Below are 53,972 nucleotides of genomic sequence, written 5' to 3' on the forward strand. Positions count from 1 at the left end.
GACAAGGACGGCAAGGTCTCCAAGAAGCAGCTCCTCGATGCCGACGGCAACCCTGTCACAGCCGAGACCGAGTTCATTCCCGAAACCGCTTTCGGTGATGTGGACGTTACCTTCACCTTCGACGCGTCTGACCTCAAGGCCAAGGACAAGGTGGTCGCTTTCGAGTCCCTGTCCCTGAACGGCAAGGAACTCGCGAGCCATGCCGATATCGAGGACAAGTCCCAGACCGTCACCATCACGAAGCCCACGCTTTCCACCACTGCCGTGGACGGCTTGGATGCGGACAAGAACCTTATCGGTGAGGGCGATGTTACTATCGTCGATACCGTGAAGTACAAGAACGTCACTCCCGGCAAGACCTACAAGGTTTCCGGCACCCTCTACGAGAAGGTCACCGACAAGGACGGCAAGGTCTCCAAGAAGCAGCTCCTCGATGCCGACGGCAACCCTGTCACAGCCGAGACCGAGTTCATTCCCGAAACCGCTTTCGGTGATGTGGACGTTACCTTCACCTTCGACGCGTCTGACCTCAAGGCCAAGGACAAGGTGGTCGCTTTCGAGTCCCTGTCCCTGAACGGCAAGGAACTCGCGAGCCATGCCGATATCGAGGACAAGTCCCAGACCGTTACCATCACGAAGCCCGAAGTCGGCACCACCGCCAAGGACGGTCTCGACGGCAATAAGACCGTCGTTTCCGATACCGAGGTTTCAGTGGTCGATACCGTGAAGTACAAGAACGTCACTCCCGGCAAGACCTACAAGGTTTCCGGCACCCTCTACGAGAAGGTCACCGACAAGGACGGCAAGGTCTCCAAGAAGCAGCTCCTCGATGCCGACGGCAACCCCGTCACCGCCGAGACCGAGTTCGTTCCCGAGGACACCTACGGCACCGTCGATGTAACCTTCACTTTCGATGGGTCGCTTCTGAAGGACAACACACCGGTGGTCGCTTTCGAGTCCCTGTCCTACAAGGACAAGGAGATTGCTTCCCATAGCGATATCGCGGATGAAGACCAGACGGTCACCATGCACACCTCCGAGATTGGTACCACAGCCACGGACAAGCTCGATGGTGACAAGACCGTCATCGCCGATGCCGAGTCCACCGTCACCGACAGGGTGGAGTACGACCATGTGCTCACCGGCAAGGCTTACACCATGGCCGGTATCCTGATGGATGCAAAGACCGGTCTTCCCGTACTGACCGGCGAAGGCGCGAAGAAGTATACCGAGGATGACCTCATCAAGTTCACCTCCGGCCTGATGAACGTGCTTGGCTTCCAGTCGAACACCTACTCCATCAAGGTTAAGGGCAAGGACTGGGGCAACGGTGCCGCCATCGTGAAGAACGCGGATGGTTCCTACACCTATGATGCTTCCGAGCGCACCGAGAACGAGGACGGCACTTGGACTGTCAAGACCGACACCCAGACTCTCACCGAGCAGGAAGATGGCACTTGGAAGCTCACCGGTCTGGAGGGTAGCGGCAGCGCCACCGCAGACGGCGGCACAAGCTACGTCCGTAATATCGAGGAGACCTACAAGGCCGATGAGGTCGAGGTCACTGATAACGGTATCGACTGGTCGAACGCAAAGAAGCTCCCGACCGCTTCCATTGACCTCGCCAAGGTCAAGGCATATGCCGAGGAGAACAAAGACCTCCTCTCCTGCCTTGTCTACAAGACGGCGGAGTTCACCCCTGAGAAGGAGTCCGGTTCCATCGACATGGATTACACCTTCAACTCCAACGACGTTATCGACCGCCTGTCCGGCGAGACCAAGAACCTCGTGGTCTTTGAGGTCATGTTCAAGGGCAGCATCGAGAACGCTTCCGATGAGACTCCCGTTTCCATCGTCGCGAGCGAATGCGATAAGGACAACGAGGGACAGACGGTAAAACTCGCCCCGAGTACCATCGGTACCACTGCGACTGACAAGTCCGACGGTGACCATGAACTGATGGCTGGCAAGGATGCCGTCATCACTGACGAGGTGAAGTACGAGGGTCTTATTCCCGGCAAGGAGTACACGCTCCATGCCACGCTCATGGATAAGAAGACCGGCGAACCTTTGAAGGTTGCCGACAAGGGCGTGACCGCCGAACTCAAGTTCACGCCGAACAGTGAGAGCGGCACGGTCTCCATCAACCTCGGCGAGTTCGATGCAACCTCCCTCGACGGTCATACACTGGTTGTCTTCGAGGAGCTGACCAAACAGAGCGATATCGACGGCAAGACCACGGACGTTACCGTGGCGGAGCATAAGGATATCAACGACGAGGGACAGTCCGTGACCGTCACCTCGACCCCGGCAGGCTCCACCTACGGAAAGACCGGCGTTGACATGACGAACATCGCCATCGCCATCGGCATCCTCCTGATTGCCGCAGGCTGCGCGACCGCTTACGGCATCAAGAGCCGCAAGACCACCAAGGGCGATGCGGACGAGAGCGCAGAGGATAACACCGAAGCCTAGTGCCCGTAACGCCTGAAACCGGCAGGGTGCCAGCTCTTCGGCACCCTGCCTTCCTTTTAATTTGAAAGGGGGATACACCCATGAAGGACGATAAAGAGAACGATATCGAGATGAACGACGGAGATTCCACCGAATCACCTGCGGATGGGAACAACATGCACGCGAACCCGGAAAGCGAGAAGAAGCCGCATAACCGGAAGGTCATTGCCGCCATCTGCGGCCTTGCTCTCGTCGCGCTCATCGGCGGCGGTGCCTACTACGGCATCAGCCACCAAACCGGCGCAGACTCCACGACCGAATCCGCACAGGCGAAGGATTCCAAGGAAAGCGGTTCCGATAGCAAGGAGCAGTCCCACACTCATGACTGGTCTATCACCTACAAGACCGTCCACCATGACGCTGTGACGCACACGGAGCACGTGGCACCCGTCTACCAGAACCTGACCACCTACCATACCGTTTGCAATGAGTGCAAGCAGGTCATCGACGGCAAGGCCGATGACCACATCAAGCAGACCGGTCACTCCGGCTACTCCACCAACGTCCCCATCACCGATGAGGTCATGGTGAGCGAGGGCTATGATAAACAGGTCACCGACACCCCGGCTTACGATGAGACGGTCATCGACAAGCTGGTCTGCACCACCTGCGGAGCGACGAAGGATGCCCCGCAGGCCACATCGGATGCCGCCAAGTAATTCAGATGGCCAGATTGGGAAATCATAACCGGAAATCCCGTGCGGCCTTTGCGGCAGCGGCGGTCTTCCTGACCGTCGCTGCCATCCTTTTCGGCGTGCTGCTTCATTTCTATCAGGACGCAAGTCCATCACCGTCACCAAACGGCACGCCGCAGGAAACCGCCACGGAAAGCGCAGGGGGTCGGGAATCCGAGTTCCCTACTGTTGATTGGGATTACTGGAAGAGCGTGAACGGGGATGTTATCGGATGGATAACCGTGCCGGGGACGGATATCAACCATCCCATCCTGCAAGCCCACTCATCTGACCCGGATTACTACCTGCATCACGATATCTACCGGAACTACAACCCCTTGGGTGCGCTCTATCTCGACGCAGAATGCGAGAAGGAGGGCTTTCAAAGTCCGAATGCCGTCATCCTCGGACACAGCCTGACCCTCGGGAACGCGGTCACCTGTTTCGGCAACGTCCAACGGTATAGCGATAAATCCTTCGCTTCTGAGCATCAGACGGTACTCATCCAAACCCCAAACACCAAGATGCGCTACACCGTGCGCTTCGCGAATATCGTGAAGGGATGGGAGCCGACCAAACGGACGGTCTTTGCCGGTGATTCGGATTTTCGGAACTGGTACGATTCTTCGCGAGAATCTGCCGCCATGGTACTCGATACCGATTCCGAACCGAATCAGGTCATCTCCCTCGTCTCCTGCTCCTATAACTTCTGGAAGCAGAATGAGCGGACGGTCGTGACCACCAGTATCGACCAAAAACAGGCGCAAACGGAAACTGTTTCGACCGAATCCCGTCAGACTGGCTCTGGTGCCGAATAAGGACAGGTTTCAATCTGTTCGCACTCACGCTACAAACCTACCGCCAAGACCCCGCAGATTCGATTCTGTGGGGTCGTTTTCTTAGAGCATGTCGGAAAAGCGGCAGCTATCGTATAATTTTAATGAGCTTTCCCGGAAAGGAGACCATGATGAAATCTAAGCAGAAGCAGACTCCTACGGAGATTATTGATAACCAGCGTCAGGCGGTCGTTGAGAAAATCATCGAGGACATGAAGCGCGACGGGCTTCGTTGGGCGGAACCGTACCTGCCCTCCCTAACACCGCACAACCCCGTCTCCGGCACCGTGTATCAGGGCGGAAACCGCGTGCATCTTGGCTTCATCGGGTTCATGCGCGGCTACACGGACAACCGGTGGGCTACCTTCAACCAGATAAAGGATGCCGGTTGGCATGTGAAAAAAGGTGCCAAGTCCGCGCTCATCGAGAAATGGAAGCAGTTCGCCTTCTACAAGGAAAACGAGGATACCGGCGAGAAGGAGCTTGCCGGACGCTACCCGAAGCTCGTGGGCTACTGGAACGTCTTCAATGCGGAGGATATCGAGGGCATCCCGCCGGAGAACGCTCCCGTCCATCTGAACGACCGAACGGCAACCATCGCACAGAACCTTGAGGAGTCTTCCAGATGCCCCGTCATCGAGAGCAGCGGCTACCTCGGAAGTGCCGCCTACTCTCCGGCTACCGACCGCATCCTCATCGCCCCGCGAGAGACCTTCCGCTCGGACGAAGCGTTCACCCGCGTCCTGCTGCATGAGATGACCCACTCCACTGGACACCCTTCCGCCCTCGCCCGTGAACTCGACACCCGCTTCGGAAGCCCTTCCTATGCTGAGGAAGAGCTGGTCGCGGAGCTTGGAAGCCTTTTCCTTTCCGCAGACCTCGGTATCCAGAGCACCGATTTGGAGGGCGAGTTCTACGAGAACCACGTCTCCTATCTGCAATCTTGGATGAACGCCTTGGAAAACGACCCATCCTACCTCTTCAAAGCCGCATCGAAGGCAGACCATGCAGACACCTTCATCATGGAGCGCTACGAGGAGGAGCTTGGAAAGAACATCGAGATTGACGCACCGGAACTGGAAGAGGAGGTATCGCTCGCCGGGGAGAGTCATGACATGGCAAGCACATCCGAACACCAGCCGGAAAGCGAGATGCCAGAAAATGTTCTCTCCACCGTTCTGTAACATGCGTTTGCCAAAAAGAACGTGTGTTCAATTCCTATATTGCCGTAACACCGGCATTATAGTATAATGGTAACATATGATAACAGCCATCTGGCAGAAAGGACGATAGGTATGGCAGAAATGGAAAAGAGACCTTGGCGCTTCACCATCGAGTTCGATGAGGAGAAGGCAAAAAGGAATGGCTACAGCGTAGATGACCTCTACGACTGCGTGGGAGAATACGCGGAGCAAATGGGCAACGTCCGCATCGGCCTTGGCACTTGGCAGGCAAAGAACCGCAAGGTGCAGTTCGGGGCGCAGTGCCCTGTTTGCGCGACTCTATCCAAACAGCCTTGGGTGATGCAGAACATTAAGTCATGGCGCACCTATGAGGATATGAATGAACCGGAGGGTGAAGACTACCTACAGGTAATCCGGGATATCAGTCCGGAACGTATTTACGACTAACCGCATTTACACTTAGGATTCCAAATGGAACTTGATAGGAAAGCATTTCACTTCGACCTAGACAACGAGTCTGTTGAACGATTCTATACTGGTAAAAAGAATCCATGGTCAGACATTCAAGACTTTCTGGAATCCCATTGCTTTGAAAAGCCACAATATTCTGGATATGAATCGGCTGAAAATATCGTCATGTCCTATCAACGTGCTTATGGCACCATAGATGAGATGATGAATGAGTTTCCTTGGTTCCAAAAATGCTTGAAAGCGGCCACCTTCACGGAAATCGGTGAAAGCTACGATGTGAAGGAGTTTCTTGAAAGCGGAATGCAGTTATCCCCTTCCTCTCGCCCCGACACCCGTAAGGAGCTTCACTTTGATTTGGGAACGGCTGCGCTCAGCGAAAATTACAGCTCCATTAGGCCGAACGCTTGGCGCGGCGCTTGGACGCTTATCCGAATCTTCATGGAACGCAACGGATTCATCCATACCCAGTATTCCGGATACGAGTCTCTAGCGATGATGCCGATTGACAAGGCGATGGCCGTCATGGAGAAATTGCAACAGCGATACCCTTGGTTCAAGGATTCCCTTCTCGCCGCGTCGCTCACCGAGGTCGGCGAGCGCCACGATGCTCTCTCCTATATCAAGGGTTCCAGTGGTATCATCGTTCCGGGGCCCACCCATTCGCTTGGGCTTGATGAGCCGGATTTCTTCGGTTCCGAAATCGGTGATATGAAGAGTGCGACCGCAGAACTATCGAAACGGAACGGGTCGGAACCACCGAAAAACTTGAATAAGATGCATTAGAAAAAGCCCCGGCCATTTTTGGTCGGGGCTTTCCTTGTCTGAAATAGACGATTGCTTTTCTCTTTCAAGTTACTTCGTCGCACCGCAGGAAGAGCACTTGTACCCGGTGGTCACGGTCTCGTCCCATGCCTTGCTCACTAGCACTTGCTCGTCCCATGCTGCTTCGTCGGTCACAGTTTCAGAATACCCTTGCTTTACAGTCACATAGATAGAGTGATAGCTTCCGCAATTACCACCATTCATAAGAGAGTTGTTAATATGTCCCCATGGGTCTGACGTAATATCCGCACCGCACTGGTTGCAGATATAGTGTTCCTCCGTTACCGGGTCATGCCATACCTGATGCGTCACCGCGTCATGGTGGACGGTCTTGTACTGAGCGTCGTGATGGACGGTCTTTGTCTGGGCTACCCAGTTGTGCTGATGCGCCGGGGCGTCATCCTTTTTCGATGAGCCGCCTGAATTGGTGTTCGAGCCGGAGTTGCTGCTGTTGCCGCCATTCGGCTTGCTATCGGATTTTCCCTCGTCTTTCTTGGAGGATGAATTGCTCTTATTTCCAGAATTATCGGAGCCGCCTGTGGCCTTTCCATCATCCTTCTTGCCGCCGGAGGTCTCCGGTGTCTTCGCATCGGACTTGTCCTCCTTGGCGGTCTCCTCGGCCTTCCCAGTCTCCTTCTCGACGGCATCGGTATCGGCGTTCGGGTTCTTCTTGATGTTGTCCTCGAACTTCTTCACGACTTCAGCGCCCTTGTCCCCGGTCAGGGTGGAATCGCCCTTCTTCACGGCTTCCGCAACGTCCTTGGCAATGGCGGTCAGGTCATCCTTCGTCACTTTGTCCGCATCCACCTTATCGAAAGTCACGCCTGTGGCAACTGTCTTGTCGGCTTTTCCGGCGGTAACCTTCTTCGATGGCACCTTATAGATGGAGCCGTCGGCGTTCACCGGTGAGATGAATGTGACGGTATAGGTACCGGACTCACCGACCTTCACGGTCACCTGCTTGTTCGCGGCGATAGCAGTGTAGAAGTCTACTTTCCCGTCCGCATCCTCGATATGGGCGATGACAGGCGTGGAAGTGTCCGCATCCCAGCCGTCGGCCTTCACCTCAAGGATGAGCGCCATGTCCTGCTCCTCATCGTCCTTTGACTGGGACACCGCAGGGACGTTCGCTTTGCCCGTCCAATCCGCATGTGTGATGGCATATCCGCCGCCGATGAGAAGCGCCGCACAGAGGATTCCTGCACCAGCCGCGCAGACCTGCTTACGGGAGAACTCGCGCCCGAAGAGCATGAGCGGCTTCTTAGCGTTCTCCTCCTCCGTTGAATCCACGACCTTCGGGATTTCGGCGGTCTTGTCCGCCGGGACACCCTCAGTCTCGATGTTGTTGTCGTTAAACATATTGCTGTCTTTCTTCATTTCTGTCAGTCCTTTCTGTCTTATAAGAAGATTTCCTGCTATCTATATTACCGGTAGTTCTCTACACCAGCATACCCCATAGGACATGCACGAGGATGATGAGAACGAGGATGACCGCCATCCACTTGCAGTAGTAGAACAGTCTGTCTGGAAGCGTCACCATCGAAAGCCGCTCAATGCGTCTCTTGGATTCCTCTACCATCGAGTCGATGACCTTTCTGCTCCTTGCAGTCACCTCTTCGACGTTCTTTATGGTCATCTCCCCAGCTTTCTGCTGGGCATTCGCAACTCCCATGAGCGCCATCTGATTCGCCTGATGCTGCGCGTCCGCCGCGCCGTTTCTCAGCTCCTCGACCTTTTCGAGCACATCCTTCATCTCCGAAACCATGCCGCGCATCTCCCTTGCGATGCGTTCGTTGCTCCGGCGCTGCTCGGTGATAAGGTCTTCCAGCTTCTTCACGGTTCCGATGAGGTCGGTCTCGTCGTTCTCGTCCTCAAGCCTTCGTCCGGCGTTTCTGGCATCCCTCGCTTCCTCGGAGAGCTTAAGCTGCTGGCCGATACCGGCCATATGCCCGTCCGGCTGCTCAAGTTCCCTCTTCACCTCGCTAAAATGCTTTGCCATGTAATCTTCGCTCCTTTCCATCCGTCAGCCCTCCAAACCCTTGCCCCTCTTCTCGCGCACGCGGATAGCGATGGGCGTGTCGAGCAGATAGGAGAGGTTGTGTACCGCATCCGCGACCGGCACGGCATCCGCCATGCTCCCGCACATGTGTATCGCCTTCCAACCCTTCTCGCCCTTCACCGTCACCTCGACAAGAAAACGTTCCTTTTCCATCTCTCTCCTCGACCTTGCCGGTCTTTTCTATCGGATAGGGACAGCCTATCGCATCAGGTGTCCCTTTGTCTGGACACCTCTAGGGTTCACGCAGGTTCACCCCGCAGTTCGGGCAAAACTTCGGGACATATTCGGAAAACTCCTCGAACAGCGGCTCTTCGCTCTCCTCAGAATCCGTCATATCCTCCTCGACGCGCCCAGCCCATCCGCAGTCGGAACACCAGATGCCGTCCACGGGATTTACATTTGCGGCTTTCGAGTGGGCGCTCCCTATGGTGATGAAAATCCTACTCATCGTTCTCAGCCCTCTCTCCATTGCTCTTCTCACGCACTTCGGCTTCCTTCCGCATCGCAGCAATTAGCTCCTCGGGTGTGATTCCGAGACCGTCCGCGATAGCGAAAAAGGACGCAAGGCTCGGCAGACGCGTCGGCTTTCCCCCGCTTCCGGCCATCCCGGCGAACCAAGCGGATTTGCTGATTCCGCTTTTCTTGATGGCGTTGTCGAGCGTCATCCCCTTCTCGTACACGATGCGGCGCACCGCAACCGCGAAACACCCGAGTTCCGGGAAACGCTCAACGGCTTTTTCCGCCTGTGGCTTACCCGCCATGGTATCTCCCTTCTTCCGTCTAGCTTGATTACTAGTAATATATCATACCACCAAACCAGATAAATCTTCAAGACGATACTCCATATATCCCGCACAAATAAGACAACAAACCAGCTTGAAAGCAACCCAGCAATATAGTAGAATAGACTCACTATCCATATATGGATATAAGGAAGGATGTGACTCATCAATGGACGATAAGCGCTATACGCTGATGAACAAGAACCGACCGGTTCTCGATTTCCTTTACAACCTCGACACGCACCATGTCGTGAAGATACTAAAGCGGCGCGAGCTTGACTTCGCTCCTCCCGCGATTCTCGATATGAAAGGAAACCCGACAAGGGCTGCACTCGACGGCTGGTGGCTCAGGCGGGCAATTCCAGCGTCCCGTGCCCAGATACAGCGGCTCATTGCCGAGCTGCATGTCGATAGCACGCTCGCTCTGGCGGAAAAGAACTTCGGGCTTTCCCTCTCCGACCGCTACTGGATTAACGACCCGGAGAATCCGCAGAACTGGGATGATATCAACTTCTTCGACAACGACTTCACGGAAGACCTCGGGCTTCTGACTCTGGGGCAGGACTCTTCGAGTGACAATCCGAACCTCATGTCACCGAACTCCACGGTCGGCGGAGACCTGAACAAGAAGTGGACTATCTTAAACGGCGTGCGTATGCTCGTGAAGAGCGGAACTGGATTCGTGAACCAAGAGGTCTACAACGAGGTCATCGCCACGCATCTGCACAAGCGTCTTCTGGCGGACACGGATTATGTGCCTTATTCCCTGCATCAAGAAGGGAAGCGCATCTACTGCGCGTGTCCGAACATGCTCCATGAGGACGAGGAGTTCATTCCCGCTATAGATATTGTCCAAAACCATAAGAAGCCTGATTCGCTGGACGAAGCTCAATTCCTTACTTGTTGCTTTGAACGTCTGGGGTTTGAGAAAGCTGAGAGCTTTAGCTTTGTGATGAAAGTATTTGCTTGTGACCACATCCTTGGAAAACCGGGACGAGACTTACAAAGTTTCGGTGTCATTCGTAACGTTGAGTCGCTTGCGTACACCCGGTTTGCACCGATATTCGGCACCGGCAACAGCCTTTGGTGCAATGTTGAATCGCTAGACTTTCCACAAGTTGATAAACGCACAATAAACAGCTTTGATTTTCAACAAACTCTTCTGGTCGGTTACAAATGGTATGAACCTGACAAGCTCGACGGGTTCACGAATGAAGTGCGTTCGATTCTCTCGCACAACCCGAACATGCCGCCCGCCCGTATCGAAAGCATCATCAGGGGAATTGATTGTCGATGGCAACCCTGCCGATTCCGATGATTAAAAATCAGATGAACTACCATATTACAAAACTAGAAAGAAGGTCATACAATGAGAACTTATCAACACCCAATATGCCAAGACAACGCCATGGCGATTCGCGCCGAATATGATGAGGAAAAACGAGTCTTCGATTTGATGAAGAAGTTCCTCTATATCGTCGGGGCGATAACGGCGATAGTTGTTTTCCTTTTGCTTCTCGTTAATTCCCCTGCCCTGATAACTCAAACGGGCGCAATTGGAATCATTGCACTCGTTCCCGTTCTGCTGGCTGCAACAGCCTTTACCGGGTTTTACGTCGGCACGGTACCGGCTGGCTACATCGCTGCATGGCGTGCAATCAAGCGCTCAAAGCTGTTCGTGTGGGGCAACGCTCTCGGACTGCTCCTCATAGCGACGCTTCTTCTTTCCATCCCGGCTGCATTCGCGCCCATTGCCTTCCTTCTCCAGTGGTTGAAGGTGTCGAATCTCAAGCGTCAGCTTGACGCGAACTCATAGTGAGGTAAACTGAACGTGTTTTCTTCCTCCGCGGAGAAACTTTCTTGCTTTAGCCCGCTGCTCCCTGATGTGCGACATTAAGGGAACGGCGGGCGCTTTTATGCCGACTCCCGCAACCCGTATAGCGGCGCAGGCAAAACATCACGCCCGTGCCGCTTCTTCTTAACGCTCGCCGTTCTCCTTGTTCGGTTCCAGGCGTTCCTGCGCAGGTACCTGTTGCGCCCGCTGGGAACCGCCGCTCCCGGCGTTTCCGCCGTTCTTCTTCCCTTTCGGCATGACCGTCGAGGATACTTCCGCCCTGAGTTCGTCGGCTCCACGCCAGCAGGCGAGAATCAGACGCTTGACCTCCGAATCGTCCGCAATATCCGAATCGGGGCGCGGGAGTTTCAGCTTGGGGATATCCGCGATTTCCATGCCTTCCATACCGCGTATCTCCTTGCGGTACTTCCGGTAGACGCTTCGGATTTGCGCAAGGTACTTCTCCTTCGTTTCCGTTACCATCGCCTTTTGCTGCTCGATATCCCTCTTCTCCGCAACGGCTGCGCTTCCTTCCGCATGGATGGATTTCGCCACATTCGCCGTGAACGCAGCTTCCAACCCCTTCGTTCCGAGGTCTGCATCGAGCTTCGCCACGGAGAAGGCATAGCGGTTGCTGTCCGTGTCGGTAACGTACATGCGCCCCCTCTTGAACTCCGTGTCAACGCCCCATGATTCCAAAAGCTCGCGGTAATCATAGATGTTCTCCGCTTCCCCGGCGGCGATACGGCACAGCTCTCGCAAGTTCGTCTTATAGGAGTCGATGCCGCGTGCCGCAAGTTCCTTCTCGATACGGGACGGTTGCTTCTTATGGACGGAGGAATTGCGCTCGCCCTCCACGACCTGTTTCAACCCCCACTCGTGGTCGAGGTCGCGAATGCGGCTGGCGCGTTTCACCTTGGCGCTTTTCCCGCGCCCCTCATCGAGCCGCTTTCCCGTTGACAGGTCGGTGCGGTTGATGACGATATGGACGGCATAGCGATGGGTCTTGTCCGCCTTGCAGTATTCGTTGTGAAGCGCCATCACTATCTGCTGGTTCGGGTAATGCTTTCCCACGTACTCCTTGGCATACCTCATGCATTCTTCCGGTGAGAGCCACCCACCATTTAAATCGCACTCGTCGGGATTGAAGCCGAGAATCTGATGAAACAGAATCGTGTTCTTCGCTTCCTTAAGCTCCCCAGTCTTCTTGTCCCGGACTCTTCTTGCCGCTTTGTTGTGCCCGTAGGCTTCTCTGGTCATCCACATGTGATGCGCCCAGCGCTTCGGATTCGTGCAACCGTCCATGTTCAGACTGTCGCGTAGAATCACCTTTCGGTCATCGTTGATGTAACCACGCAGGTTCTTCATGTGCCCGGAACTCTGCACACCGGTCTGCTTGATGATGGTCATGGTCTACCTCTCTTTCATATATCATTTGGCATAAACTTAAAATCCGTTGTCATCGGAAAGGACTTGATATGAACTCAGCAATCGAATACGTGACCGTTCCCTTCATGGGATGTGACGTTCTTGCTGTTGCACTCGATGGAATCCCGGTCAAGAATCATCTCCCCGCCCCTCTTGCCGCTGCGCTGAAAACTGCGAACCAATGGCGCGACCTTGGCTTCTCCCCGAAACCCGGTGCAAAGAAATTCAATCTGCATCCGAACTGTATGGCGAAGCGAACGTACACATACTTTTACAAGGACGATGTAATGGATGACTGCGGGCACACACCGGATGAGTCCGGTTCGTATCTTCTGCATGAAGACCAGCTTATCGCCAACTTAGAAGAGTCCACCGGACATGGCGGTCTTCGCAGCTATGGTTACACGGCATTCTGATTACTCATGCCTTGGCGAAAGAGAGTTTTCGCTTGCGTCGTTCCTCTCTTTCGCCTTTTTCAGACTCTCGAACCGTTCTCACATCTCCAAACAGATAATAAGTCTGCTCATCTTTCCTTCTTTACTGTGATAGAAACGCTTCCCAAAACGGTGATTTCGTCCAGACGGATTTCAAGCGTTGCAGATACGTCTTCGCCCCGTCTTGCGTGAACTCGGCATCGGCCTCGTCCGAATGAAGATACCACCCGTTCGGAAACTCAACCCAAGATGCAACGGTCTCACCGAGTTCCATGCTCACGTATCTCGTGAGCGTTACGCTCCAACCGTCCTCCTCATAGTGAATCGTCTTTTCACTTCCGCAATCGTCCATCGCCATTGCTCCCACCGCTTTCATGAATCTATTTTCGCGGGCATTGCGCCCATGCCGGAAAGAATATCGCATTCCGACAGCTTCCGGTTTCCTGTGACCTCCGGCTCCGTTCCATGTTCGCGACGGTAACCGTTCGCGAAAAATCGGAATACCGCTTCCGTTGTTTTCACCGGAGCGTGCCTGACAAACGGGTTGTACTCATCATCGACGAAATAGAAGTTCCCATCCCTCTTCGCGATATGCGCCGGACGCTTGCAGACCGGGCACCGTGATTTCAGGTCGCGGTAATGGAGCCACGCCGAATCAGTCATCGGCATATTCCCAGTGGTAGCCACCGGCCATACCGGATGCAGCTGAACCGATACCGTTCGCCGATATCTTTGTTCTCTCCGCCGCGTCCTTTATGCTTTCATAAACAACGCCGGTTTCCGTGCAACGAACCTTTCTTCTACGTTTAGGCTTGAAGAACGAATCATCCGGCTTCGGCTCGTCACCGTAATAGAAATGAATGCCATGCACGGCACTTCCATGTTTCATCGCATGAAATACATTCGATTTGCTTATGCCGAGCATCCTTGAAGCGAGAGTTAAACTCTCAAAGCGTTCGCCCGTCTCAAGACAGATGACCGGGCGCGGTTTGTTGTTTTGCTTTTTCTTTCGATTCCTTATCTTTTGACGGCGTTCATCCGGCAGCATCTCACCAGCATAGTAATAGTAAAAACCTTTAATTGGCTTTCCTTCTCTTATCTGGTGAGATATGAAACCATTTGATAAACCGAGAGCGTTGGCTGCATCCTCCGCGCCATTGAACTGTTCTCCAGTCTCAATGCAAACAATCGTTTTTCTTTTTCTCATCCTGTTCGTCCCCTATCTCATGGAACCGTCTTTCTTGTCTTCATATTCCTCTCTTGTGATTTTTCCTTCCTTCAAAAGCTCCTTCCAAGACCACCAAGTGCAAACGCACGACTGGATTGTTTCGTCGGTAAACCGGATGCTTCCATCCGCGCATGGCTTAATGCTGAACGCTTCCTCTGAAAGGAAAAGTGCGTGCATGAGTTCGTCATAGTGCTCGATGCCGTAGGCGTCGAAACATGCTGGTGCCACATCGAGTGCTTTCGCTATCCGTTCGAGCGTATTCTGCTTCGGGCAACGCTCACCAAGTTCATAACTGCGTAACGCCGACTCGCTGATTCCGTCGATAGCATTCGCCAATTCTCGTTGCGTCATGTTCCGGCGCATCCGTATCTTTCGGATGCTCTTTCCCAAAAGCCGATTTTTACGATTGCATTCCGTCATTTTCGTACCCTCGCAAATCAGAGAATCAAAACCCGTTATCGCATTTCAAAGAGAATGAAAATGGCGTAACCGGATGTAGCGATTGCGACCAACGCAATGAGAGCTCGATAAAGGTAATCCCAGTTTCTTTCTCCAAACTTCCTTTTCCATTCTTTCGCTTCTGCTACGGATTTGCAGAATAGACTTACGCTAATAACAAGCGCTAATAATCCCGTCATGATGTTAAGCGAAAACATTGCGTGGTAAGTCATTCCCATATCTCCTGTCATTCGTTATCGAGGTTGTTAAAATCCTCGATTTGCAGATGGACATTGTTCCTGTCGGCTTCCCTTCGGAGCGCCGCGAGCGCTTCCATGATTTCAGAAAATGTCGAGACCTCTTTCTCCAAAACACGTTTCGCTTCATCCGGGTCGAACACTTTCACGCCGTAGGTGTTCAGGAACTTCATGAACTGGTTTAGGTTCGTTCCCTGCTTCGCGAGTTCGTGTGCCGCCTTTTTCAAAGGCTCGGTGTCGATGACCTTGATTGTCACGTCATCGGAATGGATAAGTAACGTGCGGGCATATTCGGAAACCGTCATTTCGTATTTTGCCGCTTTCCGTTTAAGGGTTTTCTTCTCGCGGTCGGTCATGCGTACCTCAACGCGTGCTTCCTTTTTCTGCATGTCGTTTTCGTCTCCTCTCGTTTTTCTAAAAACGGTTACTGAAAATGGTGCCGCCGCCATTTGCTAGTAACACGAAAACCGATAGTCGCTCTGCTGACTACTGGAACTCGGTAATCCTAAATTACCGTGTTTCAAAAAGCGCAAGCGTTCTCCCGTCAAGGCTCCGAAAGCCGCTCGGGAGCAAGATGGAAGGGTCGGAAAAATCCACAATAGTGGACTTTGTACGTACACTTCCCAAATCTTGCAACTCGAAGAGCGGCCTTGGCCGGTGAGCACTGATATTCTATCAGTGCGAGAGCAGAAAAGGCATGGGAAAGGGGGTGCCGCCGCACCCTTTCCCATGCCTTTTCTGCGGGGTTTCCGGCTCGCCCGGAAACCAAGAACCCGAGGTGTCGCCACCTCGGGTTCCCATCAACTGCGAAGACAAAATCAATTCCATCGAAGACCCGGCCTGAGCCTTCTGAACATTCTTGCGTAACAACCGCTACTTGGAAGCAATCGCCTTGGCAAGATATGCCGGACACCAAGCGTTATTTCCCATTATCTATTTTCCCTTTCTGCGATTTACTTTTCTTCCAGAGATTTCTCAGCCATGGGTAGATGGATTGCATGATGATAGCTTGGCATTTTCTCTCCTGCGCTTCCGAACAGAATCCTCCGTTGAACATGTCAAGCAAGAATAGGTAGTCGTTATAACCATCATATCCGTTGTACTTTGTCGGTCGAAACGCATCTTGCTCGTACAGGAAGTACAGGAGCTTGCGCGAGTAACTTCCGCTATGCAGATGGACGTAATCCTTTTTTCCGATTCTCGCCGCTTCCTCCATCAGTTTGATGGCTTGCTGCCAACCGGCAAGTTCCTCGTCCATATCGCTTTGCTCGAACTTCTTGATACAACTCGACCCAATCGGAGAGAGTGTTTCCCCGGTTTCCGTATTCGCTATCGTATAGACATAGCGAAGCCCCTCCTTTCCGCAAACGCATGTTGCAGAATGGGTTTCGTCAACCTCACATCCGACTATCTCCCACTCGCGTCTGGCACCTTCCCAATCATCTGCAACCGAAAGCCCTATCACGGTGCCGATTAAATTATCGGTATAGAGATTTCCCATGATGCGCATCCCATTTCTCTCATTGCTTCAATATGAAAACGGGCACCTCGATTAGTGCCCGTTTTCACTATCCACGATTTCGTTGAAAATCAATTTGCTAATTCGGATTGCAAGCCGCCGTTGCAATATCAAAGACCGTGAATGCCATGACCGTTATAGTATTCGTACATGTCATACTTGTCGTGAAGCCAGAAATGCCTGCCCGTCCTTTTGCTCGTTCCGACGTGTGCGGGTTCCCCGCAAATGGGGCAGATTCCCTTTAGGTCGCGCCAATGCGTCCAGCGCGGATACATCACAAAGCCTTTGACTTCTGTGCTGTCATTTTCCAACCGTTTTTTTCCAAAGCGGTCAGCTCTTCGCGCTGCCGGATACCAAGTCCACTAACACGTCGGCCTAATGGAATCTTGACCAACCTCCTGATGGCTTCCGCCTTGCTCGCACCAATGCCGGGAACGCATTTCAAAAGCGACACGACCTCTATACGTTTCGCGTCCTCCTCATTCAAGGCATCAGTAAATGCTAGTTCACCAGACTTCATACGTGCCTTGAGAACGGCACGGCGCTTTCGAGCCTTCATGGCAAGCTCCAATGCGTGCGCACGCTCCTTGTCGCTGAGATTCGGCAGATGGTTCTCTTTCTCGTTCATCGCTACTTCCTACTTCAACTCGTTATCCCAAACGTTATCGTCCGCCTGCGCCGCGTGTTTCCAACGGCCTGCATCCGCCCGACCGTTCCAATCGGCGATGAACTTCTCGATAGCAATGGCGCATCCGCTGTCAAGAGCTTCCGCCCACCTCTCGTTGTTCTCATCGCACCAATTCTGAAATACCGCAAACTCGGTGACATTGTTCTCGACGATGTGCCTTCGCATCCCCCGCATCTGCGCGATAAACCTCGCGGTGGCGGGAACCATGGTGATTAGGTTCATGTTCCAATCCCTTTTTCCGAAGTGAATCCATCTACCGGCTCCACTTCCTCTCTAATAAAAACGCCCGTCGATGTATTTCTCGATAACCGACGAAAGTCCGCTATCGAGTGCCTGAGACCAGCAGTCGTTGTTCTCATCGCACCAGTCCTGAAAATCGGTGAAGTCTGTGATGCCGTTCTCGCGTATGTGTTTCCGCATCGCACGCAGCATGTCGTGCTTCGATTTTTCCGATTCCGTTACCATCAAGCCCATCCCTTCATCACCATCCCCTTAACCAAGCTCCTCGGCAAGCAGTCGGACGATGAGCTTGGTCATGCTCTCCCCCGTCTCGACGCGGTGGAGCTGCGCTTGCTTGTGGAGCCAAGCCGGGATGAGGAGACTGATTTTCTTGAGTTCCACCTCGTCCGTCTCGTGCTTGCCGGAACCTTCCTTCTGGATATCCGCCATCTCGCGCTTGGACTTCTGCGCGCTCGCCATGAACGCGTTCGCTGTGGTCTTGTTAGCCATTGTTTTTCTCCTCTTCGTTCAGAACCGAATCTGCAAGCAGCTCAATCGGGGCGACCACATGGCTCTTCGGGTCGTACTCCGCCACGGACACACCGGCTGCTGCGGCACGTGAGAGGGCAACGGCGCGGGGAATCTTCGCGATGATTGGAACCTCCTCGCCCTCAAGGTACTCCACGAGCTGACGGTCGAGTGTGCCGTAGGCATAAAAGTTGTTGACGATGACATACGCTTTTGCGCCAGTGCCGGACTCACGTACGATATCGAGCGTTCTCAGCGTCGGCTCCATGTCGCGCGTGCTCGGAAGCATGGGTACGAGGATGAGATTCGCCGCGCGGCACCAATCGTTCACACCGCCCACGAGCACGCCCGCCGTATCGACAACCTGAAAATCGCACTCCTCCGCAAAATCCGGGTCATTGCAGACCTCATGGACGGAACCGCCCTGCGGGTCGGTAGTGACGAACGCCACGGTCTTGCCGCGACGCTCAAGCGCAAAGGAAAGCTCGTCCGCGATGGTGGTCTTGCCGACCCCGCCCTTCTGGTTGAGCATCAGAATCGTGTACATGTTAGAAGTCCTTTCTGTCCTGTTTGAAAAACGCTACTCACGGGAATCGGATGCGCGCACAAGCCCGTAACCGACGGTGACGGAAAGTGCCGAGCACACGGCGAATACCGCAGCAGCCACGTTTCCGAAAACGACCGAAACCGTAAGTGTGAGAAACACCCACCATCCGACGGTCACCGCGAATAGCAGGCCGAGGAAGAGCATGAAGGGGATTTCCCGCACTGAATCGCCACGAAGGTGCATTCTGTCCTCCCTAGAACGGAATATCCGCATCATACGTTTCCGGTTCCGTAGACTGCCCCTGGGCAGAAACCGTATCCTTCCCGGCACCCTTCGAGTCCGCAAACTCGATATCGGTCACGAGAACGGAAAGGGCATGGCGCTTCTCATCGTTCTTCATCCAAGAGTGGTAGCGGAGCCGTCCATCCACCGAAACCTTCTTTCCCTTGGTGAGATAGGGAGCAAGTGCTTCGGCTCGCGCACCGAACAGGGCGCAATCGACAAACACCGGCGCATCGACATATTCGCCGGTCTCGCTGTCCTTCTTCTTCTCGTTGATGGCGAGTCCGAAGGTGAGGACACTCGTGGCATCCCCCTTTTTGCGAAGCTCCGCATCGCGCGTGAGGTTGCCCATGATGGTCACTCGGTTGATAGCCATTGTCTTTCCAATCTCTCGATGGTGTTTGCGGAGGATTCTGGAATCCTCCTGCCGGGAAAACTTTCGTCCCTTGCTGTCTATAAATATAGCAGACCAGAATACCAGCAACCCAGAGAGCAAGATAACCACATAGATTGCACACACTTGCGCTGCAAAGATAAGGGCGTGTGAAAAGCAACTCTTCACACGCCTAAGCACGTATCTACTCTGCTACGAGCCATTGTTCGAGCCATCGCTGCACGGCAAGCGTCGCGAGCGCGTCGGCAAGCGACCCGTGCGCCCTGCCCGTCCACTCGTATCCGATGTGGTCGGCGGCATCCACCAGCTTGTAGCGCCTTCCCATGAACCACGTGAACTCTTTCATGGTGTCCGTGATGCGTGCGTCCTCCCTCGGGCGCACCCCGACGGCGGATAGGAACCCGAGGTCGAATCCGACGTTGTAGCCGATAACCTCATCTGCCCCTGCAAAGATTTCCCTCAGTCGCGGTATGGCTGTCTCGATAGTCGGCAGGTCTGCCACGTCCTCCGGGTAGATGCCGTTGACGGCGCTCGCGTGCGGCCATTCGGTCTTCACGGTCGGTCGGAACCTCTCATCCAACAGGACGGAGCCGTCCCTTCCGATGATGGAGATGGCCAGAATCTCATCCGGGTCGCTACCGTTCGGATGAAGACCGGTGGTCTCGGTGTCAAAGCAAATGCTGTTCATATCTATCACCTAATCCATGTAGCCGTAGACCGTCGTATAACGGTCTGCCTTGTGTTCCAGCCATGCCAGATACTCGTTCTTCGCAAGCTCGAACGCCCGCTCCTCGCGGCTTCCTTCCAGTGAGCTGAGATATGCGACGGTCGCATTCGGCTCATTGCCGTAACCATCATCAATCCTCCCGGACTCATCGCACGGGAGCCATTCATTCTCTTTGTACTCCACGCGACGCTCGACCTCTACAGTCCAGTAGATGACGGATGCCGGGGAGGAGGTTTAGGAAAAGGATGCTGCCAACAAAGAAGCGCTGTATGTCATGAATTGCAGGTTCTCGGGCGTGAACCCCGGCGCAATCTCGGTAAGGTTCGCCATCTGGTCGTTAAACATGTAATCGTTGGTGCCGAGCAGCAGGAACCGCTTGTCCGGGTTGTCCTGCACCATCTTTGCGATGATGACGAACTTTCCCGTTCCGGTCGGCTTGATGACGCAGGCACGGTCGCGCTCCCCAAGCATATCTAGGAGTGCGTCATATGCCTTCTGGTTATGCTCATACAGTTTAATCGTGGAACTCATCGTACATCCCTTCAACTCTTCTGACCGTTCTCGGTCTGCTCGCAATCCGCCGTGTCGTATCGCCAATCATCGACCGTGTACCGACGTTCGTGCATCGTCTCTACGGAAGATACCCTGACCGTGCCTTCCTCGCCCCGATGGCAGCGGACTTTCCTGACCGCGACCCCGAACCCACGGTTCTCGACAGATTTCCTATCCTCTGCCAAGCACGCTGCAAGCCCTGTGAGAAACCGCGCTTTTAGGCCGTCTCCGGTCTCAACAAAGTCAATGAGTGCATCGACCAGCCGCTCATAGCTCCTCGTCTCGACCTTTCCGGTGAATCCCCATTTACGGTGCGCCCCGTCGGTCAATGGCTTCATTTTGCCTGCCATGACCTCGTACCTATCCATTTCCACGCTCCCTACTTGCGTTGCATCGAAAAAGAGGGGCATCTCTTTCCCGATGCCCCTTCAACTCCTTAGCGAATGCCGTCCGGTGAATACGGTGACCAAGGCTGGCCGAGGAGAACCAGCCAGTCGCACTCCTCGCTCTCCCCCAGCCGGAACAGATAAACCGCATCCGAGACAATCTCCTGCCAGTATGCCGTAAGGTCACCGAACCTGCCGGTATACTTGCAGTGGGGAACAGTGCCGCCCCCGTCATAGACCATGACCATATCGTTTTTCTCGATTTTCATTTGCTCCGTCCTTTCTGCCTTGGGATGGTTCCGGTGCCGTCCCCCTTGCTGTTATCTGTAATTATAGCTATGCGGCATACCAGCACACTCCACAACGCGAGACTCCATGCATTCTCCATGGAACTCGGGTCATTAGGGGCGAGCAGCCCCTAATCTGAGGGAGCGCAAGCGACCGCGCCACGGAGAGCCCCCGCGAAACCGTAGGGTGCCAAGAAAAACCAACCTCCCGTCACGGAGCCACCGACCCTCCTTTCCCCGCCCTCTACCGAGCCGCTGCGGCGTGCCCCGCTTTGCCGCGCCTGCGGCCTATGGTTTCCCGAGAAGAAGGGGTTTTCAACATTTCGATGGGCGGAGGGTTCCTAGACCGACCCGGAGCCTGTCGGAATGTTGGAAACCCCGGCAGGTCAGCTCCCGTTTCCGCCAAGTAGAAGGCTTTTCCGCGCTTTCAATGGCCGGAGGGTTCCTAGCCCGACCCGCAGGCTGTTGGAAGGGTGGGAAAGCCGCCCCCGAGTCCCCGTTCCCGCAACGCCCCCGCGCCTTCACGCCGCCCGCAGGGCAGTTCCAAAAAAGCCAAAGAAAAAGGGCACCCTCCCGGATGCCCTAGCTCCTTTACCGACCGAACTCCTCCCGATAGCGGTTATGGTCTGCTAGTGCTTACCTCTTGTTGCGGTAGCGGCGCTTTTCCATCTGGTAGTCGTACTCCATACCCGCAAGGTAGACGCACCACACGCCGACCACCATGAAGAGCGTACCCATAACAAACTCGATTGTCGCCCAGACCGGCGCATCCACGCTCGCAAGCATGAGCGTGTACGCCATAATCCCGCAGCCGATAAGGATTGCACCATAGGTCTCAAGCTCCCTGACGTTCTTCATCTTGAAGTCCCTTCTGCCATGGGGCGGCTCGGTTGCCGTCCCCCTTGCTGTCTATAAATATAGCAGACCGGCATACCAGCAAGCAGGTGAACCGTACACTCCATACATCCTGCATATCCTGCACGAAAAAAGGGCACCCTCCCGGATGCCCGTCCTTTCCCTATCCGAGGTCGATATACCTGCCGACCGCATCGGTATACCCTCCATGCGCAATCCTCCGCCCGCTCGGGTTCTTCCTGACGAATCCCGCTTCCTTGCGGTCGAGATAATAGCGGTGGTTGCACACACGGCACCACCCGGCAAGCTCCCTTCCGCCGCGAACCAAGTTGAACGCTTCCGCTGGCAGCACACGCCCGCACCTAGGACAGCGCTTCTTTGTTGGCAGCATCCTTTTCCTAAACCTCCTCCCCGGCATCCGTCAGCTCATGGACAAGCCATTCCGCTCGAAGCGGTTTCTTCTCTTTTTTCCCGTCGTGCGCGACGTGCAGCCCGTACACGTCATACGACCACGCTCCGGCAATCCCGACAATCAACCAATCGCATCCGTCCCCTCCGTAAAGGGTCTCACCGAACATGACCGGCTTGCCGTCTGCGCAAAGCATCTGCCCCTTCGCCATTCGCTTCTCTCGCCTGCATTTGCGCTTGTAGGCAGCATCAAGGCGTTTGAATGCCCCTCTCTTCGAGTTCTCCATGCTCCTCTGATACTCCCCCTTGAGGTTCAGAAGCTCTTCCTCAAGATTTGCCGCTTCCGAAGCCGAATCGACCAGACGGTTCAACAGCGACAGCGCCCCGTCCCTCATCGCCCCGTCAAACACCTGCTCGACGGCATACCGCAGAAGCCGCACGTCCTTCTCCTCGATTTTCTCCTTGCCCATATTCATCCCTTCTCTAGCGCCGTCCGAACGGCTTCCCCATGTCATACCAGCTTCGTCCCTCGTAGCCGCGCCCGCACCCGTAATGACCGATGACCCTCCACCCGGAAAGGTCGAGGTCGTAGAGCCTTGTAAGCTCCTCTCCATAGGTTCGCTTCCCCTGCCGCACAAGCTCCTCGTCGCTTGCGTTTATGTACAGTTCCCCGTACCGCTCGAACACGTACTCGACCCGCTTGCCACTACCGATAACATCCCCTGCGCAGACCTGCCACGGGCGCAGGGGCTTACTCCCCGCGCCCATCCTCACGACTCCAAATAAATCTCGACCATGATGCAACGCTGCGTCTCGTCCTCGCAGGAAAGCCAAGACGGGTTCAGTGTGAAAGAACTCACGTCATCCTCCCCATGCTGCAAGACCAGCCCACGTTTGCCAAAGAAAGTCGCTCCCGTTATGAGTCCAAACTCCCATTCCTCTGGATAATGGACGCGAAAGCGGTAACAATCCCCTTTCAGGCTATCCATCAACTCCTTGACCTTCATTCCGCTCATCCCTCATCTTTCAGCTCGATACAGATGGTCGGCTCGACCTCCATGAGCGGGAAGATATAGCCGACCTCCCTTTCAAGGATTTGCGGGTGTTCGTCAGGGTAGAACTCCTCCGCATCGCCTAGATAGTGCTCAATCGTAGTACCCGTCGAATCATAGCTTCGAATCGCGATTTCACCCTGAATGCAAGTCTCCTCGAACAGCTCCCCGAGCGTCATGCTTCCTCCTCTAGCCGATTCCATGACCGAATATGCGGGCATCCGTGCAGGCATCCTCAAAAAGACCGTAATCGCCGTCAAACCCGAACCTATGACAATAGCGCTCGATGAGCCTTTCGTACCTATCGTAGTCCTCATCGGCATATGCCCGGTTCACTCGGTCGATTGCCCTGCGGCGCTCCTCCGTGTCTTTAGGCTGCATAGCGACTCCCCGCAAGCTCCACGCCGTAACGCGGTGCGATACGGTCGCAGACGGCATCGAGCGCATCCTCGTCCATCCGTGCCATCAGCTCTTCGCAAAAACCCTCCCAGCCAATCGCGTCCACGAGGACGTTGACCTTCTCCGTAACATCCAAAGTAGCCATCTTGAAGTCCCTTCTGCCTTTGGGAAGCTCTGCTTGCCGCCCCTCTTGCTGTCTACAAATATAGCAGACTGGCATACCAGCAAGCAGGAAAACACGATATGAGCGGGAAACTCCATACCTCCTGCATATTATGCATAGCAAAAAGGGCACCCTCCCGGATGCCCCGTGCTGCCGCCGTCTCAATCTTCCACGTAATCAATCAAGTCTTCCACGCCATCAATAGCAGTGGGTTTTTCCAATGTGCCCATCGAATAATCGTAACCGTAGTAATCGGCAACATCTAGGCACGCCTTGAGGACATGCTCGGCAAGATACAGCTCATCGCTTTCAATCTTTTCGATGGCGAAACGCTTCAAGTCATCGTAGGACGTGATATCGGCACCGTCATCCATGAGCGCAGGAACGATATCGTCCAGCGTTTCCCCGTTTGCAATCCGCCTGTCAAGCTCCGCACGCTTCATCCTAAACCCCTTCCTGCCATGGGCGGCTCCGGTGCCGTCCCTCTTGCTGTCTACAAATATAGCAGGCTGGCATACCAGCAAGCAGGAAAACACGATATGAGCGGGAAACTCCATACATCCTGCATATTATGCATAGCAAAAAGGGCACCCTCCCGGATGCCCTGAATGTCCATGGCTAACGCCCCACCCTCCAAATCTTTTCCTCGCCCGTGAACGTATCTGTGATTACGCATCTGCCGCCCGCCGCATACTTGACACCATTCGGCAGCGCTTCCGCCGCCCTGCGGCACCTCGTCCAAAAACTCAGGTACCCGTTTCCGCTGAACCCAACGGCAATCTCATCGTCGAACTCGTCCATCGCATCTTCCGCCGGTTCCGATTCCAGATAGAGTACCACGCCGTTTTCGTTCTCTCGCGTGTAGTGGTATCTCGCCATATTCATGATTCCTTTCCGTCTACTCGGCAAGCCCGGTAACTTGCCTACCCGATAACCAGTATTATAGCATACCAGCACACACCACAATGCGAGACTCCATGCATTCTCCATGGAACTCGGGTCATTAGGGGCGAGCAGCCCCTAATCTGAGGGAGCGCAAGCGACCGCGCCACGGAGAGCCCCCGCGAAACCGTAGGGTGCCAAGAAAAACCAACCTCCCGTCACGGAGCCACCGACCCTCCTTTCCCCGCCCTCTACCGAGCCGCTGCGGCGTGCCCCGCTTTGCCGCGCCTGCGGCCTATGGTTTCCCGAGAAGAAGGGGTTTTCAACATTCCGATGGGCGGAGGGTTCCTAGACTGACCCGGAGCCTGTCGGAATGTTGGAAACCCCGGCAGGTCTGTCCCCCGTTTCCGCCAAGTAGAAGTCTTTTCCGCGCTTTCAATGGCCGGAGGGTTCCTAGCCCGACCCGCAGGCTGTTGGAAGGGTGGGAAAGCCGCCCCCGAGTCCCCGTTCCCGCAACGCCCCCGCGCCTTCACGCCGCCCGCAGGGCGGCTCCCAAAAAGCCAAAGAAAAAGGGCACCCTCCCGGATGCCCTTCACTCGACTTAGCAATGCCCGCAATATCCGTCAGCCCATGCCAGACATTCAGCGGCTCCGCCCTCAAACACGAGATTCCCGTTCTCATCTCCTTCGTAGACCTTGATGTTGATTCTGCTCAGATACTCTTCTGCGCCGATGCTGACCTTGCCGCCGAAGTTATCGTAAGCGCCCGTGACAACATAGGTGTAGCTCGCAGAGGGCACATTGTCCTCCCCGATGAACTCGATATCGGCATCCGCCATGCACATCGCCTTGAGGAAATGCTGGCACCAGTTTCGGTTATTGAGAATGTCCCTCTCCACGCTCGCTCCCGAAAAGTCGATATGTTGTTCAGGCTTGGTTCGCGATGCCACAACGAGCGAGTTGGCGATATCAATGGCATGGCAGCTGGGATAACCGTCCCAGTGGCGATAGAACGTGGCGATGGTCTCCTCTTCCATCTGATTGCTCTCCCAGTTGAGGACGAGGTTCTTGAGGATGGTGACGGACGGTGTGCTCATGGGTTTTCCTTCCTGCCATGGGGCAGCTCGGTTGCCGTCCCCTTTGCTGACTATAAATATAGCAGAACGGCATACCAGCAAACAGGCGAACCGTACACTCCTTATATCCTGCATATAAAAGCATGAATGAACTCGCCGATGGCGTGCCTAAACCTTATACTCGCAACTGCCGTATTCCAGACGGAATACATCATCCATGATGCCATCCTCGCTGTCGGGCACAAGCCTGACGAGACGGATGGTCTCATCCTCAGCATCGGAGCACAGGTCGATGATGAAACCGTCAAATCCCTCCCGCTCGCATCTTGAGACCATCCAACTTTCCTTGCAGTACGCTTCTGCAACGGCAAAGGCATCAAGCGCAGCTTCTCGACGCTTTATCTTCGCTTTGAAGCTCTCCTCCACCCCGTCACCGCCACTGCAACGACTGATGGAAAGCGTGTATCCGTCCATGTCTGTTCCTTCCCTTCACGAACCGCTGCCTGTAACCCTTATGCAGCCTGAGACGGTCGGCGAGCAGGGCTTCCCTTTTTTCGACGGGATTGTCTTTCACATTGTCAGGCATATTTTCCACCCTCTGCTCCCTTCTGGCTAACTAACAATAAATATAGCAGACCATCAAACCACAAACACGGCAAGCCATAAAACCATCATAACAATGCAGAGAAAAAAGGGGCACCCGCGCAGGATGCCCCTTCTCATCTCACACGAACGGATTGGCGCAGCTGGAAGAATGCCGGACGCTGATTGAGGAAGTCCTTCAATATCTTGCCACCTCTATCTGGCACCGAGTAGCGCGATGGAGCCTACGCAGCCAACAAGTGCGATAAGGGTGCCTAGAACGCAGGCCGTCGCAAATCCGAGTGCCGCCATCTTCGTTCCCTCCGGTCGGTACGGCGCGTTGATGTTCATCAGGGATGCGGCGAGAATCCCAACGATGCCGCCGAGGAAGCCGAGGAAGAAGAAGCCTGCCTTCTGCCCGCTTGTAAGCGCACGTTCCATCGTCATCAGCATCTGGTCTTTCCCCGTATCCTTGGAATACATCTGCCCAATTCCTTCCTTTTTCTTCGCAAAACCGGGGCACGGTGCCTTCACCCCTGTTCCGGCACCGCGCCCTGCCGGAATCTTACCATCCTCCGCGCGTTATGGCACAATCTGTTCAGGGATGCCGTCAAGTAGGAAGGAAGAACCATGGCTACCATTCAAGATTTCGAGGAGCGTATCGAGAAACAGAAGGCGGAACTCGCCAAACTCGAAGCGAAGAAAAAGGAACTTGAAAAGAAGATTCGCGAGCGGAACCGGAAGTGGCGCTCTCTGGTCACCCATTCCGCTGGTGAAAGTGTGCTCTCCGCCGTCGGTTGCGCTTGGCAGGAACTCGACCTCGACGCACTCGACCGATTCCTTGCGAGCCATGCAGACGAGGTGAGCGACATGCTCACCGCCCGTGGAAGCACCCCGGAGAATGCCAAGGCGCGTCTCGATGCACGCAAAAAGAAAACGGCTAAGACGGAGCCTGTCGCTGATGGTGGGTTGCAGGCAGCGGAACCGGATAGCGAAAACTCCGACTGGTAACAGAAAAGGGAGCCGTGTGACCGAAATCACAGGCTCCCTTTTCTCCTGCCCGCACTCCGAGATAAAAGCAACAGGCAGAAAGGACTTTCGCTACTGTAGCACAGCGCACCGTCGCACGGGACGCGAATCTGGCAGAACCATCTGAAAACGCGTGTCTAATTGTGAAAGAAGCATGAAATCTGGCTGGAAAAGTCCACAAAACAGGACAGATATAGTAAAACATAATCACAGATTGCAAGCAGAAAGGAGCACCATGGATTTCAGCAGCTACTACTACTACATCCCCTTGAACTTCTACGAGACACCTGAGATGACGCTCATCGACCATGAGCCGAATGGGGATTCCGCAACCGTACTCGTCCTCGCCCTGGCTAAAATTCACACGCGGACGGTCACGAAAAATGATGACGGCACGTTCACCATCGTGACCGATGACGGCACGTTCACGGATACCGAAGTCATGGATATGCTCTCCTCCTTCGGCTACCGGGCGAATCACGCCAAGTACACTCATGCCCTCGCGGTTGTCGCGAGGTTCCCACCCTTCGACCATCTCGCCTACTCCGAAGCCGAACGCGATAAGAAGACCCCGGAGGTGTACCGATGAAGCTCCGAGGAGCGTGGCGCAGGGACTACAGCGAGTTCTTCGACACGCAGGAAGCCCTACTCATCGACGCGATGGACAATGCGGACTCCATCTACACCGTCTTCGCCCGTCTACAATCGCTTGCGGTGAAATGCGGCTGCGCCGGGAAGCTCCTTCTCCACAAAAGCGTTCCCTACACCGACGAGATGCTTGCTGCGGTCACTAAGAAGACCGTTCCCGCCTTTCGGCAATGCGTGCAGCCGCTCGTGCAGCTCGGCCTTGTCATCTGCGAGGATGGCATCTACGCCATCGCGGACTGGGAGTTCAACCAGAACGCCCCGGCAATCGACGCGATGCGCGAGGGAAACCGGAGCCGCAAAGCCAAGGAGCGTGCAAGAAAGAGCGGTGGGAAGTCAGCTTCCGAGAAGAAGCGTGAGAAACTTGTCGCTTTCCTTACCGCCCACCCAAGCGCCACGAAAACCGAGATGAGCAAGGCCACCGGTCTTAGCCGTGTGACTATCAACAAATACCTTTCAGAACTCCCAGCCATGCTTCCCGCTCCTGCCATCCCGGAAGAAAGCGGTGTACAGAAGGCGGAAGGCAGTGTACAGAATGTACAAAGTGTACAGAATGTACAAATGTACACTGTACAAAATGGTGTACAAATGGACGTACAGCTGTACACGGAAATGTACAACAATCTGTACACGCCACATACCAATGAAACCGCAGGTAGCACGGCTGAACAAGCCGAAAATGGCAATGTACAAAATCTGTCACGCCCTAAGAATATAGATGATAGATATAAGAATACATCTACATCTACATCTACAGCTATAGCTGATGGGGAGGGAGCAACAGATTCTGGAATCCCGACAAGGGAGGAAGTACGCTCGCACTTCGCAAAGATGGGATTCGCAGTTGACCCCGACCGTTTCTTCGACGTGAACGAGGGGCGCGGCTGGCGCACGAACTCCGGCAAGCCCGTCGATGACTGGAAGAAGCTCGCCGCAGTCTGGGACAGGAACGAGCACCCGAAAACCGTTACCCCTCCCGCACGCACGGAACCGAAGGCCGATGCGGTCGTGAAAATCCCCTCCGTCGAGGAGGTTATGGCGAAATGGGGTTGTGACCGGGAGACGGCTCAGGGATATATCGACGAGAATATGTACTAGAAATGCCCCTGAGAATGTCTGAGAGCCTGCCTATGACACGTTAAATGTCATGTGGCAGTAACCGACCGAACAAGACTACAAAGTCCCGTAGACAGGCTCTCAGACAGGGTGACGCAGAAAGGACGAGGTAAATGAACGAGAACGGAACGAAAACCAAGGAGCAGGACGGACGAAAGCCGGTTGAGGACTATCGCGACGCAGACGGCATCCTCATATGCGGGAAATGCGGGGAGCCACGCGAGCGGATGTTCCCGGCGGGCGGAATCTTCAAGGAGCCGCACCTTGTCCCGACCATGTGCCGCTGCCAGAGGGAGGAAGCGGATAGGCAGCGCGAGGAAGCCGAGCGGGCGGAGAAAAGGCGCAGGACGGAACGGCTAAGGAAGCAGTGCTTCCCCTCATCCGGCAGGTACGCCTTCTGCACCTTCGATGCCGATGACGGCAGGAACGCGGCTCAGAGCACCGTCTGCAAGGCGTTTGCCGCGACCTTCGACCCGAAAGACCCGGAGGGGCTTGTCCTGTACGGGAAGCGCGGCACGGGCAAGAGCTTCCATGCGTCCTGCATCGCGAACGCCGTCATCGAGCGCGGGTTCTCCTGTCTCGTGACCGATATCAAGCAGGTCGTGAACCTGATGGAATCCTCCTTCGAGAAGCGTTCCGGGAACCTTGAGAGAATCCTCGCCCCAGACCTCCTCATCCTTGAAGACCTCGGTGCCCAGCGCTCCACCGAGTACGTCATGGAGCACGTCTACGACGTTATCGACGGGCGCTACAAGGCGGGGAAACCGATGGTGATAACGACGAACTTCGACTTTCGCGAGAGAATCCTGAACGCCACGGCAGATGACCCGTGGGGACGTGTCTTCGACCGCATTGTTGAGGTCGGGTTCCCGGTGAAGTACGACGGCAATTCGCGCCGTCGGGAAATCGGAATGAAGAACCGCAAAGATTTCAAGCGGAAGTTGGGAATCGAGGGGATAGAATCGTAGCGGAGCGGTTTTTAAGCATCAGCCGCTTCTTCCTGATTCTGGTGCCGATTTCCTTCCCGGCACCGTCCCCGCGCCCCGTAGCGTATCGACGCTGCGGGGCTTTCTTTTTCCTCTTGGCAGGAAAGGGCACGGAAATCGTGCCTATACCGAAAGGAGGAAAAAAAGATGACGAAAGAGAAAACGAACCGTAACGAAGTGGTCGGCATGTTCCTGACCTATTGCCGGAAGACCCTCGTGAACGCGCGGACGGATGTTTTAAGGGAGCGCAAAAGGAGACGCAACCGCGAGGTGCTGTTCTGCGACCTCAGAAGGAGTGAACTTGAAAGCCTTGCGGACTGGCAGGACGTGCCGGAGCGGGAAACCGTATTCGATGCCGCCGGAAAGCCTATCGGCGTGACGGATAAAGACCTCGCGGATGCGCTGGAAAAACTCTGCCCAGAGGAGCAGGCAATAATCCTGCTCTCCTATTTTGCCGGATGGTCGGATAGGCGTATCGGTGAGGACATGGGGTTCCCGCGCTCCACGGTACAGAACCGTCGCGCCCGTGCGCTCGCCCGTCTTGCGGACATTCTGACGGAAGGGGGTGACCCGCATGGCAAAGGGAAAGATTGACTACGATACCGTCGTTGCCGCAACAGGCGGAGATGCCCTTGCTGCCGGGGCGGTGCTCGATTACTTCAACGACTTCATGGACGGACTCTGCACCGGGTTCTACACCGACGCGGATGGCTTCTGGGATTACGGCATCGACCTCTCGATGAAATCGTTTATGCAGGCGAAGCTCTTGCGTGCGATGTTGAGGTTTCAGCCGTAAAAGACGCTACTTGTAACAAGCAAAACCAGAAATAGGGAAAACCAGCATACCAGAAAACTACTTGACCAGCCATGGTATAATAAAAATGTCAAGCGGTTGTCTGGTGCCCTTTTCCCGGAAAGGAAAATTATGGCATCGGGACTCAATCGAACCGAAGAGAAGAAAACCTATACGGTAGGCGAAATCGCCGAAATGCTGGGCATCAGCGACAAGGTGGCCTATACACTCGTGAAGAGCGGGCAGTTCAAGTACGTCCGCGTCGGCAGAGCCATTCGGGTATCCAAAAGCTCCTTCGACAGTTGGTTGGAACCAAATTAACCGACAAGGAGAAGATTCGATATGGCAGCAATCAAGCAGAGAAAAACAAAATATTCCGTTATCTACTGGTATGTAAATGAACAGGGAGAGCGGAAACAAAAATGGGACACTGTGGATACAGTTAGCGAAGCAAAGAGCCGCAAGGTCTTTGTAGAGTTCTATCAGGAGAGATACGGGCAGGTCATCGTTCCTAACGAGGAGACGTATTTCCAAAGAGTAGCTGATGAAAAGGCAAAAACGGGGAAAGAAGACGGAACTGATGAGCACGATAGCGGCTCGGAGCCGATTCGCAGAAGACCACCGACCCCGAAAAGCGCGGTAACGCCGCAAAAGGACGATATCACTTTCAGCGAGTTCCTAAAGCACTATGTGAAAGTGTACGGAACGTCGAAATGGTCTATGAGCACATACAGCGGAAAAACCGGACTGATAAGGAACTACATTGACCCATATATCGGGGATAAGAAGCTGTCTGAAATCACCACGGAGTGCCTTTCAGAGTATTACAACGACCTGCTCTCCGTCGAGCGCGTTCCACCGGCCAACCGAAAGAAGACTGGCGAATGTGTCGCACCTTCCGGCGTGAAGAAGATTCATGACGTTATCCGCTCTGCGCTTAATCAGGCAATGAAGTGGAACTATCTCGACCCGATGATGCAGAATCCGGCAAAACTTGCCACCCTGCCGACGATGAAGAAAACGAAGCGAAAGGTGTGGAGTGTGAGCACGTTTCGCGAAGCACTTCCAAGAGTCGAGGACGATATTCTGGCTCTTGCCATGAACCTCGCTTTTTCCTGTTCGCTCAGGGTGGGGGAGATAACCGGTCTCACATGGGACTGTATTTTCATAGACGAGGAATCTATTGAAAACGGCAACGCTCGCATCATTGTCAACAAGGAGGTTGCTCGTGTTTCCATTGAAGCCTTGCAGAGACTCAACGAGCGGGACGTGCTCGTCACGTTTCCCGCTCAGAAACCACACTGCACCACTAGGCTCGTACTCAAGACCCCGAAAACCGAAACCAGCACCCGTGTGGTATGGCTTCCGAAAACCGTGGCGCACATGCTCGTGGAGCATAGGAAAAATCAGGAGGAACTAAAGGAGTTCCTTGGAGCGGATTACCATGACTACAATCTTGTGGTTGCCCTTGAAAACGGAAATCCGGTGGAGAGCCGCATCATCCGAAAGCGCCTGCAAGTCTTTTGTGACACGACAGGATACGAACGTGTGGACTTCCATTCGCTCCGCCATCTCTCCACGAAGTACAAACTCAAACTGACACAGGGCGATATTAAGTCCGTCCAAGGAGATACCGGCCATGCCGAAGCCCAGATGGTGACAGACGTTTACTCGGAAATTGAAGACGAGAACCGGCGTGAGAACGCGGCTCGCATGGAAGCCGACTTCTACAGCCCTACCGCCAAAAATGGGAAATCATCAGCAACAGAGGATATCGGCGAAGCTCTGGCGGCTATACTCAAGAACCTGTCACCTGAGCAACTTGCGGCTCTTGTCTCCGCTGCCCGTTAGCAGTGGTTGTTAGCAAGCTGTTAGCAAATCGTCCCAAATGTCGCGCCCGACGCACGGGTAGATATTTTTTGTTAGCAAACAATAGAAACGGAAAAACAGAAAGACGGCTATACCGAAAACTGGAATACCAGCCGAAAACGGTGCAGCCGTCCGAAAAGGAAAAATGCCGGAAACCCTTGAAAAATCAGGCTTCCGGCGATTTTTACCGCACGTCCCAGACAGGAATCGAACCTGCGGCGTTTCGCTTAGGAGGCGAACCCTCTATCCTACTGAGGTACTGGGACACATCATATTCAGTTAGCAAAAGGTCTTCGTCCCAACAAGCGCTTAGGAGTTCTCCCTGCAATTCGGTAGCACTTGGTATCCTCTGATACCAGATGACCGCTTGACGCTGTAACTACGGGCATTCTACGAATTAAGCAGATGCTTCCTTCTGTCCTAACCGGTACTCCATATCCACTTGTGGAACGGTATCTGTTAGCAGAATGTTAGCAACTTAAAGTTCGTAAAATCGTCTAGTCATTCCAACGCTCTCGTTGGAGAATTGGATACTCGAATGAATCAACACTAGACACTAAGGAGTCAATATCAAAAGGCTCTGCGAGCTGACAACCCGCAGAGCCATAAAACCGTGAACCTGTTTATGCGGCTAACTATCTTGCCGCTGTTGTGCTTGCGAGCCAGCTCTTTACTGTTTCAATATTTACTTTTATAACCTCGGCAATATCCTCAACGCTCATTTTCTTTTCAGCGAGGGAGTAAGCCACATTCTTCTTCGTTTCAAGTTCTCTTTCATCGCAAAGCTGCTCCATTTCCTTGCACATATGTTCCACCCCTTTCTCGGTCTCTTTCAGTTCGTGCACGCGGTCGGCCAAGGCTCCTGCCTGCATCTCTTTCGCTTCCTTCACACGGAAATCGTGCATCAGTCTTCCAAGCTCGCCGCCATCGTCCTTGCTCGAATCCACGTAGATGAAGTGTTCCTCGTCCCCGAACTCCTTGCCGTTCTCGCGGATTATCCGGTCGATATGGGCTATCGGGAGTCCGCATCCAAGCGCGTCCTTCAAGGTGACAAATATCACGTAGGTCTCCGGGAGCTTATCGAAGTTCTTTCCCGTATCCAGCACGTTGGAATCCATCATCCCGAGGTTGTATCTGGCACGTTTCGGGTGCGCCCCCTCATCGTCTTGCTGTATCTCGACGTTGAAGATGCGTCCGCTTCCATCCTTTGCCACACAGTCCAGCACGACACCTCTGCCATGCATGTTTCTGAAATCCACCTGCGTCTCATTGTCGATGACGGTCAAATCCTTGTCCTCCATGATGATTCTAAGAACGTACTCGCAGGCTTTCTTATCCTTGAATACATTCCGCGCGAAAATATCGCTCATCACGGTCAGATTCTTAATCGTTTTCTTGTATCTCTCCTTATGCTTAAGCATCGTTTCTTCCTGATTCATCGGTGAAGACCACCTCCTGTTCGACTCACAAGAAGGTATCAACCATCTTGCTATATATATATTTTACAAGAAAGCCGGTAAACATTCAAGACTTGTATTTTCCCCGCCGAAAGGGCAAAATCCTGCGGCTTGCGCGGAGTGGCCGGGGTTTGGGGCAGCGCCCCATTTCAGCAATCTCCGTGCATATAATGAGCGGTCGCGGTGCCCGGCGGGAAAGCCCCTCGCTTTTCCTGCGTCCGGCGCATCGCGGCAGCGAAGGCGAATGCACGGGAGTCGGAGCCGGTCAACTTTTCCGTTCCAAATGTTTCCGTCAATCCGCCTGCGGATTTATGAAAGATTTGTGGGCGGGATGGTTGAGGGGCGAATCCCTCTACCCGGACGAGAAAAGGGTCAACGTTCGCAAATAGGTGCAAATGGGTTCATTTGATGCTAAATGGTGTCTTTTTCTATCATCGGCATCCGTGCATTTGGCAGTTTTTACCTGCACGTTCGTGTATAGGGCAGAGGGATAGAAAAATAGCCTGCGTTATAATCTGTCCCCAAGGAGACGGCATTCTTGCCGCTTCAAAAAGCAGGAAATCGGAAAAGAAAGGATGATGCCACATGGCTCAGGATTTCGGCGATGACATGGGAAACGCCCTCCTAAACTTCGTCACAAGGCAGACGGAGAACTACTTGCGGTTCGGACGTGGCAGGGAACGTGCTTTCGACTGGTGGCAGCGCCATTATAAGAAGGAGGGGAACACTCCCGAAGCCGCAAAAGCAATGGCTGAAAAACAATCCTCTCGTGAGCAGGTGGTCGTGCCCTTTGGTACTTCCGAGGAAGCCGCCTACTATGCGCAGGTATGCCGCGAGAATGGTACCTATGCCGCCGCCTACACGGACAAACGGGGAAACGGGTTCCTTGCCTTCGCACGCGAAGATGCGGAAACCGTTGCAGGGTATGCCCCGCAATTTAAGGACGTGATGGCGCGTCTCGATGAGCAGCGTATCACCGATGCACTGAATCACGCGGAACCCGTGGATAAGAAGACCATGGATTCCCTCACAGAGCTGACAAGCTATCCCGACCTCCCGGCAGAGGACGTAACGGTCATTCCGGTCACCATCCGTTACAAGGATGCACCAGACGAGACTTACGATATGCTCTTTAGCGAGCAGGATACCGAAAACCTTAATATCGACGATTCAATTTTCTTCTCCGGCTACTCCCACAAGGAGCTTACCGAGATGGTTGGTCGTGAAACCCATGAGGATTTCGATGTGATTTCCGTCGGTGCCCCCTACAAGGTTCATGCGACGCAGGTGAAAACGGATGCCCCGGAAAAGACCTATGACGCGCCGGGAAAGGATGCACCTGCCCGTAGCGATAGGGTTGCCACACTTCGTCCCGAGGACACCGCCATCCATACCCAGAACATCCGAAACGCTGCCCAAAAGGCAAGGGAAGACTGCACGGACTTTTCCGACTTCGAGCGCAAGATGAACGCGCAGGGCTTCGGCGTGACCGAAACCAGCAAGGGCGAGGTCATGGCCTACGAGCCTGCAAGTCTGAATATGGACGGTTCGGTACCGGCGTATGAACGTGGTCGTGACTGGCCGGTCTCTGCGGAGACGTTAAAGAACCGGTACGACCTCGATGTGACCCATAACTGGTTCGAGCAGAATACCCCGAAGGAAGCTGGCACCCTCCCGGATGGAGACCTTGCCATGCAGAATGCGCGTCTGACGCAGGAGCAGATGCGTGACGAACAGCAGATGCTAGAGCCGGTTGCATCCGACGGTTCCATGGATAACGACGGGCGCACGCCCGACCCGAACTCCGGCATTGAGAGCCACGATGGTGCAGATACCGATTCCCGCACCGCCGTCATGGATGCGGAGCAGACCGGAAGTGAGATTCGTCCTTCCGACATTCGCGAGGAGCAGCGATATGATTCCGAGTCCTATTCCCTCACCGGAGAAGCCCGCGACATGACCGCCGCTAAAACTCAAATTGAAACGGAAACGAAGTCGCAGGAAATCTCGCAGGAACGAAGGACTGACCTGCCCTTTAAGAACGAAGATGCATTGTAAGGAGATAGACCATGACACTCAAAGACAAATTGCCGGACAGGCTGAAATGCTCCCCGCTTCTTACCATGGAGTCGGACAGCGATATCGAGACCATCGCGGAATCCGTCGTGAACCTTTCCGATTCAGATGGGGACTTCTTTAAGAAGACGGAAAAACTTCTTCTGATGGCAGCCCTTGGATATTTAAGGGACTGGTGCGAGCCTTCCCAGCGTACCATCGGAAACCTCATCTCCCTTCTTGATGCCGCCCTGCCAAAGGACAACGAGACCCATACCACCCTCGACAACCTTTTCTATGAAATGAAGTCCGGGTGCAAGCGCGTGAAATCGGAAGATGGCATCACGACCCTTTGGGAGCCTTCCGCCCTTTCCCGTTGCGACGGTCTCACTCCGCGCGATTCCAACGGTATTGATGTGTCCGAGGATTTTTCGCTCACCTGCTATGAAGGATTCCGTCACGCGGCCACGCGGGAGACGCGCACGAGTATTGTGACCACGCTCCTGCTTGTGCTGGAAGAAGTGGAAAAGGAGGATGCATATGGCAAATAGCGCGAACCCGGAAATCAATAAGAAGATTGCCACCTCGGCGCTCGGCACCCTCGTCATCGCCACGGTCTTCTTCTATCTCGGTGACCGTTATGCCGAAACCCTCGTCACCTATCCGGGGCAGATTTTCGACCATCTGGGCGATGCCATGCTCACCATGTGGGAGACCATAGGGGATGCACCGTTTGCCCTCGATATGACCAGTAACTCCCTGCTGTTTGGCGGGGCTTGCTTTCTCATTATCTGGATGATTTGGCTTCGCTACGTGGCGTTCATCGGAAACTATCGTTCCGGCGAAGAATCCGGTTCCGCCCGCTGGGGCACTTTGAAGGAAGGAAAGAAGTTCAAGGACTTGCAGACCGAAGACAACAATCTTCTCTTCACCAAGAACTTTGGCCTTGCCTTGCACCGCCCCAAGTTCGACCCGGAATATGACCGCAACCTAAACGTCCTCGTGGTCGGCGGCTCTGGTTCCGGTAAGACCTTTAACTACGTGACCCCGAACATCTGCCAGCTCAACACCAGCTACTTCGTCACCGACCCAAAGGGAACCCTTCTTAAGGATGCCGGATACCTGTTCACGGACAACGGCTATAAGCTCAAGAGCTTCAATACCATCAACCTTGATGAGTCCATGCACTACAACCCGTTAAAGTACGTGAAGACGGATACCGATATCCTCTCCTTTGTGAACTGCTTCATTATGAACACGAACCCCGAGGGAAAATCGAGCGGTGACCCGTTCTGGGAGAACGCGGAGAAGATGCTCTACACGGCGCTCATCGCCTTGTTGCGTGACTGGTTCCCGGCAAAAGACTACAACATGTCCTCGCTTCTCACGCTCCTCTCCCTTGCGGAAGCACGAGAGAACGATGAGAACTTCAAGTCCGCTCTTGACCTCATGTTCCTCCAAATCGAGGAGGGCAAGAAATACAAGCAAAACGACGGCTCTTCTCCTGACACTGCGGGAAATGCCGGTCTCTCAAGGAGCTTTGGCACCAAGCAGGCAGATAACGGCTGGTCTTGGGTGCCCAGTAAGTTCAAGCGCAACTCCGACGGTGTGAAGCCCGCCGACTGCGGGGGACTTTCCGCCGACGAGGACTTCGCCCTGATGAACTACAAAAACTTCAAGGTGGCCGCAGGAAAGACCTTAAAATCCATCCTCATTTCCTGCAACGTGCGCCTTGCGCCCATCGCGACGGACGGCGTGCGCGAGCTTTTGACCTATGACGAGATGGAGATTGACACCCTTGGTGACCCGGATGCGAAGGTGGCGATTTTCGGCATCCTCTCCGATACCGACAAGACCCTCAGTTTCCTGTTCGCCATCCTCATGTGGCAGACCATCGACCAGCTGTGCCGAAAAGCCCTTTCGGATTATGGCGGGAAACTCCCGACCCCGGTGCATTTCATCTTCGATGAGTTCGCCAACATCGGCACCATCCCGCAGATTGAGGAGACCATCGCGGTCACACGTTCCCGTAACATCGGCATCACCATCATCCTGCAATCCATGAGCCAGCTGGAAAGCAAATACGATAAGAAGGCGCAGACCATCATCGACTGCTGCGACTCGACGCTCTTCCTCGGTGGCAAGTCCAACTCCACCAACAAGGAGATTGCGGAGATGATTGGCAAGCAGACCATCCATCAGATGACTTATAACGAGTCCACGGGGCAGTCCTCAAGCGCCAGTAAGAACTTGCAGATTCAGGGTCGTGACCTTATCGACGCAGCAGAAATCGGCAAGATGAGCCGCCTAAAGGCAATCCTGCTCATCGCCGGTACCAACCCGCTCATGGATGATAAGTACGACCCCCACGCCCATAAGCGATACCGCTATATCGTGGATAAGCGCAACTGGAAGCGTTTGCATAAGAACTCCTTCGATTTCGAGCGGTATCTGAAAAACGGCTGCGAGCCGTACACCCCCGATGAGGATATGGGTGCGGAGTTCACAGCGTGGAAGTGGGCGGCATGGAAAAAATCAAGGAAGGGGCTTCTGGGCATATTGCTAAACCGGTAGTCACTTATAATTAAGAGAAATGCCACGCGAAAAAGGCAGAAAGGGGACGAATGGAGGAAGGAACTTGGAAACACTCGTCAAACTCGCCGCCCCGGCGATAGGAACCGCTGCGGGCGCATTCACCGTCGTGGGAATCATCTATCTTGGGATGACCCTCGCGGGACTTCTTCGCGGCGGGGGCGGGGAGATACGCAAAGCCGTTGCAATCATCGTCGCGGGACTTACCTGTATCGCCTTTGCCCATCTGTACGGTTACTAGAAAACAAGTAAACAAGAAAGGAATCAACCATGCTGGAAAACGTGAAAAACCTTCTCTCTGATGGTGTGACCGCCCTCGGCGGCATCCTCATCGTCTTCGGCCTTGTGAACCTTGGTCTTACCATCAAGGACGGTATGCAGGGCGGCGGCGGTCAGCTCTCCGGTGCCCTCGCCATGATTATCGGCGGTGCCATCGTCGTGGGTGCTGCCGTGTACTTCAAGACCGGTATCAACTGGGGTTCCCTCGCGGGTTAGAAAGGAGCGATATCTAACATGCTCTCTGTAGCAGTACACAAGGATATCGCCGAGTATCAGCCCAAAATCGTAGGCAAGATGACCATGCGCACCCTGGTATCCATCACGGGTGCGCTTTCTGTCTCGGTACTTGCCGGGCTTTACATCTACTTCGTTTTGGGGCTGAACGTCAGCGATTGCACCTATTTTATCTACGCCGTCTCGTTGCCGTTTTGGTGCGTGGGCTTCGTGAAGCCCTGCGGGATGCCCTTCGAGCAGTTTGCGCCGCTTTGGCTTAAGGCAAACTTCACGAACGACCGCATCTTCTACAAGCCGTCCATGCGTCTTGCGGGACTTCTCTCTGAGTCGGAAAACAGCAAGCAGAAAGGAACTATCTATGGAAAACACTACCGAAAGCAGGGAAACCTTCGCGGCATCGAATCCTACTCCCCAAGGGCAGGACGGGTCATCTCTTAACGCCGCATTTGACGTGGACGCGTTCGTCCACGCATCCGGTGACGGGTTCGGGAACACCGCGCCCCTGCGCTCCGATACCGGCGCTATCGACATGGATGCCATCTCTCAGGTCGCACACGTCACGCAGGGTGCCGGAAAGCTGACCCGAAAGGAGAAGAAGCACGCCAAGCGCGAGATGAAGCGCAGGAAAAAGGAAGCCAAGAAGGCCGAGAAGGAAGCGAAAAAGACCTACAGCTCCATCAAGTCCCAGTTAAAGGACAGGGACAAGGAGCTGTCCGATAAGATGGCCGATGCCAGAAAGAAGCGCGACTCCGCGAAAGACGTGGTGAACTACATCGGCTACAACAAGATGTATCAGGACGGCATCTGTGAGGTGGAGGAGGGGATGTTCTCCTCTTCCATCGCCTTCGATGACACCAGTTACCACTCGGTGCGCGATGAGCAGCAGAAAGCCATGTTCTCTGCCATCACCCGCCTTTACGACCAGTTCGGTGCGGATACGCTCGTGCAGATGAGCGTCATCAACACGCCGCTCCTCAAGGAAGAGGTCGGTCATCGAAAGTTCTTCGACCCGGAGCGTCAGGCAAACGATGCTGCAAGGAACGACGCGCAGGTATTCAACAACATCCTGAACGATAAGGTGAAGGAGGGGGTCAGCAACATCCGCAGGAACCGCTACCTCACCTATTCCGTGACGGCAGACACCGCAGAAGATGCAGCGCGTCAGCTCTCCCGTATCGAGGTCGAATCCTCCCGCATCCTAAACTCCATCGGCAGCAAGGCACACCTTATGAACGGCACCCAGCGCCTTTCTGTCATCCATTCACTCTTAAACCCCTATAAGCCGTTCCTGTTCGATTACCAGCGCGATATTTCCGCCAAGCGCTTACAGACTACCAAGGACTGCATCGCACCGACGCAGATTGATTTCCGCCCGGACGGCCACTATAACGACTGCGTAAAACTCGATAACGGGGTCTACGCACAGGTACTCGTGATGAAGAAGTTCGGCTCGGAACTTTCCGACCGCGCACTTGCCGACATGGCAGACCTTCCTATCCCCATGGCTATCACGTGGTACGTGCAGCCCATGGATAAATCCAAGGCTATCAATTACGTGCGCACCCGTTCCGCATGGATTGACAAGGAAATCATCGAGGAACAGCGCTCGGCAGTGAACAAAGGCTATGACTTCTCCATCCTCCCGCAGGAGCTGAAATACTCCAAGGAGGAGACGGAGGACGTGCTCGACCACTTGCAGAACAAGAACCAGCGTCTCTATGTCTTCACGGGGCTTGTCTACACTTACGCGGAGAGCAAGGAAGCGCTGGATACGCAGGTACTTCGCATCATCTCCACGGCACGTCAGAACTCCATCGAGCTTGACACCTATGACTATCGCCAGCGTCAGGGACTTAATTCCATCCTCCCGCTCGGCCATAACCACGTGGAAATCTCCCGCATGTTCACCACGGCGCAGGTTTCCATCCTCGTTCCGTTTGCCACGCAGGAGCTTGACGATGCGGGCGGCAACTTCTACGGTCAGAACAAGCACAGCCGCAACCTCGTGGTCTGCAACCGCAAGAAGCTCACCTCGCCGATGGGCTTCGTCTGCGGCAAGACCGGCTCCGGTAAGGGTATGTTCACCAAGACCGAGATGACGGGCACCATCTTCTCCAATCCGACGGACGAGATTTACGTCATCGACCGTGCAGGCGAGTACACCGCTATCGCCGAACGCTACGGCGGCAGCACCTACCACTTCGGCGTGGGTACCGGAACCCATCTGAACCCCTTCGATACGGTATCCGTGGAACACATGACGAGAAACGAGCAGATTGCGTTCAAGGTGGACGCGATGTTAGCTCAGGCGGGCGCTTCCGCTGCCGAAGCCGGGTCGAACTTCTCTGAGGTTGACCAGTCGCTCGTACAGCGCTGCACCGAGCTTGCCTTCCAGAAGGCCGCAGAGCGCGGAGACAATCTTCCGCCGACCTTACAGGACTTCTACGATGCCGCGAACGAGCAGCCGGAGGAGCAGGCACAGGTCATCGCACTCCGTTACGAGCGATTCGTGAAGGGTTCCATGAACTTCTTCAACCATCAGAGCAACGTCGATTTCAACACCCGCATCGTGGACTTCAACCTGAAAGACCTGCCGGATTCCATGCTGGTCTTCGCCCTCATCAATGTCTGCGAAGCCGTCCGCAACCGCATGTACTTCAATGCAAAGCGAAACGTCCGCACATGGCTCTACGTCGAGGAGATGCAGAGTATGTTCGCGTACCCGACGGTACTTAACTACTTCTCCCGCTTCTCGAATGAGGGTCGAAAATTCGGACTTTTGCTGACAGGTATCAGTCAGAACGCCACGGCGATGCTCGCCAACGAAGCGGCGCGAAATATCGTCCTTAACGCGGACTTCCTCATGCTTCTCAAGCAGTCCCCGCTCGACCGCATGAAGTGGGCGGAACTTCTGAACCTGTCCGAGCAGGAGGAGGAATGTATCGACGAGTCCGCAGAGCCGGGTGACGGCCTGCTCATCGCAGGAAACGCCCGCGTGCCGATTCGCGGCAAGTTCCCGTCCGGCAACGTTCTCTATGACCTGTTCTCCACGAACCCCAATGAGACGAAGAAGACGGGGCTTGGGGACAAGAAAGATGCAAAACCCGTTATCTGATAACCCAGTAAGAAGACCCCGGAAAGGACGGTGAACGTCAGATGAAGGCTTCGGATTTCACGACCGGCGGAAACGACCGTGAGAAAGCCATGAGTAATCTCCTCAAGACCGAAAAGACGGATGCCGTCAATACCGGTCTGGTGGAAAAGGCAGATAAGAGCGCCAAAGCCTTAAAGGGTGACCTCTATTCCGTCGGCAAGAAGGGCACGCACGGCGCGGGAAGTACCGCCCTCGATGCCATCGCAAGGAAACGTAAGAAGACTTCCGCCGCCGATGCCCTTGACGGAAAATCCCGTAGCCAGCTAACCGGAAAAAATGCCCTCACGAAAAAGGTGCAGTCTCGCCACAATCTGAATAAGAGCCTGAAACGTGGTGCAAAGGGTGTAGCCGCAAAAGCTGCCCACAACGCTCTCAAAGACTCCGAGCTGGAAGGCACGGACGATTTGGTCGCAACCACGCACACCGGCGCGAAACTTGCCGGAAAGGCGAGAAAGCACCTTCGTTCCGGTAAGGATGCACTTGAAAAGAAAGACTCTCTCGGTGCCCTCTCGGAAAAGAAATACCGCACCGAGAAACTGGATAAAAAAGCTGCCCAGAAACGGATGCAGTTCTCCAAATACTTCCATCGGAACGTCTACGAGAATGCTGCGGCGCAAGCTGGAAAGAAAAAGGCGCTCACGATTCTTTCCGGTGGCATCAAGGGAATGCTTTCATCGCTTGCCGGTGCCATCTCCCAATTCTTTCCACTCATCATTGCCTTCATCTTGGCCTTCGGTTTGATTTCCGTTGTCGGTGGAGGTGCCGCCGATGAGGAGCAAAAGAGCGCATCCCTTGACGGGATGCCCGCATGGGTCACCTACGACCTCGTGCTCGCGTGCCTGAACGCCCACGAGCAGTACGGATATCCCGCTTCGGCGCTCCTCGGCCAGATGATGATTGAGAACGGCACCTCGGACTCCGGTTCCGACCTCGGGCGGCTGTACCACAACTACGGCGGCGTGAAATATGCCGGTTATGACTACGGCGGACTCATCACGGGTTCCGTTAAAATGCTCACCACCGAATACAGTGCTTCCGGCTCTGCCTACAAGACCTACGCGGATTTCGCCGTCTTCAAAGACGATGATTCGTACATGAAATACCGGTGCGAGCACCTGTACAAGCAATCCAACTACACTCGTGTCCCTAACTACCAGAAGGCCATCGACACCAACAACTCCGAACTCTTTTTGCGTGCCCTCGGCGAGGGTGGGTACTACACCGCGTCGCAGGACAGCTATATCGCCCAGTACCGTTCCATCTGCCAATCCTATCCGCTCGTCGCGCAGCTCGATTCCATGACCGCAGAGGAGTTCAAGAATCGGTACTCCGGCACCACCCTCATTCCCGGTGGCGGGCAGGACTACCAGAGCGCCGACCAGTGGCAGAAGGATATCGTAAACGCCTGCTCACAGACTCCATGGCCGGGAGCCGACCTTTGCGCCACATGGACAACAAGGGTCTATGCAAGAGCCGGTCATGCCGTCGGCGGCAATGGCAATACACAGCTCGGCAATCAGGGATACGGTGCCAATTACAGCCAGAAACGCGCCACCACCGACCTCTCCCAGATAAAGGTAGGAATGCTCATCTCCGCCCAATACGGCTCCAATACCGCCGCCGGTAACGCTTACGGGCACGTCGGCATCTATATCGGTGACGGCAAGGTCATGGATAGCATTTACTCCGGTCTGCGCACCATCTCCCTGTCCGATTGGGTTTCCCAAAACGGAAGAGGATGGGTTGTCTGCGGCTATCCATGGGACTGGCGCTAGGAAACCAGAAAGGATACCTGCTATGAAGAAACTGAAAGCATGGATGGCGGAACACAAGAAGTTTTCCGTCATCGCCCTGTGCCTGCTCCTGATGTTCACCTGCGGCTCTGCCATGAGCGCCATCAACGTGTCGCATCACCGCGCGGAAGCCGCAAAGGAGCAGCACGCAGGAAATAACACGGACGCTACCACAGCCGCTGAGAAGAAGACGAAGGAGGAAACCGGGAAGGTGGAGCTTACCGATGCCCAGAAGGAAATCATCAAGGGATACGATACCGATGCCAAGGAACTCATCGACACCCTCTCCTCTTCCGTCTGGTCGGTAAGCGAGGGGCGCTACACCCTCAAGTTTGCCGATGACTCCTACGTGGAAACGGTGAACGGAACTCCGACCGTCCATAGTTATGCCATCTCCCGCGTGGAAAAGACCTCCGATGGGTACGGCGGCTATCTCTATACCATCGTCTTCGAGACCGATACCGGCACTCATATCGTGACCTACACGGATGGCAGTGGTGCTGCGGTGAACTCCGATTCCAAGACCCCCGGTGAGAACACCATCTCCACCCTTACAAGCTCTACGATGTTCGCTCAGAAAAACACCGCATACGAGCGTGCCGAAGCGGTGGCAAACATTACCGTGAAGGGCATGAACAGCGAGGTCACGAAACTCTTCGGCGGGGATGAGAAGGCCGTCACCACCGCCCTCTCCAAGTGGTGCGCCGTCCATTACCCTTCTGTCACCGAAGCTACATGGCAGAAAGTCGTGAACCTCGACTATGAGAACGGGGTCATCACCACGGACTTCAAGCTCAACGACTCGAACTCTGTTTCCGTCACCTGCGTTTACGAGCAGTCCACGGGCGAGTTCTCCTTCGAGGGCTAGGGCAGCTTCGCCATGCAGGCAGAAAGGAATCTCTATGAATGAACAACTGACTTTACAAGCCGCACAGCGGGAGGAGACGAAGACGGTTCCCCTGCGCAGGAGAAAGGCTTGTCTTATGGGCACGTTCGCGCTCTTCGCCGCCTGCGCACTCGTGCTCCTCATTCCCCATCCGGCCTACGCGGGTGTCATCGGGGACTTCCTTGATATCCCCAACATGATTAAAACGTGGCTTCTCCAAATCGCTGCCACGCTCTTCAACACCTATTTCGGTGTCATCAACCAGACGCTTGATGCGAGGTTCATTTCCGGGCCGTTCAACGAGCTTTTCGGAACAACCGAGCCGTATGGCGTGATAAAGGACTTTTATCAGGCCGGGGTCATCCCCGTTGCCCATGCCATCCTGGGTCTCTTCATGCTGATGCAGCTCATCAAGATTAGCCAGCGCATCGACGCGACGAGCACCCTTCCCGCCGTGAAGGATATCGTATTCCTCGTGGTGACCTACTGCATCCTCAGCTACTTCATCGACAACGCCCTCGACCTTGTTTCCGCCATCTACGGCATCTTCAACGACCTCGTTGGTAACGTGTCGGACAAGCTGCAATCGAAAAACTGGTATGAACCCGGAATCGAGATGACCAAGGATGATGCAGCCGACGCTACGTTCGGCGGATGCTTCCTCCTTTTGATTTTCGGACTCATTTCATGGGTGGTCGGACTCGTTTTCTATGCCATTTCGATGGTCGTTGCCCTCGGCCGTTCCGTTCAGCTCTATGTCTATGCCGCCTTCTCTCCGATTCCCATTTCCCTTCTCGGCTTCGAGGAGACGAAGCAAATCGGAATCGGTTACCTCAAGAACTTTGCGGCAGCAGCCCTCGCAGGCGTGGTCATGGTTCTCATCCTCTACCTCTACCCGCATCTTGTGACCGCCCTCGCGGTTTCCGGCGGACTTGGAAAGGCTGAGATGCTTGGACTCGCACAGGGCGTAGAAACATTCGACTCGTTCGGTGTCATCATCAAGACTATCGCCGTTCTCATCACGACCATGATGGGGCTTGTAAAGTCCGGCTCTTGGGCGAAGGAAATCCTCGGCGCGTAAACGCTTACCGAAAACCTGCTACCACTCACCGAAGGGGCGTGCCGAAAACGGTGCGCCCCTTCCCCTTAATAAGTTATTATTGGGAGCCAAGCATCGGCTTCCGATGGAAAGGAACGCGCTATGACATACGACACTACGGAAGCAGTGGCTAAGTTTCTGTCCGGCTTCCAGATGAAGATTACGAAGCGGGAAAGGGACACCGTTGCCCCAGACTACTACGTGAAATACTTGCTCACCCTCTCCAAAGGCGGAAAGGACTTCTCCACCACCTTCGTATCTGACCCGAGGGCTTTTGGGGAGCCGACTGTCACGCAGGTCTTCTCCGCCCTCGCAGACGATGTCCTCACCTTGCAAAAGTACTCCACTGACGAGTTTGTGGATAAGCTCTACGCACAGGGGGTAAAGCCATCTGCCGCCCTCCGTGCTTACAACTCCTGCAAGGAGACGAATTTGTGGATGCAGGACGAGCTGTACCTTTCCGGCTGGGAAATCGAAGAGATATCCAAAACCCTGACAAAGTATGGGGACGAGGTAGACACTCTGGTCGAGAAGGCCGCATCCGGAGCGGCCGCGAGGTATGCCTATGACCATCCGAAGCTGCCGGAGGGTTTCGTTACCATCACACAGTTGCAAGGAGACCTTGACCTCGGAGACTTGCGCGACGAGGTGGAGGATTTTGATTTCGACGGTGACCTCACCAACGCGTTCAGTGAAACTGCCGACTATAAGGTCGATAGCAACTACCATGCCCTTCTCTCGTGGCTTCCAGACCACACGGAGTGGTTGGAACAAGCCGAGTTCGACGGCCTTCTCGAAGGCTGCAAGGGCGATATCTACAAGATGGTTCAGATGGCGCAGTACGAGTGCTTCAAGTCTGACCTCTACGACCATCGCGAGGATATCTGCCGTTACGGCACCCTCGACCAGCTAAGGGATATGGGGGTCTATGCCATCCGGGAAAGCCTTGCAGACGAAATCTTAAACGACCTCTCCTATGATGAGGATTATGCGCCGACCGATGACGCGAAGGATACCATCATGGGTGCCGTAAGCGCCGCGTTCGAGGAGCGGTACGGGGAGGACTTCGCTGAAGTCGCGACCGACTTTGGGCAGGATATCGACGATATCGCAGGTCGCGCAAACCCTTGCATCCTGAGTGTGGATACGGTACGCGCCGTGAACGAAAAGGGATACGACGCGGTGTTCGCCGAGCAGTGGAAGACCGAGCTTTCTGAGTGCGATATCGACCCGGAAGCGGTTTCCGTTGACAGCGAAGCGCACGATATGGAAAACGTCAGGGATGGGCTTGATGGTAACGCCCCGGAAAAGGATGCCCCGGAAAAGGACGATAGAGATGCACAGCCGCCTGTAGACACCGACAACCGTTAGAAATGTGCATGGAAACGGGTGAGGGCAATGCTCCGCCCGTTTTCTGCTGAAAGGAGACTCTATGGAACCGAAACCGAAAGAGCGTATCGTCTTCGACGAAGACTCCTACTACGGAGACGAAGGCGCGGAATGGTCGGTGCCGACCTCGACGGCTATTCCCTTTCGGGGGAAGCGAAAGAAGCCGCCCTATCGCGCTTCGCTCTCCCGGAGAACAGGAAAGCCGCCCTCGATATGATTCGGAAACTGAATGAGTCGAGAGACAGCAACGAAAACGACCTTTTTTAGGCGTTTTGGCAAGAAAGGAGAAATGAACATGGCAGAAGATTTCGGTGACAGCACGGGAAGCGGCCTTGTGAATACCGCCAAGCAGGCCGCAAAAGAGGTCGTTCAGGCCGTCGTGACAAAGGGTGCAAGCATCGGAGGAAAGGGCGGTGGCGGTATCTCCCTCTCCGGGGAAGCCAAGGACATGATGGCAGCTTCCAAACAGCTTGCAGGCGCATCTGCCGCACCTTCCCGCGAGCATCTGGTCGCAAAGCCCGACCTCTCCCGTTAGATAGAACCACAGAAAGCCAGCAAACCGCACAACTAGAAACACAGAAAGGATGATTGCCATGCCAGATAACGACTTCTGGATTGGGCAGGAGCAGATTCCCGTTGACCTCTCCCTCCTGCTCACTTACTCCAACGATGAGGACTACTGGTACGCTCCGGGGGAGTATGCGCTCAGGGTCTATACCGTCGATACCCTGAACACCAACTTCGCCCGTCCCTGCTTCGCGCTCGGTGAGCGCACGTCCGACCCGGAGATGGAGGATGTTTCCAGTGCTATCGAGAACACCCTCCACGAACTTCTCGATTCCGGTGCGACCCCCGAGGACGTGTACCGCATCATGGGACTCGTTAAGGAGAGCGAGCTTTCCCCCGAGACCAAGGAAGCTGACAGCTATCTTTCCATCGACCTCGGCTATTGCATCGACGGAAATATCGTCTCCTATGAAGCGGTGCCGGAGAGCGTTGCGACGGTGCCTGAAAACGTAGACTACCCCCGTTACGCGGAAGCGATGGAGAGCCATGTGCCGCTTCCCATCGCTACGCAGATTGCTAAGCATGATTTTTCTCACAGGCAGGCGGATATCCTCATGGAAGCCGCCCGTAACCCGCACGTCTCGCCCGAGACGCTTGAGACGATAGCCGACAAGACCCTTTCGTCCGGTAAGATGCGCGGTCTTCTGGATATCGCTTCTGTCGGCAAGAACCCCCTCGATTTTCGCAATATGGACGAGCAGACACTTAAGGCGGCTGTTTCCGTGCTGTTCCACGGCGGCAAAGACCTCCCCGTGACGGAGCTTGACCTTGCGCAGCTGCGTTCGGTAGACCTCGCGCTGATGGGCGGGGCTTCCCCCGCCGAAGCCATGCGTGCAGCCGAGAAGTCTACATCCGCCGAGCCGGAAGCGACTGCCGCATCTCTCGCATCCGAAGCCCGCGACGCGAAGGCTGCTCGCACCGAACTCGATAGCCAGTCGGAGACGAAGGATGCCCCGACACGCGCGGAAAAGGCAGATGGCTCCCTGTGACAAAGCCGTTCCATGAGCAGAAAGGAGGACACCTATGACACCTGACGGAAAAACATTCGACCCGGAAACCGTTACCGACAAACAGCTCGTTCAGTACGAACAGGCCATCGACCGTGGCCTAACCGAAGCCGACGCGATGCGCCTGACCGAACACGAGTACAACGGCTTTCAGGCCAATGCCATCATCGCCGCCGCGCTGAACCCGGCGGTGGGAGAAGACGTGCTGGATGCTCTCGCGACCCCCAAGTACACCGCAGCGCAGATGACGGCCATCGCGAAAATAGCCATCAGGGGCGGAGACTTCACACGCTTCCTAGACCCGCAGATGGACGCACGGCGCATGGAAGCCGCCTATCTGGTCGTGGCGCACGGGGGGAGCGATTTGCCTGTGGAACGTCTCTCCCGTTCCCAGCTGCTCACCATCAACAACCTCCTTCTGCAAGGCATTCTCCCCTATGAGACCGTCCGCGCCATCGCGAAGCCCGCGTTTACCCCTGAGAGCATGGAGGTCATCGCCGCCGCCATGGAAAACGCACGTCATGACCCCTATACCGGTGAGCACTCGCTGACCGAAGCGCAGGTGGCGCGTATCATGAACCCGGAATACAGACCGGAGCAGCAAATCGCGCTTCTTACCGCCATGCGCGGGCAGACCCCGGTTGCAGACCTGAGCGATGCGGACTTTGCAGGGCTGTTCCCGGCTTCCCTCTCCGTAGAGCAGATGAGCGCCTGTGCCTATGCCGTGAACCGGTGCGGGTATAACACACCACTTCTCATGATGACCATGCAGGCGTGCGCGGACATGAACGCGCAACAGCTCATGGCCGTCTTCGATGCAACGGCGGCAGAGTTTTCCGATACCACTATGGCAAAGGTCTCCACAATCCTTATGCACACCCCAGCCCTTACCTCCCAGCAGATGCGCTATCTGCTCGCGGAAGCTAGGGACGGCACCCCGTTTCCGGCTCTGGAATCCATGAAGGATTATCTGCTGGCACAGGTGGAACCCGAGAAGGCACAAGTTACCGAAACCGGTGTCAAGTCCGAATCCCGTGACATGGCATCCGGCAAGGAAGCGCTTGCGGAGCGGGCGGGACTTGATGGCACCCCGAAAATCAATCAGAACAAGGAGATGGAATAGATGTTTAACAACATATCGAATCCCAAATGGTTCGGCGATTGGAGCCGTTTGGAAGATGAATATCTCGACAACAACTTTACGGAGATTCAAGACAACTTCGCTTTCTCAAAGAGGAAAAAAACCAATGGACTTTTTGGTGCCATCGTCAGTCTGGCTACCGCATTTCCAGTCCGCGACCCGGAGACCGGACATGCCACCGGCGCTTGGAAGGTGGCCTGCGAGTCCATCGACCTTGACGAGGTGCCGCTTTCCGATATCGCGGACATGATTTCCTGCTTTGGCAGCAAGACCATAACCGATTTCCAGCTGTACAACAGGGAAGTCGATATCACCCCATGGCAGCAAGCCCTCGGCGAGCTTTTACTGCGCGGGCGCGTACAGAAGGACGATTACCCATGGATACAGTGCCCCAACTCCGACTCCGCCTTGAACATGATGAACATGGTCATGGGTGCGAACTTGCCAAAGGACTTCTTCGATGATTGCACCCTTGGCGATGAGGAATATGGATGCGGCGAGGAAGCACATGAAATGGCTTCTGCACGGAAGGAAATCGACACCCAGACGGAGACTAAGGATGAACCGGAAGTTGACCCGGGCAAGGAGGTGAAATAGATGACTGATAATTTCAAGGAGATAGGTTCCCTGTTCGGCAGGAACGCGCTCGCGGCGGATGCGCCTGCAAGGGATGCGCCCGGAAAGGATAACCAGAACATCGGATAGAACACGAAGTGACAAAAAACAGAAAGACAGGATGCCGCATCCCGTATGGGAGCGGCATCTCCACAAACGCGAGAAAGAACGGGAGGTGCGAATGACGAAAGGAGAAAAAGACTTCGAGATTATCGCTACCATCTGCGAGTACGAGAACTCCGTGGCAATGCCGGATGATGAACGCCTGACTTATCTCGACACGTGCGGCATCGCCCGCCTTAAGGATGGGAACGGAAATGCAAGCGCACAAGAAGCCCATGCGAACAGATGCAGCGAGTACCTGCGGTTCGGACACGAAGTTGACCTTGCCGCCTGCGGCGCATACAACCCCTACGATGCCCTGAAAGTCTGCGATACGCCGGAGATATTCTTGAAGACCGGGTTCGAGCAGCGCCCCATGCTCTACACGCAGAAGCATCTCTTTCAGGCTCTCACGCCGAAATCCGATTACAACCCCCACCGGCACGGCTTCTCCATCGAACAGGTAAAGCGCTTTCCCGAGCTTCTTGCTTCCCCGGTGGTTCTCGCCAACAGCCCGACCAGGGACGATGTTCTGCTTGCCATCCTTCTCGCGACCGATGCCTACGACACCCCGCTCATCGCGGGCATCAAGCCGGACGGCACGGGAAACTACGGGGAGCGCGAAGTTGAGACGAATATGGTCTTGAGCGTCTACAGCAGACAGAACTTCATCCGTTACTTCGCCCTGTTACGGGATATGAATGCCTTCGTGTTCGTAAGCGGCAGGAAAATCGAAGCGCTCGAAGACCTATCCGGGCTTCCGCTTGCGGGAAATTGCTCCGGTCTCGATATTGACAGGATTCTGCAACGCCCGAAGTGCCTTGGATAGATACGCAGGCCGTTAACGATTACCGGCCGGATAGGGGATATTAACCTTCGTCCCTTGAATGAAGCAGAAAGGAGAAAACCATATGAGCAAATTAGTCATCGCGGAGAAGCCGATGCTCGCCCGCGATATCGCCCGCGCCATCACGGGAAAAGAGGTGTCCGAGAGCGCCCGCCTTCCCATCTCGGGAAACGGCTACACAGTCTGTGCCTGCGCCGGCCACCTTTTGGAACTGGTAAAACCGGATGCCATCGACCCAAAATGGGGAAATCCTTGGAGCCTAGACGTACTCCCTATCGAGGTTCACGACTGGCCGAAGGAGCCTACTGAGGACAAGAAGAGCCTTGTGGAGGAAATCGCGGGACTCCTTAAAACCTGCGATTCCGTCATCGCCGCCGGTGACCCGGACGATGAGGGGCAGCTTATCGTGGACGAGCTTCTGGACTACCTCGGCTATACCGGTAAGGTTGAGCGCGTCTACGTGAACGACAACATCGAGAAGAACATCGTGAAGGCATTCGACAAGCTCGTGCCCAACGACTCCTGCCGTGGTGCCGGGAACGCCGCCTATGCCCGACAGATGGCGGATATGTGCTTCGGCGTGAACGAGACGAGACTCGCCACCAAGCGTCTCGACGGCCTGTTCACCGTCGGACGCGTGCAGACCCCGACGCTGGGGCTTGTGGTGAAACGCGACGAAGCCATCGCCCACCACGTCACTCGAAAGTTCTACGAGCTGTTTGCAAGCGGTGATTCGGATGCCGGAGAACTCACCTTCAAGTATCTGCCGGGAAAGGAGCTGCTTGCCGGTGAGAAGCATCTGTTCGAGCGGCATACGCTGGAAGCCCTTAAGGAAAAGCTCGTCGGACGCGACCTGCACTTTGAAACGACCGTATCGAAAAAGCAGGAGAACCCGCCGCTTCCCTACAACTTGACCGTGCTGCTTTCCGACATGAGCGAGCGCTTCGGCTTCACTGCCGCCGAGACTCAGCAAATCACGCAGGATTTGCGTGATAAGTACAAAGCCATCACCTACAACCGCTCCGATTCCCAATACCTCAAGGAAGAGCACCGAGAGCAGGCACCGGCAGTCCTTGCGCAGGCGATGAAGAACCTCGGTGTGCGCTGGCCTTTGGATTACCGGCTCCACTCCAAGGCGTTCAACGATGGGAACGTGACCGCCCACCACGGCATCATCCCGCAGGAAGCGGATGCGCCCGTGTCCGCGATGGAACCGGACGAAGCCAAGGTCTACACCGCCATCTGCGAGCGCTATGCGGTGCAATTTCTTCCTCCCGCCGTGTACGACGTGAGCGAGAGCACGGTAAGCGTGGACGGCGGAACGCTTAAGCTCACAGCGAAGCGCCTTTCGGACGCTGGGTTCACGGCTGTCTTCCCGAACATCTCGAACAGCCGTGTCAGAGAGGATTCCGATACGGGGAACCCATGGGTTCCCGCAGGAAGCCACACCCTCGCCGGTATCTCCTGCTCAATCACGGAAGGGGAGACCACCCCGCCAGCACCCTATACGGAGGGCACCCTCATCACCGACATGGCATCCATCGCGAAGTACGTCAAAGACCCGGAAATCCGCGAAATCCTCAAGCGCAAGGATGACGGTAAGAAGGGGGAACACGGCGGCATCGGAACGACGGCCACCCGCTCCTCCATCATCGAGGGTCTGAAAACCCGTGGCTACCTTGAGGAACAAAAGGGAAAGGTTCGAGCGACCGATAAGGCCAAGGCGTTCTACGCACTCCTCCCGCCGGAGATTCGCGGCGCGGACGTGACTGCAAGATGGTGGCTCATCCAGCAGGATATCGCAGACGGCA

Annotated in this window: 71 protein-coding genes and 1 tRNA gene (1 of these 72 running past the window's edge); 35 read left to right on the forward strand and 37 right to left on the reverse strand. The window is 55.0% G+C overall.

Going from position 1 to position 53,972, the window contains the following annotated elements; genetic code table 11:
• The 6 genes from DWW51_RS10230 to DWW51_RS06990 form a co-directional block, all read left to right on the forward strand.
• Positions 1-2,475, forward strand: a 2,475-nt coding sequence (locus tag DWW51_RS10230; RefSeq protein ID WP_156058767.1) for a VaFE repeat-containing surface-anchored protein, incomplete at its 5' end; no start/stop codon positions are given.
• Positions 2,476-2,555: 80 nt separating this feature from the next.
• Positions 2,556-3,173: a hypothetical protein gene (locus tag DWW51_RS06970; protein ID WP_117773985.1), complete on the forward strand. Its 618-nt coding sequence runs from the start codon at positions 2,556-2,558 to the stop codon at positions 3,171-3,173.
• 5 nt (positions 3,174-3,178) lie between these two features.
• Positions 3,179-4,006 (forward strand): class B sortase, encoded by an 828-nt coding sequence (locus DWW51_RS06975; protein WP_117773986.1) that lies wholly within the window; start codon positions 3,179-3,181, stop codon positions 4,004-4,006.
• Between the two features lie 149 nt (positions 4,007-4,155).
• Positions 4,156-5,208 carry an ArdC family protein gene (locus tag DWW51_RS06980; RefSeq protein WP_197032206.1) on the forward strand — a complete coding sequence of 351 codons (1,053 nt, stop codon included), beginning with the start codon at positions 4,156-4,158 and terminating at the stop codon, positions 5,206-5,208.
• 111 nt (positions 5,209-5,319) lie between these two features.
• Positions 5,320-5,655: a hypothetical protein gene (locus DWW51_RS06985; RefSeq protein WP_117773988.1), complete on the forward strand. Its 336-nt coding sequence runs from the start codon at positions 5,320-5,322 to the stop codon at positions 5,653-5,655.
• A 24-nt stretch (positions 5,656-5,679) separates the two neighbouring features.
• Positions 5,680-6,462 carry a hypothetical protein gene (locus DWW51_RS06990; protein WP_117773989.1) on the forward strand — a complete coding sequence of 261 codons (783 nt, stop codon included), beginning with the start codon at positions 5,680-5,682 and terminating at the stop codon, positions 6,460-6,462.
• A gap of 69 nt (positions 6,463-6,531) precedes the next feature.
• Here the strand turns inward: DWW51_RS06990 and DWW51_RS06995 are convergent, their stop codons facing one another.
• The 4 genes from DWW51_RS06995 to DWW51_RS07015 form a co-directional block, all read right to left on the reverse strand.
• Positions 6,532-7,878, reverse strand: a complete 1,347-nt coding sequence (locus tag DWW51_RS06995; protein WP_117773990.1) for a hypothetical protein — start codon at positions 7,876-7,878, stop codon at positions 6,532-6,534.
• A gap of 61 nt (positions 7,879-7,939) precedes the next feature.
• Positions 7,940-8,500: a hypothetical protein gene (locus DWW51_RS07000; protein WP_117773991.1), complete on the reverse strand. Its 561-nt coding sequence runs from the start codon at positions 8,498-8,500 to the stop codon at positions 7,940-7,942.
• A gap of 24 nt (positions 8,501-8,524) precedes the next feature.
• Entirely contained in the window at positions 8,525-8,713 is a 189-nt protein-coding gene (locus DWW51_RS07005; protein ID WP_117527849.1) for a hypothetical protein, read from the reverse strand.
• 287 nt (positions 8,714-9,000) lie between these two features.
• A complete protein-coding gene (locus tag DWW51_RS07015) occupies positions 9,001-9,321 on the reverse strand; it encodes a helix-turn-helix transcriptional regulator (RefSeq protein ID WP_055168065.1) in 321 nt (106 codons plus the stop codon).
• A 190-nt stretch (positions 9,322-9,511) separates the two neighbouring features.
• On the opposite strand from DWW51_RS07015, the gene DWW51_RS07020 reads away from it, so the two are divergent.
• Together DWW51_RS07020 and DWW51_RS07025 are read left to right on the forward strand one after the other, a co-directional pair.
• Positions 9,512-10,660: a hypothetical protein gene (locus tag DWW51_RS07020; RefSeq protein ID WP_117773992.1), complete on the forward strand. Its 1,149-nt coding sequence runs from the start codon at positions 9,512-9,514 to the stop codon at positions 10,658-10,660.
• A 90-nt stretch (positions 10,661-10,750) separates the two neighbouring features.
• The gene (locus tag DWW51_RS07025) at positions 10,751-11,158 is read left to right on the forward strand and encodes a hypothetical protein (protein ID WP_147344045.1); all 408 of its coding nucleotides are present in this window, start codon (positions 10,751-10,753) and stop codon (positions 11,156-11,158) included.
• Between the two features lie 162 nt (positions 11,159-11,320).
• Here DWW51_RS07025 and DWW51_RS07030 read toward each other — a convergent pair whose 3' ends face one another.
• Positions 11,321-12,586, reverse strand: a complete 1,266-nt coding sequence (locus DWW51_RS07030) for a relaxase/mobilization nuclease domain-containing protein (protein ID WP_117773994.1) — start codon at positions 12,584-12,586, stop codon at positions 11,321-11,323.
• 68 nt (positions 12,587-12,654) lie between these two features.
• On the opposite strand from DWW51_RS07030, the gene DWW51_RS07035 reads away from it, so the two are divergent.
• Positions 12,655-13,020: a hypothetical protein gene (locus tag DWW51_RS07035; RefSeq protein WP_117773995.1), complete on the forward strand. Its 366-nt coding sequence runs from the start codon at positions 12,655-12,657 to the stop codon at positions 13,018-13,020.
• A 121-nt stretch (positions 13,021-13,141) separates the two neighbouring features.
• Here DWW51_RS07035 and DWW51_RS07040 read toward each other — a convergent pair whose 3' ends face one another.
• The 30 genes from DWW51_RS07040 to DWW51_RS07185 form a co-directional block, all read right to left on the reverse strand.
• Positions 13,142-13,390 (reverse strand): hypothetical protein, encoded by a 249-nt coding sequence (locus DWW51_RS07040; protein WP_147344047.1) that lies wholly within the window; start codon positions 13,388-13,390, stop codon positions 13,142-13,144.
• A gap of 20 nt (positions 13,391-13,410) precedes the next feature.
• Positions 13,411-13,701: a hypothetical protein gene (locus DWW51_RS07045; RefSeq protein WP_117773997.1), complete on the reverse strand. Its 291-nt coding sequence runs from the start codon at positions 13,699-13,701 to the stop codon at positions 13,411-13,413.
• On the reverse strand, positions 13,694-14,245 hold the full coding sequence (locus DWW51_RS07050) for an NUMOD1 domain-containing DNA-binding protein (protein WP_117773998.1): 552 nt from the start codon (positions 14,243-14,245) through the stop codon (positions 13,694-13,696). Before DWW51_RS07050 ends, DWW51_RS07045 begins: the two co-directional genes overlap by 8 nt.
• A 12-nt stretch (positions 14,246-14,257) precedes the next feature.
• Positions 14,258-14,686 carry a helix-turn-helix domain-containing protein gene (locus DWW51_RS07055; RefSeq protein ID WP_117773999.1) on the reverse strand — a complete coding sequence of 143 codons (429 nt, stop codon included), beginning with the start codon at positions 14,684-14,686 and terminating at the stop codon, positions 14,258-14,260.
• A 265-nt stretch (positions 14,687-14,951) separates the two neighbouring features.
• Positions 14,952-15,350 (reverse strand): hypothetical protein, encoded by a 399-nt coding sequence (locus DWW51_RS07065; RefSeq protein ID WP_117774001.1) that lies wholly within the window; start codon positions 15,348-15,350, stop codon positions 14,952-14,954.
• A gap of 530 nt (positions 15,351-15,880) precedes the next feature.
• Positions 15,881-16,471, reverse strand: coding sequence for a hypothetical protein (locus tag DWW51_RS07070; RefSeq protein WP_197032207.1), 591 nt, complete (start codon positions 16,469-16,471; stop codon positions 15,881-15,883).
• 283 nt (positions 16,472-16,754) lie between these two features.
• A complete protein-coding gene (gene mihF, locus DWW51_RS07075; protein ID WP_117774002.1) occupies positions 16,755-17,108 on the reverse strand; it encodes an integration host factor, actinobacterial type in 354 nt (117 codons plus the stop codon).
• A gap of 9 nt (positions 17,109-17,117) precedes the next feature.
• Complete coding sequence (locus tag DWW51_RS07080; protein WP_117774003.1) at positions 17,118-17,390, reverse strand: hypothetical protein; 273 nt, start codon at positions 17,388-17,390, stop codon at positions 17,118-17,120.
• 51 nt (positions 17,391-17,441) lie between these two features.
• Positions 17,442-17,633 carry a hypothetical protein gene (locus tag DWW51_RS07085; RefSeq protein ID WP_147344049.1) on the reverse strand — a complete coding sequence of 64 codons (192 nt, stop codon included), beginning with the start codon at positions 17,631-17,633 and terminating at the stop codon, positions 17,442-17,444.
• 27 nt (positions 17,634-17,660) lie between these two features.
• The gene (locus DWW51_RS07090) at positions 17,661-17,897 is read right to left on the reverse strand and encodes a hypothetical protein (RefSeq protein ID WP_117774004.1); all 237 of its coding nucleotides are present in this window, start codon (positions 17,895-17,897) and stop codon (positions 17,661-17,663) included.
• The gene (locus DWW51_RS07095) at positions 17,890-18,462 is read right to left on the reverse strand and encodes a ParA family protein (protein WP_117774005.1); all 573 of its coding nucleotides are present in this window, start codon (positions 18,460-18,462) and stop codon (positions 17,890-17,892) included. Before DWW51_RS07095 ends, DWW51_RS07090 begins: the two co-directional genes overlap by 8 nt.
• 33 nt (positions 18,463-18,495) lie before the next feature.
• The gene (locus tag DWW51_RS07100) at positions 18,496-18,705 is read right to left on the reverse strand and encodes a hypothetical protein (protein WP_055168042.1); all 210 of its coding nucleotides are present in this window, start codon (positions 18,703-18,705) and stop codon (positions 18,496-18,498) included.
• A gap of 10 nt (positions 18,706-18,715) precedes the next feature.
• Positions 18,716-19,120, reverse strand: a complete 405-nt coding sequence (locus tag DWW51_RS07105) for a single-stranded DNA-binding protein (protein WP_070102887.1) — start codon at positions 19,118-19,120, stop codon at positions 18,716-18,718.
• 202 nt (positions 19,121-19,322) lie between these two features.
• Entirely contained in the window at positions 19,323-19,826 is a 504-nt protein-coding gene (locus DWW51_RS07110) for a 3'-5' exonuclease (protein ID WP_117774006.1), read from the reverse strand.
• A gap of 9 nt (positions 19,827-19,835) precedes the next feature.
• A complete protein-coding gene (locus DWW51_RS07115; protein ID WP_117774007.1) occupies positions 19,836-20,048 on the reverse strand; it encodes a hypothetical protein in 213 nt (70 codons plus the stop codon).
• 51 nt (positions 20,049-20,099) lie between these two features.
• Positions 20,100-20,396, reverse strand: a complete 297-nt coding sequence (locus DWW51_RS07120; RefSeq protein WP_117774008.1) for a hypothetical protein — start codon at positions 20,394-20,396, stop codon at positions 20,100-20,102.
• 11 nt (positions 20,397-20,407) lie between these two features.
• Positions 20,408-20,785, reverse strand: coding sequence for a hypothetical protein (locus DWW51_RS07125; RefSeq protein ID WP_147344051.1), 378 nt, complete (start codon positions 20,783-20,785; stop codon positions 20,408-20,410).
• 68 nt (positions 20,786-20,853) lie between these two features.
• Positions 20,854-21,072: a hypothetical protein gene (locus DWW51_RS07130; RefSeq protein WP_117774010.1), complete on the reverse strand. Its 219-nt coding sequence runs from the start codon at positions 21,070-21,072 to the stop codon at positions 20,854-20,856.
• 654 nt (positions 21,073-21,726) lie between these two features.
• The gene (locus DWW51_RS07135; RefSeq protein ID WP_055168026.1) at positions 21,727-21,948 is read right to left on the reverse strand and encodes a hypothetical protein; all 222 of its coding nucleotides are present in this window, start codon (positions 21,946-21,948) and stop codon (positions 21,727-21,729) included.
• 395 nt (positions 21,949-22,343) lie between these two features.
• Positions 22,344-22,823 carry a hypothetical protein gene (locus DWW51_RS07140; protein ID WP_117774011.1) on the reverse strand — a complete coding sequence of 160 codons (480 nt, stop codon included), beginning with the start codon at positions 22,821-22,823 and terminating at the stop codon, positions 22,344-22,346.
• Positions 22,824-22,836: 13 nt separating this feature from the next.
• Positions 22,837-23,121 (reverse strand): hypothetical protein, encoded by a 285-nt coding sequence (locus DWW51_RS07145; protein ID WP_055262384.1) that lies wholly within the window; start codon positions 23,119-23,121, stop codon positions 22,837-22,839.
• 2 nt (positions 23,122-23,123) lie between these two features.
• On the reverse strand, positions 23,124-23,360 hold the full coding sequence (locus tag DWW51_RS07150) for a hypothetical protein (protein WP_147344053.1): 237 nt from the start codon (positions 23,358-23,360) through the stop codon (positions 23,124-23,126).
• Between the two features lie 5 nt (positions 23,361-23,365).
• The gene (locus DWW51_RS07155) at positions 23,366-23,584 is read right to left on the reverse strand and encodes a hypothetical protein (protein ID WP_117774013.1); all 219 of its coding nucleotides are present in this window, start codon (positions 23,582-23,584) and stop codon (positions 23,366-23,368) included.
• A 10-nt stretch (positions 23,585-23,594) separates the two neighbouring features.
• On the reverse strand, positions 23,595-23,786 hold the full coding sequence (locus DWW51_RS07160; protein ID WP_117774014.1) for a hypothetical protein: 192 nt from the start codon (positions 23,784-23,786) through the stop codon (positions 23,595-23,597).
• Complete coding sequence (locus DWW51_RS10235; protein ID WP_156058770.1) at positions 23,776-23,949, reverse strand: hypothetical protein; 174 nt, start codon at positions 23,947-23,949, stop codon at positions 23,776-23,778. Before DWW51_RS10235 ends, DWW51_RS07160 begins: the two co-directional genes overlap by 11 nt.
• Before the next feature lie 179 nt (positions 23,950-24,128).
• A complete protein-coding gene (locus tag DWW51_RS07165) occupies positions 24,129-24,410 on the reverse strand; it encodes a hypothetical protein (protein WP_117774015.1) in 282 nt (93 codons plus the stop codon).
• Between the two features lie 175 nt (positions 24,411-24,585).
• Positions 24,586-24,846 carry a hypothetical protein gene (locus DWW51_RS07170; protein WP_055262390.1) on the reverse strand — a complete coding sequence of 87 codons (261 nt, stop codon included), beginning with the start codon at positions 24,844-24,846 and terminating at the stop codon, positions 24,586-24,588.
• A 604-nt stretch (positions 24,847-25,450) separates the two neighbouring features.
• Positions 25,451-25,945, reverse strand: coding sequence for a hypothetical protein (locus DWW51_RS07175; protein WP_117774016.1), 495 nt, complete (start codon positions 25,943-25,945; stop codon positions 25,451-25,453).
• A 147-nt stretch (positions 25,946-26,092) separates the two neighbouring features.
• Positions 26,093-26,398, reverse strand: a complete 306-nt coding sequence (locus DWW51_RS07180; RefSeq protein ID WP_055261529.1) for a hypothetical protein — start codon at positions 26,396-26,398, stop codon at positions 26,093-26,095.
• A gap of 324 nt (positions 26,399-26,722) precedes the next feature.
• A complete protein-coding gene (locus tag DWW51_RS07185) occupies positions 26,723-26,989 on the reverse strand; it encodes a hypothetical protein (RefSeq protein WP_117774017.1) in 267 nt (88 codons plus the stop codon).
• Positions 26,990-27,136: 147 nt separating this feature from the next.
• On the opposite strand from DWW51_RS07185, the gene DWW51_RS07190 reads away from it, so the two are divergent.
• The 8 genes from DWW51_RS07190 (at position 27,137) to xerC (ending at position 32,926) form a co-directional block, all read left to right on the forward strand.
• Positions 27,137-27,517 carry a hypothetical protein gene (locus DWW51_RS07190; RefSeq protein ID WP_117774018.1) on the forward strand — a complete coding sequence of 127 codons (381 nt, stop codon included), beginning with the start codon at positions 27,137-27,139 and terminating at the stop codon, positions 27,515-27,517.
• A gap of 253 nt (positions 27,518-27,770) precedes the next feature.
• Positions 27,771-28,124 carry a hypothetical protein gene (locus DWW51_RS07195; protein ID WP_117774019.1) on the forward strand — a complete coding sequence of 118 codons (354 nt, stop codon included), beginning with the start codon at positions 27,771-27,773 and terminating at the stop codon, positions 28,122-28,124.
• Positions 28,121-29,278, forward strand: coding sequence for a phage replisome organizer N-terminal domain-containing protein (locus DWW51_RS07200; RefSeq protein WP_117774020.1), 1,158 nt, complete (start codon positions 28,121-28,123; stop codon positions 29,276-29,278). Before DWW51_RS07195 ends, DWW51_RS07200 begins: the two co-directional genes overlap by 4 nt.
• A 131-nt stretch (positions 29,279-29,409) precedes the next feature.
• Positions 29,410-30,264 carry an ATP-binding protein gene (locus DWW51_RS07205; protein WP_117774021.1) on the forward strand — a complete coding sequence of 285 codons (855 nt, stop codon included), beginning with the start codon at positions 29,410-29,412 and terminating at the stop codon, positions 30,262-30,264.
• Between the two features lie 165 nt (positions 30,265-30,429).
• Positions 30,430-30,876 (forward strand): sigma-70 family RNA polymerase sigma factor, encoded by a 447-nt coding sequence (locus DWW51_RS07210; RefSeq protein ID WP_117527800.1) that lies wholly within the window; start codon positions 30,430-30,432, stop codon positions 30,874-30,876.
• Positions 30,857-31,078, forward strand: coding sequence for a helix-turn-helix domain-containing protein (locus DWW51_RS07215; protein ID WP_055158116.1), 222 nt, complete (start codon positions 30,857-30,859; stop codon positions 31,076-31,078). The genes DWW51_RS07210 and DWW51_RS07215 overlap by 20 nt, the downstream gene beginning before the upstream one ends.
• A 129-nt stretch (positions 31,079-31,207) precedes the next feature.
• The gene (locus tag DWW51_RS07220; protein WP_117774022.1) at positions 31,208-31,396 is read left to right on the forward strand and encodes a helix-turn-helix domain-containing protein; all 189 of its coding nucleotides are present in this window, start codon (positions 31,208-31,210) and stop codon (positions 31,394-31,396) included.
• Positions 31,397-31,417: 21 nt separating this feature from the next.
• Positions 31,418-32,926 carry a tyrosine recombinase XerC gene (gene xerC / locus DWW51_RS07225; RefSeq protein ID WP_117774023.1) on the forward strand — a complete coding sequence of 503 codons (1,509 nt, stop codon included), beginning with the start codon at positions 31,418-31,420 and terminating at the stop codon, positions 32,924-32,926.
• A 210-nt stretch (positions 32,927-33,136) separates the two neighbouring features.
• Here the strand turns inward: xerC and DWW51_RS07230 are convergent.
• A tRNA-Arg gene (locus DWW51_RS07230) sits at positions 33,137-33,210 on the reverse strand.
• 369 nt (positions 33,211-33,579) lie between these two features.
• On the reverse strand, positions 33,580-34,383 hold the full coding sequence (locus DWW51_RS07235; protein ID WP_197032208.1) for a PD-(D/E)XK nuclease family transposase: 804 nt from the start codon (positions 34,381-34,383) through the stop codon (positions 33,580-33,582).
• Positions 34,384-34,986: 603 nt separating this feature from the next.
• On the opposite strand from DWW51_RS07235, the gene DWW51_RS07240 reads away from it, so the two are divergent.
• From DWW51_RS07240 to DWW51_RS07320, 18 genes are all read left to right on the forward strand, one after another.
• Entirely contained in the window at positions 34,987-36,459 is a 1,473-nt protein-coding gene (locus DWW51_RS07240; protein ID WP_147344055.1) for a hypothetical protein, read from the forward strand.
• Between the two features lie 11 nt (positions 36,460-36,470).
• Positions 36,471-37,007, forward strand: a complete 537-nt coding sequence (locus DWW51_RS07245; protein WP_117774025.1) for a hypothetical protein — start codon at positions 36,471-36,473, stop codon at positions 37,005-37,007.
• Positions 36,997-39,030 carry a VirD4-like conjugal transfer protein, CD1115 family gene (locus tag DWW51_RS07250; protein WP_197032209.1) on the forward strand — a complete coding sequence of 678 codons (2,034 nt, stop codon included), beginning with the start codon at positions 36,997-36,999 and terminating at the stop codon, positions 39,028-39,030. Before DWW51_RS07245 ends, DWW51_RS07250 begins: the two co-directional genes overlap by 11 nt.
• Before the next feature lie 64 nt (positions 39,031-39,094).
• A complete protein-coding gene (locus DWW51_RS07255) occupies positions 39,095-39,289 on the forward strand; it encodes a hypothetical protein (protein ID WP_117527907.1) in 195 nt (64 codons plus the stop codon).
• 29 nt (positions 39,290-39,318) lie between these two features.
• Positions 39,319-39,543 (forward strand): hypothetical protein, encoded by a 225-nt coding sequence (locus tag DWW51_RS07260; RefSeq protein ID WP_082421059.1) that lies wholly within the window; start codon positions 39,319-39,321, stop codon positions 39,541-39,543.
• 18 nt (positions 39,544-39,561) lie between these two features.
• Positions 39,562-39,999, forward strand: coding sequence for a PrgI family protein (locus DWW51_RS07265; protein WP_082430262.1), 438 nt, complete (start codon positions 39,562-39,564; stop codon positions 39,997-39,999).
• Positions 39,920-42,676, forward strand: coding sequence for a VirB4-like conjugal transfer ATPase, CD1110 family (locus DWW51_RS07270; protein ID WP_147344057.1), 2,757 nt, complete (start codon positions 39,920-39,922; stop codon positions 42,674-42,676). The genes DWW51_RS07265 and DWW51_RS07270 overlap by 80 nt, the downstream gene beginning before the upstream one ends.
• Positions 42,677-42,717: 41 nt before the next feature.
• The gene (locus DWW51_RS07275; RefSeq protein WP_117774028.1) at positions 42,718-44,490 is read left to right on the forward strand and encodes a glucosaminidase domain-containing protein; all 1,773 of its coding nucleotides are present in this window, start codon (positions 42,718-42,720) and stop codon (positions 44,488-44,490) included.
• Between the two features lie 22 nt (positions 44,491-44,512).
• On the forward strand, positions 44,513-45,376 hold the full coding sequence (locus DWW51_RS07280; protein WP_117774029.1) for a hypothetical protein: 864 nt from the start codon (positions 44,513-44,515) through the stop codon (positions 45,374-45,376).
• Between the two features lie 34 nt (positions 45,377-45,410).
• Positions 45,411-46,475 (forward strand): type IV secretion system protein, encoded by a 1,065-nt coding sequence (locus DWW51_RS07285; protein WP_197032210.1) that lies wholly within the window; start codon positions 45,411-45,413, stop codon positions 46,473-46,475.
• Positions 46,476-46,595: 120 nt separating this feature from the next.
• A complete protein-coding gene (locus DWW51_RS07290) occupies positions 46,596-47,864 on the forward strand; it encodes a hypothetical protein (RefSeq protein ID WP_117774031.1) in 1,269 nt (422 codons plus the stop codon).
• Between the two features lie 129 nt (positions 47,865-47,993).
• Positions 47,994-48,149 (forward strand): hypothetical protein, encoded by a 156-nt coding sequence (locus DWW51_RS10240; RefSeq protein WP_156058773.1) that lies wholly within the window; start codon positions 47,994-47,996, stop codon positions 48,147-48,149.
• Positions 48,150-48,177: 28 nt separating this feature from the next.
• Positions 48,178-48,417: a hypothetical protein gene (locus DWW51_RS07295; RefSeq protein ID WP_117774032.1), complete on the forward strand. Its 240-nt coding sequence runs from the start codon at positions 48,178-48,180 to the stop codon at positions 48,415-48,417.
• A gap of 58 nt (positions 48,418-48,475) precedes the next feature.
• The gene (locus DWW51_RS07300; RefSeq protein ID WP_117774033.1) at positions 48,476-49,438 is read left to right on the forward strand and encodes a hypothetical protein; all 963 of its coding nucleotides are present in this window, start codon (positions 48,476-48,478) and stop codon (positions 49,436-49,438) included.
• 34 nt (positions 49,439-49,472) lie between these two features.
• Complete coding sequence (locus DWW51_RS07305) at positions 49,473-50,579, forward strand: hypothetical protein (RefSeq protein ID WP_117774034.1); 1,107 nt, start codon at positions 49,473-49,475, stop codon at positions 50,577-50,579.
• Complete coding sequence (locus DWW51_RS07310) at positions 50,580-51,194, forward strand: hypothetical protein (protein ID WP_117527881.1); 615 nt, start codon at positions 50,580-50,582, stop codon at positions 51,192-51,194.
• 199 nt (positions 51,195-51,393) lie between these two features.
• The gene (locus DWW51_RS07315; protein WP_117774035.1) at positions 51,394-52,143 is read left to right on the forward strand and encodes a hypothetical protein; all 750 of its coding nucleotides are present in this window, start codon (positions 51,394-51,396) and stop codon (positions 52,141-52,143) included.
• Between the two features lie 82 nt (positions 52,144-52,225).
• Positions 52,226-53,972 carry the 5' portion of a type IA DNA topoisomerase gene (locus DWW51_RS07320; protein ID WP_197032211.1) on the forward strand. 422 nt of this gene lie beyond the right edge of the window, so the window shows 1,747 of its 2,169 coding nt (coding positions 1-1,747); the start codon lies at positions 52,226-52,228; its stop codon lies off the right edge, out of view.

This window comes from Collinsella sp. AF15-51 (genome assembly GCF_003462845.1).
Lineage (GTDB): Bacteria > Actinomycetota > Coriobacteriia > Coriobacteriales > Coriobacteriaceae > Collinsella.

Bases quoted from the DNA above. Each gene is read 5' to 3' on its own strand.
- DWW51_RS06980 (WP_197032206.1), top strand. From the start codon at position 4,156: ATGAAATCTAAGCAGAAGCAGACTCCTACGGAGATTATTGATAACCAG.
- DWW51_RS07155 (WP_117774013.1), bottom strand. From the start codon at position 23,584: ATGACGCTCGGGGAGCTGTTCGAGGAGACTTGCATTCAGGGTGAAATC.
- DWW51_RS07215 (WP_055158116.1), top strand. From the start codon at position 30,857: ATGGCAAAGGGAAAGATTGACTACGATACCGTCGTTGCCGCAACAGGC.
- DWW51_RS07000 (WP_117773991.1), bottom strand. From the start codon at position 8,500: ATGGCAAAGCATTTTAGCGAGGTGAAGAGGGAACTTGAGCAGCCGGAC.
- DWW51_RS07135 (WP_055168026.1), bottom strand. From the start codon at position 21,948: ATGAAGAACGTCAGGGAGCTTGAGACCTATGGTGCAATCCTTATCGGC.
- DWW51_RS07175 (WP_117774016.1), bottom strand. From the start codon at position 25,945: ATGAGCACACCGTCCGTCACCATCCTCAAGAACCTCGTCCTCAACTGG.
- DWW51_RS10240 (WP_156058773.1), top strand. From the start codon at position 47,994: ATGGTCGGTGCCGACCTCGACGGCTATTCCCTTTCGGGGGAAGCGAAA.
- DWW51_RS07250 (WP_197032209.1), top strand. From the start codon at position 36,997: ATGGCAAATAGCGCGAACCCGGAAATCAATAAGAAGATTGCCACCTCG.
- DWW51_RS07165 (WP_117774015.1), bottom strand. From the start codon at position 24,410: ATGAAGCGTGCGGAGCTTGACAGGCGGATTGCAAACGGGGAAACGCTG.
- mihF (WP_117774002.1), bottom strand. From the start codon at position 17,108: ATGAACGAGAAAGAGAACCATCTGCCGAATCTCAGCGACAAGGAGCGT.
- DWW51_RS07080 (WP_117774003.1), bottom strand. From the start codon at position 17,390: ATGAACCTAATCACCATGGTTCCCGCCACCGCGAGGTTTATCGCGCAG.
- DWW51_RS07220 (WP_117774022.1), top strand. From the start codon at position 31,208: ATGGCATCGGGACTCAATCGAACCGAAGAGAAGAAAACCTATACGGTA.
- DWW51_RS07145 (WP_055262384.1), bottom strand. From the start codon at position 23,121: ATGGGCGCGGGGAGTAAGCCCCTGCGCCCGTGGCAGGTCTGCGCAGGG.
- DWW51_RS07245 (WP_117774025.1), top strand. From the start codon at position 36,471: ATGACACTCAAAGACAAATTGCCGGACAGGCTGAAATGCTCCCCGCTT.
- DWW51_RS07120 (WP_117774008.1), bottom strand. From the start codon at position 20,396: ATGAGTTCCACGATTAAACTGTATGAGCATAACCAGAAGGCATATGAC.
- DWW51_RS07025 (WP_147344045.1), top strand. From the start codon at position 10,751: ATGGCGATTCGCGCCGAATATGATGAGGAAAAACGAGTCTTCGATTTG.
- DWW51_RS06995 (WP_117773990.1), bottom strand. From the start codon at position 7,878: ATGAAGAAAGACAGCAATATGTTTAACGACAACAACATCGAGACTGAG.
- xerC (WP_117774023.1), top strand. From the start codon at position 31,418: ATGGCAGCAATCAAGCAGAGAAAAACAAAATATTCCGTTATCTACTGG.
- DWW51_RS07105 (WP_070102887.1), bottom strand. From the start codon at position 19,120: ATGGCTATCAACCGAGTGACCATCATGGGCAACCTCACGCGCGATGCG.
- DWW51_RS07095 (WP_117774005.1), bottom strand. From the start codon at position 18,462: ATGTACACGATTCTGATGCTCAACCAGAAGGGCGGGGTCGGCAAGACC.
- DWW51_RS10235 (WP_156058770.1), bottom strand. From the start codon at position 23,949: ATGGCTACTTTGGATGTTACGGAGAAGGTCAACGTCCTCGTGGACGCG.
- DWW51_RS07265 (WP_082430262.1), top strand. From the start codon at position 39,562: ATGCTCTCTGTAGCAGTACACAAGGATATCGCCGAGTATCAGCCCAAA.
- DWW51_RS06970 (WP_117773985.1), top strand. From the start codon at position 2,556: ATGAAGGACGATAAAGAGAACGATATCGAGATGAACGACGGAGATTCC.
- DWW51_RS07295 (WP_117774032.1), top strand. From the start codon at position 48,178: ATGGCAGAAGATTTCGGTGACAGCACGGGAAGCGGCCTTGTGAATACC.
- DWW51_RS07185 (WP_117774017.1), bottom strand. From the start codon at position 26,989: ATGTATTCCAAGGATACGGGGAAAGACCAGATGCTGATGACGATGGAA.
- DWW51_RS07005 (WP_117527849.1), bottom strand. From the start codon at position 8,713: ATGGAAAAGGAACGTTTTCTTGTCGAGGTGACGGTGAAGGGCGAGAAG.
- DWW51_RS07045 (WP_117773997.1), bottom strand. From the start codon at position 13,701: ATGACTGATTCGGCGTGGCTCCATTACCGCGACCTGAAATCACGGTGC.
- DWW51_RS07050 (WP_117773998.1), bottom strand. From the start codon at position 14,245: ATGAGAAAAAGAAAAACGATTGTTTGCATTGAGACTGGAGAACAGTTC.
- DWW51_RS07285 (WP_197032210.1), top strand. From the start codon at position 45,411: ATGAATGAACAACTGACTTTACAAGCCGCACAGCGGGAGGAGACGAAG.
- DWW51_RS07180 (WP_055261529.1), bottom strand. From the start codon at position 26,398: ATGGACGGATACACGCTTTCCATCAGTCGTTGCAGTGGCGGTGACGGG.
- DWW51_RS07190 (WP_117774018.1), top strand. From the start codon at position 27,137: ATGGCTACCATTCAAGATTTCGAGGAGCGTATCGAGAAACAGAAGGCG.
- DWW51_RS07140 (WP_117774011.1), bottom strand. From the start codon at position 22,823: ATGGGCAAGGAGAAAATCGAGGAGAAGGACGTGCGGCTTCTGCGGTAT.
- DWW51_RS07110 (WP_117774006.1), bottom strand. From the start codon at position 19,826: ATGAACAGCATTTGCTTTGACACCGAGACCACCGGTCTTCATCCGAAC.
- DWW51_RS07160 (WP_117774014.1), bottom strand. From the start codon at position 23,786: ATGCAGCCTAAAGACACGGAGGAGCGCCGCAGGGCAATCGACCGAGTG.
- DWW51_RS06985 (WP_117773988.1), top strand. From the start codon at position 5,320: ATGGCAGAAATGGAAAAGAGACCTTGGCGCTTCACCATCGAGTTCGAT.
- DWW51_RS07235 (WP_197032208.1), bottom strand. From the start codon at position 34,383: ATGAATCAGGAAGAAACGATGCTTAAGCATAAGGAGAGATACAAGAAA.
- DWW51_RS07170 (WP_055262390.1), bottom strand. From the start codon at position 24,846: ATGGCGAGATACCACTACACGCGAGAGAACGAAAACGGCGTGGTACTC.
- DWW51_RS07150 (WP_147344053.1), bottom strand. From the start codon at position 23,360: ATGAAGGTCAAGGAGTTGATGGATAGCCTGAAAGGGGATTGTTACCGC.
- DWW51_RS07315 (WP_117774035.1), top strand. From the start codon at position 51,394: ATGACGAAAGGAGAAAAAGACTTCGAGATTATCGCTACCATCTGCGAG.
- DWW51_RS07040 (WP_147344047.1), bottom strand. From the start codon at position 13,390: ATGGACGATTGCGGAAGTGAAAAGACGATTCACTATGAGGAGGACGGT.
- DWW51_RS07085 (WP_147344049.1), bottom strand. From the start codon at position 17,633: ATGGTAACGGAATCGGAAAAATCGAAGCACGACATGCTGCGTGCGATG.
- DWW51_RS07260 (WP_082421059.1), top strand. From the start codon at position 39,319: ATGCTGGAAAACGTGAAAAACCTTCTCTCTGATGGTGTGACCGCCCTC.
- DWW51_RS07310 (WP_117527881.1), top strand. From the start codon at position 50,580: ATGTTTAACAACATATCGAATCCCAAATGGTTCGGCGATTGGAGCCGT.
- DWW51_RS07305 (WP_117774034.1), top strand. From the start codon at position 49,473: ATGACACCTGACGGAAAAACATTCGACCCGGAAACCGTTACCGACAAA.
- DWW51_RS07205 (WP_117774021.1), top strand. From the start codon at position 29,410: ATGAACGAGAACGGAACGAAAACCAAGGAGCAGGACGGACGAAAGCCG.
- DWW51_RS07290 (WP_117774031.1), top strand. From the start codon at position 46,596: ATGACATACGACACTACGGAAGCAGTGGCTAAGTTTCTGTCCGGCTTC.
- DWW51_RS07130 (WP_117774010.1), bottom strand. From the start codon at position 21,072: ATGAAAATCGAGAAAAACGATATGGTCATGGTCTATGACGGGGGCGGC.
- DWW51_RS07280 (WP_117774029.1), top strand. From the start codon at position 44,513: ATGAAGAAACTGAAAGCATGGATGGCGGAACACAAGAAGTTTTCCGTC.
- DWW51_RS07065 (WP_117774001.1), bottom strand. From the start codon at position 15,350: ATGCAGAAAAAGGAAGCACGCGTTGAGGTACGCATGACCGACCGCGAG.
- DWW51_RS07270 (WP_147344057.1), top strand. From the start codon at position 39,920: ATGGAAAACACTACCGAAAGCAGGGAAACCTTCGCGGCATCGAATCCT.
- DWW51_RS06975 (WP_117773986.1), top strand. From the start codon at position 3,179: ATGGCCAGATTGGGAAATCATAACCGGAAATCCCGTGCGGCCTTTGCG.
- DWW51_RS07195 (WP_117774019.1), top strand. From the start codon at position 27,771: ATGGATTTCAGCAGCTACTACTACTACATCCCCTTGAACTTCTACGAG.
- DWW51_RS07030 (WP_117773994.1), bottom strand. From the start codon at position 12,586: ATGACCATCATCAAGCAGACCGGTGTGCAGAGTTCCGGGCACATGAAG.
- DWW51_RS07055 (WP_117773999.1), bottom strand. From the start codon at position 14,686: ATGACGGAATGCAATCGTAAAAATCGGCTTTTGGGAAAGAGCATCCGA.
- DWW51_RS07020 (WP_117773992.1), top strand. From the start codon at position 9,512: ATGGACGATAAGCGCTATACGCTGATGAACAAGAACCGACCGGTTCTC.
- DWW51_RS06990 (WP_117773989.1), top strand. From the start codon at position 5,680: ATGGAACTTGATAGGAAAGCATTTCACTTCGACCTAGACAACGAGTCT.
- DWW51_RS07200 (WP_117774020.1), top strand. From the start codon at position 28,121: ATGAAGCTCCGAGGAGCGTGGCGCAGGGACTACAGCGAGTTCTTCGAC.
- DWW51_RS07090 (WP_117774004.1), bottom strand. From the start codon at position 17,897: ATGGCTAACAAGACCACAGCGAACGCGTTCATGGCGAGCGCGCAGAAG.
- DWW51_RS07100 (WP_055168042.1), bottom strand. From the start codon at position 18,705: ATGCACCTTCGTGGCGATTCAGTGCGGGAAATCCCCTTCATGCTCTTC.
- DWW51_RS07070 (WP_197032207.1), bottom strand. From the start codon at position 16,471: ATGCGCATCATGGGAAATCTCTATACCGATAATTTAATCGGCACCGTG.
- DWW51_RS07240 (WP_147344055.1), top strand. From the start codon at position 34,987: ATGGCTCAGGATTTCGGCGATGACATGGGAAACGCCCTCCTAAACTTC.
- DWW51_RS07275 (WP_117774028.1), top strand. From the start codon at position 42,718: ATGAAGGCTTCGGATTTCACGACCGGCGGAAACGACCGTGAGAAAGCC.
- DWW51_RS07300 (WP_117774033.1), top strand. From the start codon at position 48,476: ATGCCAGATAACGACTTCTGGATTGGGCAGGAGCAGATTCCCGTTGAC.
- DWW51_RS07015 (WP_055168065.1), bottom strand. From the start codon at position 9,321: ATGGCGGGTAAGCCACAGGCGGAAAAAGCCGTTGAGCGTTTCCCGGAA.
- DWW51_RS07125 (WP_147344051.1), bottom strand. From the start codon at position 20,785: ATGGATAGGTACGAGGTCATGGCAGGCAAAATGAAGCCATTGACCGAC.
- DWW51_RS07035 (WP_117773995.1), top strand. From the start codon at position 12,655: ATGAACTCAGCAATCGAATACGTGACCGTTCCCTTCATGGGATGTGAC.
- DWW51_RS07210 (WP_117527800.1), top strand. From the start codon at position 30,430: ATGACGAAAGAGAAAACGAACCGTAACGAAGTGGTCGGCATGTTCCTG.